61 protein-coding genes and 1 tRNA gene (1 of these 62 cut by a window edge) are annotated in these 55,249 nt (G+C 67.3%); 38 read left to right on the forward strand and 24 right to left on the reverse strand.

Going from position 1 to position 55,249, the window contains the following annotated elements:
* Positions 1-24: 24 nt before the first annotated feature.
* The 10 genes from obgE (at position 25) to QZX79_RS17740 (ending at position 8,895) form a co-directional block, all read left to right on the forward strand.
* Positions 25-1,605: a GTPase ObgE gene (obgE, locus tag QZX79_RS17695; RefSeq protein WP_294570481.1), complete on the forward strand. Its 1,581-nt coding sequence runs from the start codon at positions 25-27 to the stop codon at positions 1,603-1,605.
* A gap of 7 nt (positions 1,606-1,612) precedes the next feature.
* Positions 1,613-2,743 (forward strand): glutamate 5-kinase, encoded by a 1,131-nt coding sequence (gene proB / locus QZX79_RS17700; protein ID WP_294570484.1) that lies wholly within the window; start codon positions 1,613-1,615, stop codon positions 2,741-2,743.
* Between the two features lie 68 nt (positions 2,744-2,811).
* A complete protein-coding gene (locus QZX79_RS17705) occupies positions 2,812-4,197 on the forward strand; it encodes a glutamate-5-semialdehyde dehydrogenase (protein ID WP_294570487.1) in 1,386 nt (461 codons plus the stop codon).
* Between the two features lie 103 nt (positions 4,198-4,300).
* Complete coding sequence (locus QZX79_RS17710) at positions 4,301-4,537, forward strand: hypothetical protein (protein ID WP_294570490.1); 237 nt, start codon at positions 4,301-4,303, stop codon at positions 4,535-4,537.
* A gap of 95 nt (positions 4,538-4,632) precedes the next feature.
* Positions 4,633-5,283 (forward strand): nicotinate-nucleotide adenylyltransferase, encoded by a 651-nt coding sequence (gene nadD / locus QZX79_RS17715; RefSeq protein ID WP_294570651.1) that lies wholly within the window; start codon positions 4,633-4,635, stop codon positions 5,281-5,283.
* A gap of 7 nt (positions 5,284-5,290) precedes the next feature.
* Positions 5,291-6,634 carry a hypothetical protein gene (locus QZX79_RS17720; RefSeq protein ID WP_294570493.1) on the forward strand — a complete coding sequence of 448 codons (1,344 nt, stop codon included), beginning with the start codon at positions 5,291-5,293 and terminating at the stop codon, positions 6,632-6,634.
* Positions 6,635-6,652: 18 nt separating this feature from the next.
* A complete protein-coding gene (gene rsfS, locus QZX79_RS17725) occupies positions 6,653-7,075 on the forward strand; it encodes a ribosome silencing factor (RefSeq protein WP_120168924.1) in 423 nt (140 codons plus the stop codon).
* A gap of 35 nt (positions 7,076-7,110) precedes the next feature.
* A complete protein-coding gene (locus QZX79_RS17730) occupies positions 7,111-7,752 on the forward strand; it encodes a histidine phosphatase family protein (RefSeq protein ID WP_294570654.1) in 642 nt (213 codons plus the stop codon).
* Between the two features lie 94 nt (positions 7,753-7,846).
* Positions 7,847-7,922, forward strand: a tRNA-Ala gene (locus tag QZX79_RS17735).
* Positions 7,923-8,130: 208 nt separating this feature from the next.
* Complete coding sequence (locus QZX79_RS17740) at positions 8,131-8,895, forward strand: hypothetical protein (protein ID WP_294570497.1); 765 nt, start codon at positions 8,131-8,133, stop codon at positions 8,893-8,895.
* Positions 8,896-8,945: 50 nt separating this feature from the next.
* Here the strand turns inward: QZX79_RS17740 and QZX79_RS17745 are convergent, their stop codons facing one another.
* On the reverse strand, positions 8,946-9,206 hold the full coding sequence (locus QZX79_RS17745) for a hypothetical protein (RefSeq protein WP_294570500.1): 261 nt from the start codon (positions 9,204-9,206) through the stop codon (positions 8,946-8,948).
* A gap of 130 nt (positions 9,207-9,336) precedes the next feature.
* On the opposite strand from QZX79_RS17745, the gene QZX79_RS17750 reads away from it, so the two are divergent.
* Positions 9,337-9,519, forward strand: coding sequence for a PspC domain-containing protein (locus QZX79_RS17750; protein WP_120168933.1), 183 nt, complete (start codon positions 9,337-9,339; stop codon positions 9,517-9,519).
* Positions 9,520-9,656: 137 nt separating this feature from the next.
* Here QZX79_RS17750 and QZX79_RS17755 read toward each other — a convergent pair whose 3' ends face one another.
* Both QZX79_RS17755 and QZX79_RS17760 read right to left on the reverse strand, forming a co-directional pair.
* Complete coding sequence (locus tag QZX79_RS17755; protein ID WP_294570502.1) at positions 9,657-10,106, reverse strand: GNAT family N-acetyltransferase; 450 nt, start codon at positions 10,104-10,106, stop codon at positions 9,657-9,659.
* Between the two features lie 89 nt (positions 10,107-10,195).
* Complete coding sequence (locus QZX79_RS17760) at positions 10,196-11,080, reverse strand: YsnF/AvaK domain-containing protein (RefSeq protein ID WP_294570504.1); 885 nt, start codon at positions 11,078-11,080, stop codon at positions 10,196-10,198.
* Positions 11,081-11,259: 179 nt separating this feature from the next.
* Here QZX79_RS17760 and QZX79_RS17765 point away from each other — a divergent pair, with 179 nt between their 5' ends.
* Positions 11,260-12,030 carry a TM2 domain-containing protein gene (locus tag QZX79_RS17765; protein WP_294570507.1) on the forward strand — a complete coding sequence of 257 codons (771 nt, stop codon included), beginning with the start codon at positions 11,260-11,262 and terminating at the stop codon, positions 12,028-12,030.
* An 8-nt stretch (positions 12,031-12,038) separates the two neighbouring features.
* On the opposite strand, the gene QZX79_RS17770 is transcribed toward QZX79_RS17765, so the two are convergent.
* A complete protein-coding gene (locus tag QZX79_RS17770) occupies positions 12,039-13,577 on the reverse strand; it encodes a CHAD domain-containing protein (protein WP_294570510.1) in 1,539 nt (512 codons plus the stop codon).
* 260 nt (positions 13,578-13,837) lie between these two features.
* Between QZX79_RS17770 and QZX79_RS17775 the strand changes: the two genes are divergently transcribed.
* Positions 13,838-14,902: an App1 family protein gene (locus QZX79_RS17775; RefSeq protein ID WP_294570657.1), complete on the forward strand. Its 1,065-nt coding sequence runs from the start codon at positions 13,838-13,840 to the stop codon at positions 14,900-14,902.
* Here the strand turns inward: QZX79_RS17775 and QZX79_RS17780 are convergent.
* The 4 genes from QZX79_RS17780 to QZX79_RS17795 form a co-directional block, all read right to left on the reverse strand.
* Complete coding sequence (locus QZX79_RS17780) at positions 14,899-15,981, reverse strand: aromatic acid exporter family protein (RefSeq protein WP_294570512.1); 1,083 nt, start codon at positions 15,979-15,981, stop codon at positions 14,899-14,901. The genes QZX79_RS17775 and QZX79_RS17780 overlap by 4 nt on opposite strands.
* Positions 15,982-16,053: 72 nt before the next feature.
* A complete protein-coding gene (locus tag QZX79_RS17785; protein ID WP_294570515.1) occupies positions 16,054-16,788 on the reverse strand; it encodes a GAF and ANTAR domain-containing protein in 735 nt (244 codons plus the stop codon).
* Positions 16,789-16,976: 188 nt separating this feature from the next.
* Complete coding sequence (locus QZX79_RS17790) at positions 16,977-17,954, reverse strand: SDR family oxidoreductase (protein WP_294570518.1); 978 nt, start codon at positions 17,952-17,954, stop codon at positions 16,977-16,979.
* Between the two features lie 170 nt (positions 17,955-18,124).
* Positions 18,125-19,051, reverse strand: coding sequence for a LysR family transcriptional regulator (locus tag QZX79_RS17795; protein ID WP_294570520.1), 927 nt, complete (start codon positions 19,049-19,051; stop codon positions 18,125-18,127).
* 238 nt (positions 19,052-19,289) lie between these two features.
* Between QZX79_RS17795 and QZX79_RS17800 the strand changes: the two genes are divergently transcribed.
* The 11 genes from QZX79_RS17800 (at position 19,290) to QZX79_RS17850 (ending at position 30,702) form a co-directional block, all read left to right on the forward strand.
* Positions 19,290-20,573 carry a class I SAM-dependent methyltransferase gene (locus QZX79_RS17800; RefSeq protein WP_294570523.1) on the forward strand — a complete coding sequence of 428 codons (1,284 nt, stop codon included), beginning with the start codon at positions 19,290-19,292 and terminating at the stop codon, positions 20,571-20,573.
* 482 nt (positions 20,574-21,055) lie between these two features.
* Positions 21,056-21,301 (forward strand): glutaredoxin-like protein NrdH, encoded by a 246-nt coding sequence (nrdH, locus tag QZX79_RS17805; RefSeq protein ID WP_120168950.1) that lies wholly within the window; start codon positions 21,056-21,058, stop codon positions 21,299-21,301.
* Between the two features lie 55 nt (positions 21,302-21,356).
* Positions 21,357-21,803 carry a class Ib ribonucleoside-diphosphate reductase assembly flavoprotein NrdI gene (nrdI, locus tag QZX79_RS17810; RefSeq protein ID WP_294570528.1) on the forward strand — a complete coding sequence of 149 codons (447 nt, stop codon included), beginning with the start codon at positions 21,357-21,359 and terminating at the stop codon, positions 21,801-21,803.
* Positions 21,800-23,965, forward strand: coding sequence for a class 1b ribonucleoside-diphosphate reductase subunit alpha (gene nrdE, locus QZX79_RS17815; RefSeq protein WP_294570531.1), 2,166 nt, complete (start codon positions 21,800-21,802; stop codon positions 23,963-23,965). Before nrdI ends, nrdE begins: the two co-directional genes overlap by 4 nt.
* Positions 23,966-24,108: 143 nt before the next feature.
* Complete coding sequence (gene nrdF, locus QZX79_RS17820; protein ID WP_294570535.1) at positions 24,109-25,083, forward strand: class 1b ribonucleoside-diphosphate reductase subunit beta; 975 nt, start codon at positions 24,109-24,111, stop codon at positions 25,081-25,083.
* A 260-nt stretch (positions 25,084-25,343) separates the two neighbouring features.
* Entirely contained in the window at positions 25,344-26,216 is an 873-nt protein-coding gene (ppk2, locus tag QZX79_RS17825) for a polyphosphate kinase 2 (RefSeq protein WP_294570537.1), read from the forward strand.
* A gap of 8 nt (positions 26,217-26,224) precedes the next feature.
* Entirely contained in the window at positions 26,225-26,860 is a 636-nt protein-coding gene (locus QZX79_RS17830) for a hypothetical protein (protein ID WP_294570540.1), read from the forward strand.
* Positions 26,861-26,965: 105 nt separating this feature from the next.
* Positions 26,966-27,592 (forward strand): helix-turn-helix domain-containing protein, encoded by a 627-nt coding sequence (locus QZX79_RS17835; protein WP_294570541.1) that lies wholly within the window; start codon positions 26,966-26,968, stop codon positions 27,590-27,592.
* A complete protein-coding gene (locus QZX79_RS17840) occupies positions 27,589-28,479 on the forward strand; it encodes a DMT family transporter (protein ID WP_294570544.1) in 891 nt (296 codons plus the stop codon). Before QZX79_RS17835 ends, QZX79_RS17840 begins: the two co-directional genes overlap by 4 nt.
* Positions 28,480-28,562: 83 nt before the next feature.
* Positions 28,563-29,459, forward strand: coding sequence for a dihydrodipicolinate synthase family protein (locus tag QZX79_RS17845; protein ID WP_294570547.1), 897 nt, complete (start codon positions 28,563-28,565; stop codon positions 29,457-29,459).
* Positions 29,437-30,702, forward strand: a complete 1,266-nt coding sequence (locus tag QZX79_RS17850) for an MFS transporter (protein WP_294570550.1) — start codon at positions 29,437-29,439, stop codon at positions 30,700-30,702. Before QZX79_RS17845 ends, QZX79_RS17850 begins: the two co-directional genes overlap by 23 nt.
* 14 nt (positions 30,703-30,716) lie before the next feature.
* On the opposite strand, the gene QZX79_RS17855 is transcribed toward QZX79_RS17850, so the two are convergent.
* Entirely contained in the window at positions 30,717-31,760 is a 1,044-nt protein-coding gene (locus QZX79_RS17855) for an NAD(P)-dependent alcohol dehydrogenase (protein WP_294570551.1), read from the reverse strand.
* 173 nt (positions 31,761-31,933) lie between these two features.
* On the opposite strand from QZX79_RS17855, the gene QZX79_RS17860 reads away from it, so the two are divergent.
* Positions 31,934-32,827, forward strand: a complete 894-nt coding sequence (locus QZX79_RS17860; protein ID WP_294570555.1) for a helix-turn-helix domain-containing protein — start codon at positions 31,934-31,936, stop codon at positions 32,825-32,827.
* Positions 32,828-32,863: 36 nt separating this feature from the next.
* Here QZX79_RS17860 and QZX79_RS17865 read toward each other — a convergent pair whose 3' ends face one another.
* The 3 genes from QZX79_RS17865 to QZX79_RS17875 are packed head-to-tail and all read right to left on the reverse strand — an operon-like array spanning position 32,864 to position 34,926.
* On the reverse strand, positions 32,864-33,631 hold the full coding sequence (locus QZX79_RS17865) for an SCO1664 family protein (protein WP_294570560.1): 768 nt from the start codon (positions 33,629-33,631) through the stop codon (positions 32,864-32,866).
* Positions 33,631-34,197, reverse strand: coding sequence for a DUF3090 domain-containing protein (locus tag QZX79_RS17870; RefSeq protein WP_294570563.1), 567 nt, complete (start codon positions 34,195-34,197; stop codon positions 33,631-33,633). The genes QZX79_RS17865 and QZX79_RS17870 overlap by 1 nt, the downstream gene beginning before the upstream one ends.
* A gap of 9 nt (positions 34,198-34,206) precedes the next feature.
* A complete protein-coding gene (locus tag QZX79_RS17875) occupies positions 34,207-34,926 on the reverse strand; it encodes an MSMEG_4193 family putative phosphomutase (RefSeq protein WP_294570568.1) in 720 nt (239 codons plus the stop codon).
* Positions 34,927-35,113: 187 nt separating this feature from the next.
* Between QZX79_RS17875 and QZX79_RS17880 the strand changes: the two genes are divergently transcribed.
* On the forward strand, positions 35,114-35,575 hold the full coding sequence (locus QZX79_RS17880) for a hypothetical protein (protein WP_294570570.1): 462 nt from the start codon (positions 35,114-35,116) through the stop codon (positions 35,573-35,575).
* 61 nt (positions 35,576-35,636) lie between these two features.
* Here QZX79_RS17880 and QZX79_RS17885 read toward each other — a convergent pair whose 3' ends face one another.
* Positions 35,637-36,131 (reverse strand): FBP domain-containing protein, encoded by a 495-nt coding sequence (locus QZX79_RS17885; protein WP_294570573.1) that lies wholly within the window; start codon positions 36,129-36,131, stop codon positions 35,637-35,639.
* A 239-nt stretch (positions 36,132-36,370) separates the two neighbouring features.
* Here QZX79_RS17885 and QZX79_RS17890 point away from each other — a divergent pair, with 239 nt between their 5' ends.
* Positions 36,371-36,784: a GNAT family N-acetyltransferase gene (locus tag QZX79_RS17890; RefSeq protein WP_294570576.1), complete on the forward strand. Its 414-nt coding sequence runs from the start codon at positions 36,371-36,373 to the stop codon at positions 36,782-36,784.
* 206 nt (positions 36,785-36,990) lie between these two features.
* Here the strand turns inward: QZX79_RS17890 and QZX79_RS17895 are convergent, their stop codons facing one another.
* Positions 36,991-37,260 carry a hypothetical protein gene (locus tag QZX79_RS17895; protein ID WP_294570579.1) on the reverse strand — a complete coding sequence of 90 codons (270 nt, stop codon included), beginning with the start codon at positions 37,258-37,260 and terminating at the stop codon, positions 36,991-36,993.
* Between the two features lie 125 nt (positions 37,261-37,385).
* Complete coding sequence (locus QZX79_RS17900; protein WP_294570582.1) at positions 37,386-38,159, reverse strand: isocitrate lyase/phosphoenolpyruvate mutase family protein; 774 nt, start codon at positions 38,157-38,159, stop codon at positions 37,386-37,388.
* A gap of 364 nt (positions 38,160-38,523) precedes the next feature.
* Between QZX79_RS17900 and QZX79_RS17905 the strand changes: the two genes are divergently transcribed.
* Positions 38,524-40,065 (forward strand): LTA synthase family protein, encoded by a 1,542-nt coding sequence (locus QZX79_RS17905; protein ID WP_294570585.1) that lies wholly within the window; start codon positions 38,524-38,526, stop codon positions 40,063-40,065.
* 86 nt (positions 40,066-40,151) lie between these two features.
* Here the strand turns inward: QZX79_RS17905 and QZX79_RS17910 are convergent, their stop codons facing one another.
* Positions 40,152-40,751, reverse strand: a complete 600-nt coding sequence (locus tag QZX79_RS17910; RefSeq protein WP_294570587.1) for a hypothetical protein — start codon at positions 40,749-40,751, stop codon at positions 40,152-40,154.
* Between the two features lie 147 nt (positions 40,752-40,898).
* Between QZX79_RS17910 and QZX79_RS17915 the strand changes: the two genes are divergently transcribed.
* Positions 40,899-41,294, forward strand: coding sequence for an MmcQ/YjbR family DNA-binding protein (locus QZX79_RS17915; RefSeq protein ID WP_294570589.1), 396 nt, complete (start codon positions 40,899-40,901; stop codon positions 41,292-41,294).
* 116 nt (positions 41,295-41,410) lie between these two features.
* Entirely contained in the window at positions 41,411-42,079 is a 669-nt protein-coding gene (locus QZX79_RS18650; protein WP_366485160.1) for a VOC family protein, read from the forward strand.
* 24 nt (positions 42,080-42,103) lie between these two features.
* Here the strand turns inward: QZX79_RS18650 and QZX79_RS17925 are convergent, their stop codons facing one another.
* From QZX79_RS17925 to QZX79_RS17940, 4 genes are all read right to left on the reverse strand, one after another.
* Positions 42,104-42,292: a hypothetical protein gene (locus tag QZX79_RS17925; protein WP_294570593.1), complete on the reverse strand. Its 189-nt coding sequence runs from the start codon at positions 42,290-42,292 to the stop codon at positions 42,104-42,106.
* 120 nt (positions 42,293-42,412) lie between these two features.
* Positions 42,413-43,105, reverse strand: a complete 693-nt coding sequence (locus QZX79_RS17930; RefSeq protein WP_294570596.1) for a DUF2993 domain-containing protein — start codon at positions 43,103-43,105, stop codon at positions 42,413-42,415.
* A gap of 103 nt (positions 43,106-43,208) precedes the next feature.
* The gene (locus tag QZX79_RS17935) at positions 43,209-43,949 is read right to left on the reverse strand and encodes an alpha/beta hydrolase (RefSeq protein WP_294570599.1); all 741 of its coding nucleotides are present in this window, start codon (positions 43,947-43,949) and stop codon (positions 43,209-43,211) included.
* Positions 43,950-44,160: 211 nt separating this feature from the next.
* Positions 44,161-45,444: a cyclopropane-fatty-acyl-phospholipid synthase family protein gene (locus QZX79_RS17940; RefSeq protein ID WP_294570602.1), complete on the reverse strand. Its 1,284-nt coding sequence runs from the start codon at positions 45,442-45,444 to the stop codon at positions 44,161-44,163.
* A gap of 195 nt (positions 45,445-45,639) precedes the next feature.
* On the opposite strand from QZX79_RS17940, the gene QZX79_RS17945 reads away from it, so the two are divergent.
* Positions 45,640-46,110 (forward strand): hypothetical protein, encoded by a 471-nt coding sequence (locus tag QZX79_RS17945; protein WP_294570604.1) that lies wholly within the window; start codon positions 45,640-45,642, stop codon positions 46,108-46,110.
* A 231-nt stretch (positions 46,111-46,341) separates the two neighbouring features.
* Here the strand turns inward: QZX79_RS17945 and QZX79_RS17950 are convergent, their stop codons facing one another.
* The 4 genes from QZX79_RS17950 to QZX79_RS17965 all read right to left on the reverse strand — a co-directional run bounded on the left by QZX79_RS17950 (position 46,342) and on the right by QZX79_RS17965 (position 49,829).
* Positions 46,342-46,815 carry a cupin domain-containing protein gene (locus QZX79_RS17950; RefSeq protein ID WP_294570607.1) on the reverse strand — a complete coding sequence of 158 codons (474 nt, stop codon included), beginning with the start codon at positions 46,813-46,815 and terminating at the stop codon, positions 46,342-46,344.
* 245 nt (positions 46,816-47,060) lie between these two features.
* Positions 47,061-48,089, reverse strand: coding sequence for an ion channel (locus QZX79_RS17955; RefSeq protein WP_294570611.1), 1,029 nt, complete (start codon positions 48,087-48,089; stop codon positions 47,061-47,063).
* Positions 48,090-48,216: 127 nt separating this feature from the next.
* The gene (locus QZX79_RS17960) at positions 48,217-48,975 is read right to left on the reverse strand and encodes a hypothetical protein (protein ID WP_294570612.1); all 759 of its coding nucleotides are present in this window, start codon (positions 48,973-48,975) and stop codon (positions 48,217-48,219) included.
* Positions 48,972-49,829 (reverse strand): helix-turn-helix transcriptional regulator, encoded by an 858-nt coding sequence (locus QZX79_RS17965; RefSeq protein ID WP_294570615.1) that lies wholly within the window; start codon positions 49,827-49,829, stop codon positions 48,972-48,974. Before QZX79_RS17965 ends, QZX79_RS17960 begins: the two co-directional genes overlap by 4 nt.
* A 101-nt stretch (positions 49,830-49,930) precedes the next feature.
* On the opposite strand from QZX79_RS17965, the gene QZX79_RS17970 reads away from it, so the two are divergent.
* The 7 genes from QZX79_RS17970 to QZX79_RS18000 form a co-directional block, all read left to right on the forward strand.
* The gene (locus QZX79_RS17970; RefSeq protein ID WP_294570617.1) at positions 49,931-50,698 is read left to right on the forward strand and encodes an SDR family oxidoreductase; all 768 of its coding nucleotides are present in this window, start codon (positions 49,931-49,933) and stop codon (positions 50,696-50,698) included.
* 109 nt (positions 50,699-50,807) lie between these two features.
* Positions 50,808-52,154, forward strand: a complete 1,347-nt coding sequence (locus tag QZX79_RS17975; protein WP_294570620.1) for a nitrate/nitrite transporter — start codon at positions 50,808-50,810, stop codon at positions 52,152-52,154.
* 69 nt (positions 52,155-52,223) lie between these two features.
* Positions 52,224-52,841 carry a hypothetical protein gene (locus tag QZX79_RS17980; RefSeq protein ID WP_294570622.1) on the forward strand — a complete coding sequence of 206 codons (618 nt, stop codon included), beginning with the start codon at positions 52,224-52,226 and terminating at the stop codon, positions 52,839-52,841.
* Between the two features lie 9 nt (positions 52,842-52,850).
* Positions 52,851-53,696, forward strand: a complete 846-nt coding sequence (locus tag QZX79_RS17985; protein ID WP_294570625.1) for an aldo/keto reductase — start codon at positions 52,851-52,853, stop codon at positions 53,694-53,696.
* 94 nt (positions 53,697-53,790) lie between these two features.
* On the forward strand, positions 53,791-54,081 hold the full coding sequence (locus tag QZX79_RS17990; protein WP_120169018.1) for a DUF4287 domain-containing protein: 291 nt from the start codon (positions 53,791-53,793) through the stop codon (positions 54,079-54,081).
* The gene (locus QZX79_RS17995) at positions 54,078-54,434 is read left to right on the forward strand and encodes a cupin domain-containing protein (RefSeq protein ID WP_294570632.1); all 357 of its coding nucleotides are present in this window, start codon (positions 54,078-54,080) and stop codon (positions 54,432-54,434) included. Before QZX79_RS17990 ends, QZX79_RS17995 begins: the two co-directional genes overlap by 4 nt.
* Before the next feature lie 267 nt (positions 54,435-54,701).
* Positions 54,702-55,249: the 5' portion of a glycosyltransferase family 2 protein gene (locus QZX79_RS18000; protein ID WP_294570634.1), read on the forward strand. It continues 439 nt past the right edge of the window; 548 of the gene's 987 nt are visible here — the first part of the coding sequence; its start codon is at positions 54,702-54,704; its stop codon lies beyond the right edge, outside the window.

The raw sequence follows: 55,249 nt of genomic DNA on the forward strand, positions 1-55,249 counted from the left end.
GAAGCATTTTAGAAGGAGATCAACGTGGCCAGCTTCGTTGACCGAGTAGTCCTGCACGTTTCCGGCGGCACAGGCGGCCATGGCTGTGTGTCCGTCAAGCGCGAGAAGTTCAAGCCCCTGGGCGGGCCCGACGGCGGCAACGGCGGCGACGGCGGCGACGTGATCCTGCGTGTCGACCCGCAGACCACCACCCTGCTCGACTACCACCACGCCCCGCACCGGCACGCCACCAACGGCGGCAACGGCATGGGCGACTGGCGCGGCGGCAAGAACGGCGAGACGCTCATCCTTCCAGTGCCCGACGGCACCGTCGTCAAGGCCAAGGACGGCACAGTGCTGGCCGACCTCGTCGGCGAGGGCGCCGAGTTCGTCGCCGCGGCCGGCGGCCAGGGCGGGCTGGGCAACTCCTCGCTGTCCTCCCAGAAGCGCAAGGCCCCCGGCTTCGCCCTGCTGGGCATCCCCGGCGACGAGCGCGACGTCGTCCTGGAGCTGAAGTCCATCGCCGACATCGCCCTGGTCGGCTTCCCCTCGGCCGGCAAGTCCAGCCTGATCGCCGCGATGTCAGCCGCCCGGCCCAAGATCGCCGACTACCCGTTCACCACGCTGGTGCCCAACCTCGGCGTCGTCGAGGCCGGCAACACCCGCTTCACCATCGCCGACGTCCCCGGCCTGATCGAGGGTGCCAGCGAAGGCAAGGGCCTGGGCCACCACTTCCTGCGCCACGTCGAACGCTGCGCCGCCCTGGTGCACGTGCTCGACACCGCGGCCCTCGAGACCGACCGCGACCCGCTGGGCGACCTGGCCGTGATCGAACGCGAACTCGATAAGTACGCCGTCGACATGAGCTTCGCCGGCTCCGACGGGGAGGTCGTTCCCCTCAACGAGCGCCCGCGCCTCGTGGTGCTGAACAAGGTGGACGTGCCCGACGGCCGCGACATGGCCGCCATGGTGCGCCCCGAGCTCGAGGCACGCGGCTACCGCGTGTTCGAGGTCTCCGCCTCAAGCCACGAGGGCCTGCGCCAGCTCGGCTTCGCCATGGCCGAGATCGTCCAGGGCGCCCGCGACGCCGTGAAGGCCGCCCCGCCGAAGGTCGCGCCGCCAGTGCTGCGCCCCCGCGCCGTCAACTCCGCCGGGTTCCGCATCCGCAACGAGGAAAAGGACGCCCTGCCCCTGTTCCGCGTGCTGGGTGAGAAGCCCGAGCGCTGGGTCAAGCAGACCGACTTCACCAACGACGAGGCCGTCGGCTACCTCGCCGACCGCCTGGCGAAGCTCGGCGTCGAAGAGCAGCTGTTCAAGGCCGGCGCCAAACCGGGCGACACCGTCGTCATCGGCGAGGGCGACGGCGTCGTGTTCGACTGGGAGCCCACCATGATGGGCGGTGCGGAGCTGCTGGCCGGACCGCGCGGCACCGACCTGCGCCTGGCCGAATACGTCCGCCCCACCCGCGAGCAGAAGCGCGAGGAGTACCAGGAGCGCAAGGACGCCAAGGCCGCCGCGCGCGCCGAGCTCGAGGCCGACCGCAAGGCAGGCATCTGGACCGAGTCCGTGAACAACAAGGCCAAGCGCACCCCCGCCCCCGCAGACAACGCGGGCGACCAGGCGTAGGGACGCGATGGCAGCACACTCACCCCTGACGGACCGCTCCGGGCTGCCCGGCGCCCGGAGGGTCGTCGTCAAGGTGGGGTCGTCCTCGCTGACGTCCGTCTCGGGCGGGATCTCCACCGAGGCCCTCGTGGGCCTCGTCGACATCCTCGCCGCGCGGCGCCTGGCCGGCACCGAACTGATCCTGGTGTCCTCCGGGGCGATCGCGGCGGGCCTGGCCCCGCTGGGGCTCGCGCGCCGTCCGGCGCAGCTGTCCTCCCAGCAGGCCGCGGCGAGCGTGGGGCAGGGACTGTTGATGGCCCGCTACACACAGGCCTTCGGCGCCCACGGCGTGACGGTGAGCCAGGTGCTGCTCACGGCCGATGACCTGATCCGGCGCTCCCACTACGCCAATGCGCACCGGGCGATGGAGCGGCTGCTGAACTTCGGCGTCGTGCCGATCGTCAATGAGAACGACACCGTGGCGAGCCATGAGATCCGCTTCGGCGACAATGACCGCCTCGCGGCGCTGGTGGCCCACCTGGTGAAGGCCGACGCCCTCGTGCTGCTCTCCGACGTCGACGCGCTGTACGACGGCCCGCCGAAGGACGGCGCGCAGCGCATCCCGGACGTGCACTCGGCGGCCGACCTCGAAGGCGTCACCATCGGGCGCGCCGGCGCAGCCGGCGTCGGCACCGGCGGCATGGCCACCAAGGTGGAGGCCGCCGGGATCGCGGCAGCCTCGGGCATCCCCGCGCTCGTGACCTCGACGGCGAACGCCGCAGCGGCCCTGAACGGGGCCGACGTCGGCACCTGGTTCTCCGCCGGAGGCCGCCGCCAGCCCATCCGGCTGCTGTGGCTCGCCCACCTGGCACGCATCCAGGGCACGCTGATCCTCGACGACGGCGCCGTGAAGGCCGTGGGGGAGCGGCGGCGCTCACTGCTGCCGGCGGGCATCCTCGCCGTGAAGGGGGACTTCGAGCCCGGCGATCCGGTGGAGATGGTCGACACCACCGGCCGCGCCGTCGCCCGCGGGCTCGTCAACTACAGCTCGGCCGAACTGCCGCCCATGCTGGGGCGCTCCACCCGGGACCTCGCCGAGGAACTCGGGCACGAGTATGAACGCTCGGTGGTCCACGTCAACGACCTCGTGGTGCTCTGAGCCGGACCGCTCCACTGCGGACGCACGGGCGGATCCCGGCACCGGGCGCCTCTCGGTAGACTGTGCTCATGACCAATCCCCAGACGCTGCAGGGCGGGCACACCCCCGCCGAGCCCGAGGACGCCGCCGTCCAGGCCGCGTCCGGTGAACCGACCACCGTGGAACCGGACGTCAGGGAACCGGCCACCGCGGAACCGGACGTTCCACAGGCCGTATACGCCCTGACCGACCGTTCCCGCGCCGCCTCGCGCCTTCTCGCCTCGGCCACCCGCGCCACCAAGGATCAGGCCCTGCGCGCCGTGGCCGCTGCGCTCACCGAACGCCAGGACGCCGTCCTCGCCGCCAACGTGCTCGACGTCGAGGCGGGCCGCGCCAACGGCACGTCGGCCTACCTCCTTGACCGGCTCAGCCTCGACCCGCACCGCGTGGCCGGGCTGGCCCGGGCCCTCGAAGAACTCGCGGCCCTTCCCGATCCGGTGGGGTCGGCGGTGCGCGGGCAGACCCTGCCCAACGGGATCCGGCTGCGGCAGGTGCGGGTGCCCCTCGGTGTGGTCGCCGCCATCTACGAGGCCCGGCCCAATGTCACGATCGACATCGCCGGCCTGGCCCTGAAGAGCGGCAACGCCGTGATCCTGCGGGGCGGATCCGCCGCGGCGCACACAAATGCGGCGCTCGTGGAGATCATCGGCGCGGTGCTCGAGGAGAGCGGACTGCCGGCCGACGCGGTGCTGAGCGTCGACCAGTACGGCCGGGCCGGGGCGGCCGCCCTGATGGGCGCACGCGGCCGGGTCGACGTCCTGATTCCGCGCGGCGGACGGGACCTGATCCAGACGGTCGTCCGTGAATCCTCGGTGCCGGTGATCGAGACCGGCGAGGGCAACGTGCACATCTTCCTCGACGAGAGCGCCGACGCCGGGATGGCCACCGACATCCTGCTCAACGCCAAGACCCAGCGGCCCAGTGTCTGCAACACCGTCGAGACCCTCCTGATCCACAGCGGTGCCGCCGCCGCCCCGGCGGTGCTCGGCCGGCTCGCCGAGGCCGGCGTGCGCCTCCACGTCGACGGGCGGGCCCAGGCCCTGCTGCCCGAGGGGACGGCGTCCGAGCCGGCCACCGACGACGACTGGGGCCGGGAGTACATGGCCCTCGACCTCGCCGTCGGCGTCGTCGATTCGGTGGACGAGGCGCTGGCCCACATCCGCCGCTGGAGCACCGGGCACAGCGAGGCCATCATCACGAACAACCTGGCCAGCTCTGAGCAGTTCATCGCCGGCGTCGACTCGGCGGCGGTGCTGGTGAACGCCTCGACCCGGTTCGTCGACGGCGGGGAGCTGGGCCTGGGCGCGGAGGTCGGAATCTCCACCCAGAAGATGCACGCCCGCGGGCCCATGGGCCTTGCCGAACTGACGACCACGAAGTGGATCATCCAGGGCGAAGGGCAGGTGCGGCAGTGACGCGCGTGTACGGCTCCGATCGAGCAGCGCGTAATATGGTACAGAACCTGCTCGCCGGCCCGGGCGCTCCGGCGGTCCGCCAATACATTTCAAGGGGAACTACATGCTGAATTTGTACACCGACGCAGCGGTGCTTGCAGGCGAGGTGGCGGTGCACCACGAGCTGCCGCTTCCGGCCCTGGCGTACCCGCTGATCGTCGGGGGCTTCCTGCTCCTGCTCATGATCGTCACCGTGTCGTTCTCCAACCTCGGCCACCGGCACCAGGCCACGCGGGAGCACCTCGACCCGCACAAGCAGCACCCCAACAAGCACGACCACGGCGAAGCCACCCGGCGCTAGTTCCCTTGGGCGATTCGACGAACGCCGGCGGGCCGGGCACCGGGGACACCGCACCGCACCGGCGGCGTGACGGCGGGCCATGGCGGCTCGGTGTCATGGGCGGCACCTTCGACCCGATCCACCACGGGCACCTCGTGGCGGCGAGCGAAGTCGCCGCCGTGTTCGGCCTGGACGAGGTGGTCTTTGTTCCCACCGGACAGCCGTGGCAGAAGGCCGACACCCGCGTGACGTCGGCGGAGCACCGGTACCTGATGACCGTGATCGCCACGGCCTCGAACCCGGACTTCACCGTCAGCAGGGTGGACATCGACCGGCCGGGTCCGACCTTCACCATCGACACGCTGCGGGACCTCAAGGCCGCCCGGCCCGAGGCCGAGCTGTTCTTCATCACCGGGGCGGATGCGATGGCGCAGATCCTCTCCTGGAAGAATGTCGACGAACTGTGGACCCTCGCCCACTTCATCGGAGTGACGCGCCCCGGGCACGAGCTCGACGGCGGCGGGCACGATGTGAGCCTGCTTGAGGTCCCGGCCATGGCAATCTCCTCGACCGACTGCCGCCGCCGGGTCGAATCGGGCAACCCCGTGTGGTACCTGGTGCCGGACGGGGTCGTGCAGTACATCGCCAAGTACGGGCTCTATGCAAGGACCGACGCTCCCGCCGCGCAGGGGGCCGACGACGGCTCCAAGCCCGGGACGCCGCCCCACGGAGTCAATCCCACAGCGCTTCCGCAGACGACCGGATGAGAAAGCAATGAGCAAGGCTAACGACGAGAAGGACCCACGACCCGCCGCTTCCGGCCGCGGGTCTTCCGCTGTATCGGGAACCGGAACCGGGACCACAAGCGGGGGACAGCGGCGGAGCCGGCGTGCCGCCGACGCGCCGGTCGACGCGGAGGTCCACACCTCCGAGCGGGTGTCCCTGGTGCGGGCGAGGGACCGTGAGGCCCTGCGCACCTACCGTGCCCTGGCCGAACACTCGGTGCCCGCGGTCACCAGCTCATACGACGCGATGCCCACCCGGCGCCAGCTGCGGCTGCAGCAGCAGGAAGCGCAGGCGGCCCGGGCGGAGGTTCCCGCCACCGCTCCCGGCGGCACGGTTCCAGGTGACTCCACCCCTGCTGCTTCAACCCCTGCTGCTTCGACCGCCCCCGAGTCGGCCTCCGCTGCTTCGACTCGCGCCGGCGCCGGCAGCGCCGCGCAGGGATCCGCCGGAGCGGCCCCCTCGGGTGCGCAGACGGCACCGGAGACGGCCGCGCCCCAGGCAAAAGGCCGCCCCCTGCACCCCGATGGAACCCCCATCGAACGGCGCGTCGCGCAGGTGCCGCTCGAAGGCAGGCGCGACCGCCGCCGCCGCGTGAGCACCGAAGCAGACGGCGCGGCCGGGCCGCAGGCAACCGCTGATGACCCCGTCGGTGAGGGAGCCGTTGGAGAGGACCTCAGTGTCGAGCAGGCCCTCGCGGCCCGCGAGGCCATCGCCGCGCAGGCACGGGACCAGGTCGCCATGATCGAGGCGGCGCAGGGCACCGACCCGTTCGCCGTCGACCCCGCCATCCTGGCGAAGCAGAAGGCGCTGGCCGAACGCGCCGCCGTCCTCAACAGCCGGGCGCAGAAGATCCAGCAGCTCTCCGAGGAGAACTCCCAGCGGCGTCCGCAGTCGAGCGATCCGACCACGGCGCACAACCTCTCAATCGTCGCGCCCCCCGAATACGTCAAGGTTCCAGGGGTAGGCGGCCCGGTCCTGAAGGCCCCGACCACCTCCCACGTTCCGGTCGTCCGCCGCCCCCTTCCGTCGAAGCCTTCCGCCCAGCCTGCGGCTCCCGCCCCGGCTCCGGCCTCCGCCGGCAAGGGCCCCGAACGGCGGTCGCAGGTGCTGGCGCAGGCCGAAACCCTCGCCCGCAACCATGGCCGAACCACCGACGACGGCGCTACCCCCGTGCGTGCCCAGAGCGCCCACGGGCTCGACCCCCTCGACGCCATGACCGCGGGCCTGGCCCGGGTCCGGCGGATGAGGTACCTGCAGTTTTCAATACTCGGGTTGGGCGTGCTTGCACTCCTGGCCGGAATTCTAATGATTGTCAGCGGCTTCGGCGGCTGACCACACACAAGGAGATCAGTGAGCGCTACCGAATCGTCCATCGGGATTGCCCGCACCGCGGCACACGCCGCAGTGGACAAGATTGCCCAGGACATTGTTGCCATCGATGTAAGCGAGCGCCTCGCGATCACCGATGTTTTCCTCATCGCCTCGGCGCCGAGCGAACGACAGGTCAATGCCATCGTCGACGGCATCGAGGAGGAACTGTCAAAGCAGGGCCTGAAGCCCGTCCGGCGTGAAGGCCGCAGCGAGGGCCGCTGGGTGCTGCTCGACTACGCCGAGGTGGTCATCCACGTCCAGCACGAGGAAGACCGCGTCTTCTACGCCCTGGAGCGGCTGTGGAACGACTGCCCATCCGTCGACCTGCAGCTTGAGGGCTCCCTGCAGAGCTCACCGCAGAACCCCGATGCGCCCAGCGCCGTCAGCACCGAAGCGGAGTGACGGGACACCGGCACAATGACCCTGCCGCCCGCAGGGTGATCTTCTGGCGGCATGGGAGAACGGCCTGGAACCACGGCGGAATGTTTCAGGGCCAGGAAGATATTCCGCTCGATGCGACCGGCCGGCGCCAGGCCTCCCGGGCCGCCGGGCTGCTCGCCCAGCGCCACCCGGCGCGCATCGTGTCCTCCGACCTCAGCCGGGCCGCCGACACCGCCCACGCCCTGGCCGCCATCACCGGGCTTAAGGTGCGGCTGGACAAGCGCTTCCGGGAGACGGCCGCCGGTGCGTGGCAGGGGCTCACCTTCGCCGAAATCGATGAGCGGTTCCCCGAGGACAACGCCGCCTGGCGCGGGGGAGACCCCTTGGTCCGCGCCGGCGGTGCGGAGAACCGCGAGGAGGTCGGCCGCCGGATGAGCGAGGCCACCCTCGAAGCGGTGGAGGACCTCACCGCCGGACAGACCCTCGTGGTGGTCAGTCACGGAGGCGCGATCCGCGCCGGACTGGCCGCCCTGATGGGGCTGCCCTCAACCACCTGGGGTGCGCTGGCCGGAGTATCCAACTGCCACTGGTCGCTTCTGGACGAGCAGGTCCGCACCCCGGAGGCGCTCTTTTCGTGGCAGCTGCGGGAGCACAATGTGGGTCTCGGGTCCTTCCCGGCGGAGCCGATCGAGGGCTAGCGGGGGCAAGTTCCGGCCGATTTTGCAGGAGCGGAAAACTTTACTAAACTAAACGAGTTGCTTCAGCCGGTTAGCCGGAGGGAAACAACGGATTGGGGCTGTGGCGCAGCTGGTAGCGCACCTGCATGGCATGCAGGGGGTCAGGGGTTCGAGTCCCCTCAGCTCCACCAATCCGCCGCCAGGTTTTGGGAAATACTCCCGGAACCTGGCGGCTTTTTTGTGCCGTGTTTTCTGCTCCCGGGCGGCGCCCGCCGCGGACCGGAATCTGCAACAGTTCAGGAACGATTCCGGAGGCCCCACGCACGGATGCGCCGCCGGGCCTCACAATGGACCGATCGACGCACAATGGATCGATCAGCGGCCGTCCGGGAGGTCCGAATGAACAAGAGGCGCACATCCGTCCTGTCCCTCGGCGGGGTCCTCGGCGTCGCCGTCCTGCTCGGCGCCTGCGCTCCGGCCGCGTCGGAGCCGGTCTCCGGACCTGCGCCGTCGGCTGCAAGCAGCGCCCCGGCGTCCTCTACGCCAGGCTCCACACCACCAAGTTCCACGGCACCCACCAGCACCGCCCCCGCCGAGACCGCTCCGCCGACCGACCCGCCCACGGCGCCGGGCTGGAACACCTACACGACCCTCGACGGCGCACTCGCCTTCGACTATCCCGAAAACTGGACGGTCCGCCCCTCGGAGGGGGCCCCGCCCGGCGGGGTCGCCATCGAGGTGGTCAGCGACACCGGAAAGCCGATCGCGAACCTCCGCACCAATCTCGTCACCGGCGCCGAGTGCGCCCAGAAGAGCCGCTACGGGGTGATCGAGTCGCGGCCGCTGCCCGCCCTGGCCCAAGCCGGCAGCACCCCCCGCTTCGTCTTCGAAATCCGCAGCGACCCAATGCAGCCCGACCCGCAGAAGGGATTCAGCGGAGCCTATGGCATCACCTCGGCACCGGAGCCGGAGGGTCCGACGGCGTGCCCCATCGCGCACTTCTTCACCTGGCCTCCCAGCGGCGCGGCCTTTGGGGGCATCTACGACCCCTTCGACACCACGCACGGCAACCCGCCGCACGCCGATACGCCGCAGGTGTACGCCGAGACGGAGGAGTTCGGGAAGATCCGCACCATGATCACTTCGCTGCGGCCCGCGGGGTAGGCCGCCACCAGGCACCGCGTCCCGCCGTGGGCTACCGGCGGGGGCTGCGGCTACCGGGCGGGTCCCGGCTGCCCCGGGCCGTCCCGGTTTTCGGACAGCCAGCGCCGCGACCAGATCACCACCACGTACACCACGAGGCAATTGGTGATGACCCGCATCAGGGTCAGCTCGGTGCTGTAGGCGCCGAAGATCAACACCGTGACGAGGACGACGAAGGCGCTCCTCCTCAGGAGGGAAAAATGCCGGGACGTCAGGCCGCTGGGCCAGGGGTGGAAGTCGACCTGCGGCGGCTTGTCCGCGTTTGAGAACACATCAGCTCCTCGGGTGGTTTCAGCTGATGCAGCAATGGTGCGCGCTCGGTCCACCGGGCACAAGGCCTTTCCCGGACCCCGCGGTTTTTGGTCCTGTCCACCCGCGCGGCCGCGTTGGTAGGGTACGGGCATGGCTTCTCAACTCGTACGTCCGCGCAACGGCAAGGTGATCGCGGGGGTCTGCGCGGCCCTTGCCGCCCGCTTCGGCATTTCCAAGACCCTGGTAAGGCTGCTCTTCGTGATTTTCGGCCTGGTCGGGGCCGGGGAGATTGCCTACATCATCCTGTGGATCATGATCCCCAAGGCCTATTGACACCACGGCCTCGTTGGACGCGGCGGGCCCGGCCGGCATTCCCGGGCGGGCCCGCCGGGTCGGGGGCCGCCCGGCCAGGAGCCCAGCCGGTCGGGCTGTTGCCCAGCCGGTCGGCCTGTTTGATTAATCCTGCCCGGTCAGGAGCCCGACCAGGCATACCGGATGTCCGGTGCCCGCTCCTCATTCTCCGCGCCGTCCGTGCGTTCGACGGCCACGAACCCGTGCCTCTCGTAGAACCGCCGGGCGCCGAGGTTTGACTCGAAGGTCCACAGCTGGAGTCCGGAGGGCTGCAGCGCCTTGGCATGGCCAAGGAGAAGCGTGCCGACCCCGTGCCCCCAGTATTCGGGGGCGACGTAAAGCTGGTCGATCCACCCGGGGCTCAGGCTGAGCAGGCCGGCGGCCTGCCCGTCGCCGTCCACCGCAAGCCAGGTCTGCCGATCGGCGATCAGTACCCCGCGGACGAACCCCTCGTCCTCGGCCGCGGTGTGGGCGGCCGAGGGCAGGTAGGCGGCGGCGGCCGTGCGGGAGTCCCGAAAAACGCGGATCGCCTCGGGAGCGTCCGCCGGTTCGGCGCGGCGTATCAACATCGCACTGTCCTGTCCTGTCTTATCCTGTCCTGTCCTGTCCTCCCGCACCGCGGAGGCGGTGCCGCGGCGGTCAACCGGTGGGCAAGGGGTCAGCCGCCGGTCCTGCGCGGTGCCGCTGCGGCCCGGCCGGGAGCATCGAAGGATTCGGCCTCGATGACCTCCTTGCGGACCTCGCCGCTGAGGGTTTCCTCGTGCGTGATGATTTCCTTGAGCACGTGGATCCGCTCGACGGCGACGATCTCGGTCTGCACCACGGGCCGCTCCTCGTAGAGCACAATGGTGACCTCGTCCCCGCTGAAGGCGGACCCCACGGCGGCATACAGGTCGTTCCGGTCCACGGCGGTATCCTCGTCGCGTTCCATGTAGGTGTACGACCCGCCGCCGGAGGCCGCCCCGTTGGTGTTCCCGTTGCCGTTGCCGTTGCGGTGGCCGGGCACGTCGTCGAGGGGAACGCGTTCGATGGAAAGCTCTTCGCGCCGGACCGGCACCGTGATGGTGACCTCCTCGGTGACGATCCTCTTCACCAGGCGCACCCGTTCGGTCTCCCGGATCTCCGTGCCCGCGCGGAGCTGTTCCTCGGAGCGGATCATCACGTGGTCGCTCTCAAGCCGGGACGTGGCGTGCTCGTCGGACCGCCCACCGGAGGCCTCGTCGACGCCGGGGAGGAGTCCGTAGTGGCGCAGCAGGTGCTTCTCCTCCGCCTGGCTCAGGTGTCCGTCCTGCGACATGCCCGGGGACGCCAGCACCGATTCACGGGGGTAGGCGACCTGCACGTCGCCGCCCGAGGTGGTGGCACCGTCAAGCGGCACGAACGACTCGGCTGCGGAGGCCCCCGTGTCCACGGTGACCCAGGTGGGCCGGCCCGTCGCGTCGTCGACATACAGGCGCCCCAGCGGGCCGAGGACCTGCCCGTCCGTGCTGAGGACGTTGCCGCCGGCGCTGATGAGCTCCTTCATCTGTTCCTGGGTGATCATGGGGTCTCTTTTCCGCAGTGGAGATGGTCGGGGATGCCTGATGCATTTCTGTTCTGAGGCTCCCCACCATATACCAAGCATGCTTAGTACACGGTGGGCCGCGCCGCGCCGATGTCGGCAGATTAAGCAAGGCGGCGTCCGCCCTACCCGGGCCGCCGCCGGGGGCATAGTGTTCAGCCATGGACGCGGAGGCCGGTCCTGCAGCGAAGCGGTGGTCCAACCGTTCGACCGCCGCAGCCCGGGCGCGCTCCGCCGGAAGGGCCCGGACCGACCCGGTTCCCGAGGTGCACCTGATCGACTTCCGCAGACCCTGGGTGCTGTCCCTGCTGGGAGGGTTTCTGGGCCTCGACCGGTTCTACCTTCGGCGCCCGGTGTCGGGGCTGATCAAACTGCTCACTTTGGGCGGCGCTGGCTTCTGGTGGGCCGCCGACGTCCTGGCGCTCGCCCTGGGATCGGCGGTCGACGGCGGCGGCCACCCCCTGGCGGGGCGCCGCGGCCACCGTGCCGCGGCGCTTGGTGTTTCGCTGGTGGTGATCCTTACCGTCTTCACCCTCGCCTCGGGTCCGGTGCTGACCCTGTTGCGGGCCGGTGCCGGGTCGGCCATGACAGCCCTCAGCTCCGTCCTCCCGACCGAGGATCCCCCACCCCGGTGGACCGAGGTGGCAGTGCTGGCCGGCGGGCCCGGACGGCCGGCGCCCGAACCGTTCACCCTCACCGGAGGCGCGGCGCGGATCAAATACACCCTCGACGGGCCGGGCTTCATCTACCTGCTGGAGGAAGGAACCGACGGAGTACCCGAGGGCGAGGAACCGCTGATCTCGAGGCTCGAAGCAGGCGCGGGCACCCACACCCAACGGGTGGACCCGGGGGAGTGGACGCTGGTGGTCCTTCCGGCCGAGACCCGCTGGTCTGCCACCATCGACAAATTCACCGGAGGCAGCATCGAATAGTCCCCGCCTCAGCCCCGCCGCAGGCGCTCCGCCGCCTCCCGGTACGCCGCGGCCGCCGCATCCTGGCGCGGAGCCTCGGCCTGGTGGAGCACGCCGTAGGAGAAGGTGTTTGCGCCGGAACGATGGGCCCCGCGCGCGGTGGTGGCCACAAACTCCTGGAACATGATGCTGTCGCGGTGGACGCCGAGGGCGTCCTGGATGTCCTCGGCGGTCGTCAGGACGGCCTCGAGTTTGCGGCCGAAGTCGAACCCGGTGGCGGCGGAAACCGACCGAATGGCGTACCGAAGCCGCTTGGACCGTTTTCGCACGTCGTGGAGGAGATGGATCCGCGCCGCGGCGTCCTCCTCCCCGGCGGCCGCGTCAACGAGTTTCAGCACCTTGCGCTGCTGGCGTTTGACGGCCCGCCGGATGGCTTTCCGTGCGCTGCGACCCTCCGGACCGACCGCCAGCGGCAGCCGGACGGCAAATCCGTCGAGCACGGTAAGGAGCCGGAAATAGTCGGGGGAGTTCAGTTCCTCAAGCAATTCCCCGTAGGCCTGCCGGTACTGGGCCGCGGCCGTTCTCTGAAGCCGGCGGGCAACGTGGGCGGGAACCGATCCGTCCGGAAGGGCCTTCACGCTTTCAGTCACCCATCCGCGGATCACGTCGGCATCACGGGCGGCGGCAAGGGCGTGTCCGAGCCGCTGCAGCCGGTCCTCTACATCCCGGGCGGCGGCTTCATCGAGCAGCTTCCCGTAGGTCTTGAGCACGCTCCGCAGGGTGCGGGAGCGCACCCGCAGCTGGTGGACGGCGTCCTCCTCGTCCACCCGCACGCGGAGGTCCCAGGCCTTGAGTTCGGCCGTGAGCGTCGAAAACACCGGGGCGAGGACCGCGCCGATCGGGGTGTCGGTGTCGCTCGGAGTCTCCGGGACGGCGGTACCGCCCTCCGCCTGCCTGACGAGCCGCTCCGCCGGACCGCCGGGGGAGGCGCCCGCCGCGACCAGCAGGCCCTCGATGGTGTTCAGCAGTTCCCCGGCCGCACGTCCGTCGCTGTCGCTGTCGCCGTCGCCGTCGCCGGGTCCGCCGTCCGCGGCCGGGTCGGGGTGTGCCTCCACCGTCCACTCGCGCCAGCCACCGCCGTCGGTGTCGACGGGCTCGACGGCGTCATCCCGCACCCGCAACACGCCGTCGGGTCCCGGGAGCGTTACCTCCCGACGCCGGAGGACCAGGTCGGCCACCCGCCCCAGGTCCCGGTCGCGGACATGGACCCGGACCCGGTCGAGAACCTTCGACGGGACGCCGGTCTCCGGGGACGCAACCGAGAAATCCAGCTGACTCAGCGCCGCCGGAAAGGTGACGTCCCAGCGGGCCGCCTTCCCCTCACCGGTGACAGCCACGGTGATCCCCGCGCGCGCCAGTTCAGAGTCGTCGAGATCCCAGTGGACGCGCCGAAGAACTGCGGTTCCGCCCGGGGGTGGTGCCCCGGCGCGTCCCGGCAGTTCAGGCAGGACGGCGTCGGCGTCGGCGACATACCGGCGGACTGCGGGTGCTTCTATCCTCTGGGTCATGAGCCATTATGGTGCTGCCCGGCGTCGGAGGACCAAGGGCTTCCCGCCCTGCGCTGGCCCTTGCACCGAGATGCGCAGGAGGGCAGGAAGGGAGGGTTTCCGGAGCGTACTCGTGGCACACTGAACCCATGACGACTCCTGCTGAACAGCCAACAGACCGTCCGGCCGAATCGGCCGAAATCATTGAGACCACGCCGGCGACGGAGGTGCCGGCGGCGAAGGTAGCGGGTGCGGAGATGAAGGAACGCACCCACCTGGGCATGAAGATCGACGACGCCTGGCTGGGGTTCCAGCGCCGGCTCGCCATCCGCCGCGGGCACGTGCAGACTGTCATCCCCTACACGGGTTACGGGACGACCAAGTGGGTTCGGGTGCTGGCCCGGGTGGTACTGACCGATCCCCGCGACAGCGGCCCGGTGGAGGACAGCGGCCCGCTCAAGCCCCTCAAGGAGGGCATCCGCGGATGGCGGAATTTCACCAGCGCTCCCGTGCGCGACGCCGTCGTCCAGGTCCAGGTCAATGGAAGCACGCACACCGTCAAGGCCGACCACGGCGGAGTGATCGATGCCCGCATCGACGTGGAACTGACGCCCGGCTGGCACACGGTCCGGCTGAAGTCGGGCGATTCGCGGCTCGCCGACGCGCCCATGAAGGTGGTCGACGATTCGGTGGACTTCGGGGTGGTCTCCGACATCGACGACACGGTCATGGTGACCGCCCTCCCGCGGCCCTTCCTGGCCGCCTGGAACACGTTCGTGGTGGACGAACACGCCCGGACGCCGACCCCCGGCATGGCCGTGCTGTACGAGCGGATCACCCGGAACATGCCGTCGGCGCCGGTGCTTTACCTCTCGACGGGGGCTTGGAACGTGGCGCCTGCCCTGACCCGGTTCCTCTCGCGCAACCTCTACCCGGCGGGCCCGAAACTGCTCACGGACTGGGGCCCGACCCGCGATCGTTGGTTCCGCAGCGGCCAGGACCACAAGCGCACCTCCCTTGAGCGCCTGGCCGATGAGTTCCCCTCGGTGAAGTGGCTTCTGGTGGGCGACGACGGGCAGCACGACGAAGCCATCTACGCCGAGTTCGCGCAGCGGCATCCCGACCGGGTGCGTGCCATCGCCATCCGGCAGCTCTCGGTCAGCGAGGCGGTGCTCGCCGGCGGGCGGTCGAAGACGAATGCCGCCGCGCGGACGCCGGGCATCGACTGGGTGTATGCCCCGGATGGGGCGGGAATGTCCAAGCAGCTGGAGAAGCTTGGAATCATCGCTCCGGATCCCGATCCGGACCCGGTACCCGAGCCCTACCCGCACCGCGAGGACAGCTAGCGGGCCGGGACCGAGTCGAGGCGGATCGTCAGCAGGATCCGCCGGAGCCCCATGCCGAAGGTCGCGGCGGCGTCGATCCGTTCGGTGACGGCGCTGGTGTGCACCTCGCGCATGAGGGCCTCCACAGCCTCCTCCGCCGCAGCTTGGGTTGAGGCTTCGGGATCCCAGGCGCCAATGGCCTCCGAGGTCAGCCGGCTGGCCTCGGCCAGGGGGACGCCCAGGCCTGCGGGCAGCGGCGCGGCGGTTTCCGAGCGCCAGATGGCCCCGGAGAGCACCTCGGTGATGTCCTCGACGTAGAAGGTGATCCGTTCGAGGGACCGCAGGGCGTGGTAGTCGGCCTCAAGGTCCCGGCCGTTGCGGTAGCGGCGGAGATTTCCCCGGCGGCTCGTGTCGGCCAGCTGCACCGCGCCGCGTGCATCCCGGCCCAGGCGGTCGAGCGCATCCTGCCGGGAAGCCCACTCCTCATGCTCGGGCGGCCAGCGTTCCTCGAGGGCCGCCCCCATATCGCTGAGCTGGAGCGCCAGGGCGGAGCGCAGTTCCTCAAGGCTCTGGATGACGCCGTTGAGGTGCAGCGGCGGGAAGACCAGGGCGTTGACCGCAAGCCCGACGGCGATCCCGACGAGCATCTGGATCGAGTACCCCAGTGAGTAGGTGTCGGCGTGGTCGCCGCCGAGCAGCAGCACGAAGAGCGCCGCCATCGGAATCCAGTCCCGTCCGGCGCCCAGGCGCGGCAGCCCGGCCAGCAGGACACCGAGCCCGACGACCAGTCCGACCGTCAGGCTGGTGGGATTGCCCAGCAGGATCACGGGGAAGGCCAGCAGAATCCCGGCCCCAAGCCCGATGAGGGTCTGGAGGCCCGTCCGCGCCGAGCCGGCCACCGTGGGGTACATGCACACGAGGGCTCCGAGCGGTGCGTAGTACGGGTAGTCGGAGGCCACTCCGGGAACCAGCAGGGCCACCCACCAGGCGATGCCGGCGGCGATGGCTCCCTTCAGGGCGAGCAGGACACGTCCGTGACGCAGGTAGGCACCGAGGCGTTTTGGCAGGGGCCGGGGGACAGGGGGAATTGGTGAAGCCATCCCTCCAGTATTGCAATGCGGGGCAGGCCGGGGTCGACGGGCGGCCTGTTCGGGGAGCGGTGGAGGTGCCCTTCAGGCCCCTCGGGTGCCTTGTCCGGTCGAGGCGACCACGCTCGCCGCGATGTCGCGCAGCTTGGTGTTCCGGGCGCTCGAGGCCGCCTTCAGGATGGTCATGGCGGCCTCCTGGCCGCACCCGTTCTGGGCCATGATGATCCCTACCGCGAGGTCGATGGTGGTGCGCGATTCCATGGCGGCGCGCAGGTTCTCGCCGGCGTCGGTCAGGCGCGCAATCCGGACGGCGAGGCGGAGCGACCGGGAGGCTTCCCTGGCGAAAACCTCCGCGGTGCGAACGGCGTCCGGATCAAAGGCCGACGGCCCCACCGAGTACAGGTTCAGTCCGCACTGGGCCTCCCCGTCAATGGGGATGGGCACGGCGAGGATGGAGCGGACCTTCTGGGCCCGGGCGGCCTCCTGGTATTCCGGCCAGCGGGTGTCGTACTGGGTGTCCTCCACCCGGACCGTGGTGGAGGTGCGTGCGGCGGTCAGGCAAGGGCCGTCACTGAAGGCGTACTGGATCTCGTCGAGATTCCGCGCATGCCTGCTGCTGCTGGCCACCGTCGCGGCGGTCCGTGGCCGCAGCAGGGTGATCCCGCAGAACACCTCGCGGCCGGGGGTGGAGAGCCGGTGGACAGCAAGGTTGGCGAGGTCGTAGAGGAAGTCCTTCACATCGGTGCTGTTCAGGACCAGATCCCTCAGTGCCGGGGGTGGTCCCGTCGGGTCGATGTTCACTGCCCGCTCGGCGTTCATGCGGTGCCCCTGTTCTGAATCCACTGCCTGCACCGCCGGAACCGGGCCGGGCCTCGGCCGCGGCGGCGCACCTGCGGGCCAAACGATTTCTCTTCAGCGTACTCCCGGCGTGCGGGACTGCCTACGGGGTTGGACCACGGGCACGTGCGCAGCGGCGATCGCAGGGCGTAGAGCCCAAGCTTCGGCGGTCAGCCGCGCAGGCGGCGGACGAGGACTCCGCCTGCCGTTGCGAGCGCGGCGGTGCCGAGCACCGAACGCTGCACGGACCGGCGCCTGCCGCTCCACCCGCCGGTCACCGCGGTGTCGCGCCGGTCCTGTGAGGGTTCGTACAGGTTGCCGCTGGTGGCCTCGGCAGACTGCTTCTTCGACAGGTGGGTCTTGTCCACCTGGTGGGCCATTGCGGCCTCCACCTTGGCGGGGGCGAACCGGTGCTGGCGCACCATCGAGCGGCCGATCCTGCCAACGACCACTTCGCCGCGCGGCGAGTCCACGAGCTTGTAGATGGTGGCGGCCACCTTCTGCGGGCTGTAAACCGGCGGCATCGCCTGAGCCCGGCGGCCGGTGTAGTTTGCGGCCTGGTTGAAGAAGGGGGTGTCGATGGTGGCCGGCAGCACCGTACAGACATGGATCTTGCGGGCCTTGGCGAGCAGCAGTTCCGAGCGCAGGCTCACCCCGAGGGCGCGGACCGCGGCCTTGGACATCGAATAGGCGGAGGTGTACGGCTGGGGGACGACGCCGACGATCGAGGCCACATTGATGAGCACTCCCGAGCCCTGGCTCCGCATGTGCTGCAGCGCCACCCGGGCACCGTACACGTAGCCCATGATATTGACGTCGATCACCCGGTTGAAGTCCTTCAGCGGGACTTCGAGGAAGGGCGCGAAGAAGGAGACAGCGGCGTTGTTGACCCACACGTCGATGCGCTCGTACGCCTCCACGGCCCGCGCCGCCAGTTCCTGGACGGCCTCAGGGTCGCTGGTGTCGGTGGGAACGTAGAAAGCCCGGGACCCATAGGCCTCGCACTCCTCGATCAGCCCTTCGAGGGCTTCCTCCCGGCGGGCGGCCAGAACGAGGTCGGCGCCCCTGCGGGCGAAGTGGAGGGCCGTCGCGCGGCCGATGCCGCTCGATGCGCCGGTGATCACGACGACTGGCTGTTTCTTGCTCACTGGGTTCTCCCTACCTTCGGCATGAATTGCGGCATGAATAGCGGTATGGACCCCGGCACGGCCGGTGGAGCGGGTGGACGGCTGGGGGCCGCCCACCCGTTCCCGAGGCTACCGAGGCGGGGAGGGGCCGACAACGCTTTTCGGAGGTGCGCAGGAGGGAGTGCGGATCGTCAGGAAATGTGTTTCGGTTCGATGCTCCGCTGCCGGAGGATGTCGGCCAGTTGGTCCATGAACAGCCGCACCCGTACGTTCTGGCGGTCCCCGATCTGCAGGGCGAAGATGCTCCGGGCGAGCCGGATCTCCGGGACGTCCAGGGCAACGATGCCCGGGGGGCGGTTCAGCATCGCCAGATCCGGAACCAGTGCGGCGCCGAGCCCCGCGGCGGCCATCTCGAGGCTGGCGTTGAAGTCGTCGCAGTACGCGACCACCCGCGGATGGAGGTTGCAGCCGGCGAACAGGCGCTCGATCACCGTTGCGTCGGCGGTGCCGGGATGGTGGAGGATCCAGGGCATGTCGGCCAGTTGGTCGGCGCTCACTGTGGAGCCGGCCCGGATGCCCCAGGCCTCGGGCAGGACCACCCGGAAGTCGTCGTCGCCGATCCACTGGCGGCTGACGCTTGAGGGCCAGGCCAGGCCGGCCTGGCCCACCTGGTACACGAGGGCAAGGTCGAGTTCCCCGCCGGTGCGCAGGCCCTGGATGGTCTGTGCGGGTTCGGCGACGTACACCTTCAGGTGGATCCCGAGGGACTTCCACTGCTGGGTGCTGAGCAGGCGGGGCAGCGCGTAGGTCGCCAGGGAGGGGAACAGGCCCAGCCGGAGCTCCTGGGACGTCTCGGCCGAGGCACGGGCAGTGGAGGCGAGCAGCGCGTCGATGTCGGTGAGCACCTTCGCCGCGTGCCGGGACATGACGACGGCGGCCTCCGTGGGAACGGCGCTGCGGGCGCTTCGTTCGAAGAGGGTGGCCCCGGTGTCCTTCTCCAGCGCCGACATCTGCTGGGACACCGCGGAGGCGGTGTAGCCGAGGGTGGTGGCGGCTCCGGCGAAGGACCCGTGGCGGATCACCTCGAGCAGCGTCCTCAGGTGGACGGGATTGACCATGGGCGGTCCTTTCCGGCGAACGATGGCGCGATGCTCCGGTCCGCGGGGCGGCGGAGCGATCCACAGGTGGGGGGACTCCGAACTTTAGCCGAGCCGGTGCCCGCTAAGTCGAGCCCGCGGTGCTCCTCACGGAATGTGTCGTGGCCCGCGCGGCCGGGCCGGCGGCCACGGGAACCGGGTGCGGGTTGCCGGTTCGCGCGCGAGACTGGGACTAGGATCCTGCACAGGAGGAGGCACAATGAGCACACCGGCTGTTCCCTCGGAGGCCCGCGTCGACGCGGCCGCGTGGCCCGACGTCGCCGTCGTTCCGGCGGGCATCCGCACCCGCGCCGCCGGTGCGGTGGCCGAGCGGATCTTCACCTCGACGGTGAGGGGGCTGCCGCTGCGGGTGGTGTACGACGACGGCACCGTCCTTGGTGGCGCCCCGGAGTCCGACGGCGCACCCGAGATGCGCATCCACCGCCCCGCCGACTTCTACGCCCGGCTCGGCCGCGGGTGGCTGATCGGGTTCGGCGAGTCCTATCTGGCCGAGGACTGGACGGCGGAGGACCTCACCGCCGTGCTGCAGGTCTTCGCCGAACACGCCGTCCACCTCGGCTCCGGCCCGCTGGGACAGCTCAGCAGGCTCCACCTGCCACGGCGGCCGGGCCGCGAACGCAACAGCCAAACCAATGCCCGCGCCAACGTCTCCCACCACTACGACCTTTCCAACGACCTGTTCGCCCTGTTCCTCGACGAGACGATGTCCTACTCCAGCGCGCTCTTCGACGCCCCGGTGGCCGGGCTTCCGCCAGCGGGCCCGGACGACCTCGCGGCCGCGCAGCGGCGCAAGATCGACCGGCTGCTGGACCGGGCCCGGGTGGGGGAGGGAACCCGGCTGCTGGAGATCGGCACCGGCTGGGGCGAGCTGGCCCTGCGGGCGGCCGCCCGGGGCGCGGACGTGGTGTCGGTGACGCTCTCGACCGAGCAGAAGCGGCTCGCCGAGGAGCGGGTGGCCGCGGCCGGATTCGCCGACCGGGTGCGGGTGGAGCTGAAGGACTACCGTGCGGTGGAGGGGGAGTACGACGCCGTCGTTTCGGTGGAGATGATCGAGGCCGTCGGCTACGAATACTGGCCGGTGTACTTCCAGACTCTCGATCGGCTGCTCGCCCCCGGCGGCCGGGCCGCCATCCAGGCCATCACCCTTCCGCACGAGCGCATGCTGGCCTCCCGGCGCTCCTACACCTGGATCCACAAGTACATCTTTCCGGGCGGCTTCATCCCCTCGGTCCGGGCGATCGAGGAAATCACCGCGCGGGAGACCGGACTGCGGGTCCGGGAACGGTTCGCGATGGGCGACAGCTACGCCTCGACGCTGCGGCTGTGGGAGGAGCGGTTCACCTCCCGGCACGATGAGGTCACCGCCCTCGGCTTCGATGAGACCTTCGAGCGCATGTGGCGCTTCTACCTCTGCTACTCAAGGGCCGGCTTCCAGGCCGGCTACCTCGACGTGCAGCAGTTCCTCTTCGACCGCCGGCCGTAATCGATCGGGCTTTGCCGGGCGTTTTTCCCGCCTTCCTCGGTCGATTTTTCCCCTCTGGCGCTCGGCCGGGCCGGCACGCCCGCCGGCGGGTCAGTGCGGCGGCCCGGTGTGCCTTCGGATAGTCAAGAACGTCCACCGCGACACGCCGAGAAAATAACGACACAGGCAATTTTTCGCTGTGTGCAAGTACTCCACAGGGTGTGCACGCAGGGGTGCAAATCGGCGCGAATCCGCGGGTCCTGGAGGGCCCCGCCTGTGGATTTCATGTGGACTCAGGAGCGGGTGAATGACATACTTGTAATACATCATGTTGGGGTCTGTATCGGCAGCCCGCACTAGATGTAGTATCTAGATATCGAATCAACCGCTGGCCGGGCAGAGACCGCAGGACCGGAAATTCCCCGGAATTTCCCCCTTCTCGGGACGCTCCACCACCACCCACGGACACGGCAATACAGCAGCATCAAGAAGGGGACAGGGACATGACCGTAACGGTTTACACCAAGCCAGCATGCGTACAGTGCAACGCCACCTACCGGGCTCTGGACAAGAAGGGAATCACCTACCAGAGCGTCGATATTTCACAGGATCCGGCCGCACTGGAGCGCCTCCGTTCGATGGGCTACATGCAGGCCCCGGTCGTCATCACGGACAAGGATCACTGGTCCGGTTTCCGCCCCGACAAGATCAACGAGCTGGCCGAGCTGTCCGTCACCTCCGTCGCCTGATTTTCCTGCCTTCGCAGGACCAGGCCGGCTGTCACCGCCGATCATGACAACCACCGTGGATACCGAGACACCCCGCCTGGAGCAGACCGCTCCTGGCGGGGTTACCGATGCGCCGCTGATCTACTTCTCGTCGGTCTCGGACAACACGCACCGGTTCGTCACCAAGCTGGGCATGCACTCGGCCCGGCTTCCACTGCTCACGAAGGATCCCACCCTCAAGGCGCTCCAGCCCTACGTGCTGGTCCTGCCCACCTATGGGGGAGAGTCCGGCAGGGGAGCGGTGCCGCGGCAGGTCATCAAGTTTTTGAACAATGAAGGAAACCGCTCGCTCCTCCGGGGAGTCATTGGAGCGGGTAATACGAATTTCGGGGAAACCTACTGCCTGGCGGCGGACATCGTCGCCGCCAAGTGCGGAGTCCCCGTCCTATATCGGTTTGAACTTATGGGGACGTCCGAGGACGTAGACCGGGTACATCAAGGATTGGAAGAGTTTTGGACATGAGTGTTGCTGAGACGGACACGGCTGGGGCGACAAAGCCCAGCATTCCCGCACGGTACAAGGATCTGGGCTACCACGAGCTCAACGCGATGCTTAACCTCTACGGGCCGGACGGAGAGATCCAGTTCGAAGCCGACAAGGAAGCCGCGCACCAGTACTTCCTGCAGCACGTCAACAACAACACCGTCTTCTTCCACGACCTCGAGGAGAAGCTCGACTACCTGGTGAAGAACGAGTACTACGAGCGGGAGACCCTCGACCAGTACACGATGAACTTCATCCGGGACCTCTACAAGCGCGCCTACAGCAAGAAGTTCCGCTTCGAGACCTTCCTGGGCGCCTTCAAGTTCTACACCTCATACACGCTCAAGACGTTCGACGGCAAGCGCTTCCTGGAGCGCTACGAGGACCGCGTCTGCATGGTGGCCCTGCACCTGGCTGCCGGTGACGAGACCCTCGCGACCCAGCTCGTCGACGAGATCATCGAGGGCCGCTTCCAGCCGGCCACCCCCACCTTCCTCAACGCCGGCAAGGCCCAGCGCGGCGAGCTCGTCTCCTGCTTCCTGCTGCGCATCGAGGACAACATGGAGTCCATCGGGCGCTCCATCAACTCCGCCCTGCAGCTGTCCAAGCGCGGCGGCGGCGTCGCCTTCGCCCTGACGAACATCCGCGAGGTCGGCGCGCCGATCAAGCAGATCGAGAACCAGTCCTCCGGCGTCATCCCCGTGATGAAGCTCCTCGAGGACAGCTTCTCCTACGCCAACCAGCTCGGAGCCCGCCAGGGTGCCGGAGCCGTGTACCTCCACGCGCACCACCCTGACATCAACCGGTTCCTCGACACCAAGCGTGAGAACGCCGACGAGAAGATCCGCATCAAGACCCTGTCCCTCGGCGTCGTCGTTCCCGACATCACGTTCGAGCTGGCCAAGCGCGACGAGGACATGTACCTCTTCTCCCCGTACGACGTCGAGAAGGTCTACGGCATGCCGTTCTCCGACGTGAACGTCACCGAGAAGTACTACGAAATGGTTGACGACGCCCGGATCAAGAAGACCAAGATCAAGGCGCGCGAGTTCTTCCAGACCCTCGCCGAGATCCAGTTCGAGTCCGGCTACCCCTACATCATGTTCGAGGACACGGTGAACCGGGAGAACCCGATCGAAGGCAAGATCATCATGAGCAACCTGTGCTCCGAGATCCTGCAGGTGTCCCAGCCCACCACGTACAACGACGACCTGTCCTACGCCGAGACCGGCAAGGACATCTCGTGCAACCTGGGCTCGCTGAACATCGCCAAGACCATGGACTCCCCGAACTTCGGGCAGACCATCGAGACCGCGATCCGCGCCCTCTCGGCCGTCTCGGTGATGTCCAACATCACCTCGGTTCCCTCGATCGCCAAGGGCAACGAGCAGTCGCACGCCATCGGCCTGGGCCAGATGAACCTTCACGGCTACCTGGCCCGCGAGCGGGTCCACTACGGCTCCGAAGAGGGCCTGGACTTCACGAACATCTACTTCTACACGGTGGTCTACCACGCCATCCGGGCTTCGAACCTGCTGGCGATCGAGACCGGCCGGACCTTCGGCGGGTTCGAGAAGTCCAAGTACGCCTCGGGCGAATTCTTCGACAAGTACACCGACCAGATGTGGGTTCCGCAGACCCCTCGCGTGGCGGAGCTGTTCAAGGACGTGCACATCCCCACGCAGGAGGACTGGCGTGCGCTGAAGGCCTCGGTCATGGAGCACGGCATCTTCAACCAGAACCTGCAGGCCGTGCCGCCGACCGGTTCGATCAGCTACATCAACAACTCGACCTCCTCGATCCACCCGGTGGCCTCGAAGATCGAGATCCGCAAGGAAGGCAAGCTGGGCCGCGTGTACTACCCGGCTCCGTACCTGACCAACGACAATCTCGAGTACTACGAGGATGCGTACGAGATCGGCTACGAGAAGATCATCGACACGTACGCCGCGGCGACGCAGCACGTGGACCAGGGCCTGTCCCTGACGCTGTTCTTCAAGGACACCGCCACCACCCGCGACATCAACAAGGCGCAGATCTATGCGTGGCGCAAGGGCATCAAGACCATCTACTACATCCGTCTCCGCCAGCTCGCGCTGGAAGGGACAGAGGTGGACGGCTGCGTCAGCTGCATGCTCTAGTCAACTAGATTGGGTGGGTCGTTCCTGGAGGAATGACCCACCCACCAGACCTCCCACAACGAAGGCATTGAGAAAGCCGACTGCAGGTATTGCATCGAAGACTCAGCCGAACCAAGTTTTACCTCAGAAAGCGAGTCGGAGTCATGACCGAAAAACTGAAGCTTCTCAGCCATGTTGAGGCGATCAACTGGAACCGCATCCGGGACGAAAAGGATGTCGAGGTCTGGAACCGCCTCGTCAACAACTTCTGGCTGCCGGAGAAGGTGCCGCTGTCCAACGACGTCCAGTCCTGGGCCACGCTGACCCCGGACGAGCAGCAGCTCACCATGCGCGTGTTCACCGGCCTCACCCTGCTCGACACGGTGCAGGCCACCGTCGGTGCCGTCAGCCTGATCCCCGACGCGATCACGCAGCAGGAAGAGGCGGTGTACACCAACATCGCGTTCATGGAGTCGGTGCACGCCAAGAGCTACTCCTCCATCTTCTCCACGCTGGCCTCCACCAAGGAGATTGACGAGGCCTTCCGCTGGTCCACCGAGAATGTGAACCTTCAGAAGAAGGCGCAGATCGTCATGGACTACTACCAGGGCGATGATCCGCTGAAGCGCAAGGTCGCTTCCACGCTGCTTGAGAGCTTCCTGTTCTACTCCGGGTTCTACCTGCCGATGTACTGGTCCTCACGGGCGAAGCTGACGAACACGGCCGACCTGATCCGCCTGATCATCCGCGACGAGGCCGTGCACGGCTACTACATCGGTTACAAGTTCCAGAAGGGCCTCGAGGGCCAGTCGGAGGAGCGCAAGCAGGAGATCAAGGACTACACCTACGAGCTGCTGTTCGAGCTGTACGAGAACGAGGTTCAGTACACGCACGACCTGTACGACTCCGTCGGTCTGGCCGAGGACGTCAAGAAGTTCCTTCACTACAACGCCAACAAGGCGCTGATGAACCTGGGCTACGAGGCGATGTTCCCGTCCTCCGTGACCGATGTGAACCCGGCGATCCTGTCGGCGCTCTCACCGAACGCTGACGAGAACCACGACTTCTTCTCGGGCTCGGGCTCGTCGTACGTCATCGGCAAGGCAGTCAACACCGAGGACGACGACTGGGACTTCTAGTCCGATCGGGTCTGCAGGCCCGATCGAAATAATGAGGATTTAGTCGAGAGATGCGGCGCACCTGGTTGGACGTCATCCAACCAGGTGCGCTTTTTCGTTCGGCGAGGCGCATCAATTTCGGGCGATCTCCGTAAAATCAGGCAGTCACCTTGCACGCGGTACATGGCTCGATGAGCGCGGAATGTCAATCCTCCTGGTCCTTCGGCCCGAACAGTGGAAGCACCTCCCTGAATGCTCCGGTCCGGGGCAGGATGTGAGGTGTGGTCAAGAAATCGCCCGATGAGGCAAGCTCCCAGGTCCTGTCCAAGAAGGACTACGAGAAGGAATTGCTGCGATTGCAGGAAGAACTGGTCGCCTTTCAGGAGTGGGTGCGCAAAACCGGGACGCGGCTGGTCGTTATCTTTGAAGGACGCGACACCGCCGGCAAGGGCGGAACGATCCAACGCATCAGCGGCGCGCTCAACCCGCGCTCCTGCCGGGTCGTCGCACTCCCGGCGCCGACCGAGCGCGAGCGATCGCAGTGGTACTTTCAGCGCTACATCGCCCATCTGCCGGCGGCCGGGGAGATGGTGCTGTTCGACCGGTCCTGGTACAACCGGGCCGGGGTGGAGCGGGTCATGGGCTTTTGCACTGACGAAGAGTATGCCCACTTCGTCGACACTGTGCCTCTGCTCGAGGATGCCCTGATCTCCGATGGGATCGTCCTGGTGAAGTACTGGTTGAGCCTTTCCGACTCCGAGCAGCGCCGTCGATTCCAGAGCCGCATCGACAACCCGGCCAAGCGTTGGAAGCTGAGCCCCATGGACCTTGAGGCGCAGGCCCGCTGGGTCGATTACGCCGAGGCCAAGGACAAGATGTTTGAGTTCAGTGACACCGAGCGCAGCCCGTGGTGGGTGGTGGACGCCGACAACAAGAAGGAGGCCCGGCTCAACCTGATGGCCCATCTGCTGTCACTGTTGCCTTACGAGCAGCCGGAGTTGCCGGACGTCGAGTTGCCCGAGCGCCAGAAGCGGAGCTACGAGCGACCGCCGTTCGACCGCCAGCGGTTTGTGCCCCAGCGCTACGAGATCGAAGAATCGGAGAAAGCGCCGAAGGCCAAAAAGAAGGATTCCGTTCGGCATAAGTCCCGCTGAGTGCATCAATGGTCGAGGAAAAAGCAGAATCCTTGCTAATGGCGTTGCTGCAAGAAGCAACCGGATCGCGGGTCATTTGGGACTTCGACGGCGTGGTCGGTCACACTGAGCCCCTGCATGAAGCCAGCTACCGCGAGCTGGCGGAGCGCCGAAGCTACGGGTTTGCCCCGGACTTCTTCGCCGAACTTGTGGGGCACACCGAGCAGTGGATCTGGGAGCGTCTTATCTCGCAGGGTTTTCCAGCCGCGGTAACCGAAGTCCCGAACCTACACCGCGAGCGGGGAGAAGTTGTCGCTGCCGTCGCCCTACGCAGCTTGAAACCCTCGTGGCTGGCTTCGCGGTTGATGCCCGAGCTCGATGGAGTCGCCGACGAGCAGGTCGTCGTTTCCAATGGTGACCCGGACCTGATCGCAGCCCTGCTTGCCGGCTGGAAGCTTCAGCCTTTCGTCACGGTAGCCCGCCGGGCTCCGGGACGGGACAAGGAAGCGATCTTCCGTGATCTTTGCGTTCCCCCATGCGTCGTCCTTGAAGACAGCGACGCCTACCTGGCGCTGGGGCGGAAGCTTGGCGCCTTCACGGTCGGCGTCCGGCACTCTCACAATCCGCGGGCAACACTCGACGCAGATCTGACGACCCACTTGTGAACCTCTCAATCCGTATCTGACTGCCCGTATCGCGGCGCTCAGTGCGGCACGCCCTCCATCACATCAGGCTATGCTAATGCACTTGAAGTGCACTATGATGCACTGATGGATGAAGAGACAACGTCGCTGGCCACGGCGATCGGTGAGCGCGTTCGAACCGAGCGGCAGACGCGCCGGTTGACGCTCGACCAACTCGCGGAGGCAGCCGGAGTGAGCCGCCGGATGGTCGTCAACGTGGAGCAGGGGCTTGCCAACCCCAGTGTCGGAACCCTGCTGCGGATCAGCGATGCGCTCGGCCTCGGGCTGCCGGCACTGGTGGAGCCGCCCCGGCCGAAGCCGGTGAAGATCACGCGGCACGGCGACGGCGCCACCCTCTGGACCGGCAGCTCAGGCGGCCGCGGGGTGCTTGTTGCGGGGACTGAAAAGCCCGATGTGGTCGAGCTCTGGGATTGGACGCTGGAGCCGGGGGAGTCCCACGTGAGCGAGGCGCACTCGGCCGGCACGAAGGAACTCCTGCAGGTCCGGCAGGGGGCGATCACTATTCGAGTCGCCGAGCAGACAGTCGTCCTCGCCGACGGTGACGCCATGACCTTCCCCGGCGACGTCGACCATTCCTACACGAACCCGGGAAGTCAGGCGGCCCGATTCACCCTGGCGGTTTTCGAGCCCGGCGTAGGGTCGGGACACAAGCCGGACGCCTCCGGGCTGCCCACCAACGGGGCCCGCCCATGAACTCCCGCGTGCGGGGTCCCGTTCCACCGTGGGGGCTCGCCGTGGCGGCGATGCTGTCGGTCCAGCTCGGGTCGGCGCTGTCGGTGGGCTTGATCGCCTCCATCGGGCCAGCGGGCACCGCGTGGCTCAGGCTCAGCATGGGAGCCGTGATCTTTATGATCCTTGCCCGTCCACCCCTGCGCCGGGTGCGCCGCCAAGATGTTCCGGTGCTGCTCGGGCTGGGCATCATGACGGGGCTGATGACGGTTGGGTTCCTCGCCGCGCTCGAATACATTCCCCTGGGCACCGCGGTTGCGATCGAATTCCTCGGCCCGTTGACCGTCGCCGCCGTGCGCGCCCGTTCCTCCCGGGCCCTGGTCTGGCCGATCCTCGCCCTGGGCGGCGTCGTGCTGCTGACCGAACCCTGGCACGGTGAAGTGAATCCCGTCGGCATCCTCTTCGCAGGACTCGCCGCCGTCGGCTGGGCGCTCTACATCGTGCTCAGCCAGCGCGTCGGAGACCGTTTCAGCGGCATCTCATCCCTCTCACTCACCATCCCTGTCGCCGCAGTAACCGCTGCCGTCGTCGGGATTCCGCAGGCGGCGGGGCACCTGAGCCTCGAGGTCATCGCCGCGGCCGCGGGTTTGGCCCTCCTGCTGCCCGTGCTGCCGTTCGCCCTCGAAATGCTCGCCCTTCGACGCATGACGGCGACAGCCTTCGGTACCCTGATGGCGCTCGAGCCGGCGATCGGGTTGCTCCTGGGGTTGATCGTCCTCCACCAGCAGCCCTCGCCTGTGCAACTGCTCGGCATCCTCCTCGTCGTCTTCGCCGGTGCCGCGGCGCAGCGGGGAGGCCGCCGTTCCACCCAGCACCCGTCAACCGCGCGCCCCGCCGACCTCCCCGGCTGACCGGGCGCCCGGCGCACTCCAGACGGCCGCCCCGATACCGGCGGGCGCAGGCCCCCAGTCCTCCCAGAAAAGGAGCACCGAAAATGTTCACAGGCCTCAGCGCCTTCCCGCTCACCCCGCTCGCCCATGACGCCGTGGACGAAGCCGCCTTTGTCCGCCTCATGACACGGCTTCGGGAAGCACGGGTCGACTCCATCACTGCACTCGGCTCCACCGGGTCCTATGCCTACCTCAGCACCGACGAGCGCGCCCGCGTCGCCCGCCTGGCGGTGGAGCATGCCGGGCCGGTCCCGGTGTTTGTCGGGATCGGGGCGCTGCGGACCTCGCAGGTGCTTCGCAACGCCGACCTGGCCATACAGGCCGGAGCGTCCGCCCTCCTGCTGGCGCCGATGACCTACCAGCCCCTCACCGAGGACGAGGTGTTCGGCCTGTACCGGGCGGTGACCGGGCACTCGCCGCTGCCCGTCATCGTCTACGACAACCCCGGCACCACCCACTTCACCTTTTCAACCGGACTCTACGGACGCATCGCCCAGCTGCCGGGGATCGCCTCGATCAAGATCCCGGCCGTACCCTCGGACCCGCAGTCGGCCCGGTCGCGCGTTCGGGAGATCCGGTCGGCCATCCCGGACCACGTGACGATCGGGGTGTCAGGGGACGCCGCAGCGGCCGCGGGACTGGCCGCCGGTTGTGATGCCTGGTACTCGGTCATCGGCGGCACGCTGCCCGCCCCGGCCCTGCGTCTGACCCGGGCCGCCCAGCAGGGACGGGCCGACGACGCCGCCGCCGAGTCCCAGCGCCTGGCCCCGCTGTGGCAGCTCTTCAGCGAGTACGGCGGCAGCATCCGCGTCGTGGCCGCCATCGCGGGAGAGCTGGGGCTGGCGTCGGACAACTGCCTTCCGCTGCCCATTCAGGGGCTGAACGACCAGCAGCGGGCACGCGTGGCCGGAGTGATCCGTGACCTCCGACTCGACGGCTGAACCCGGAACCGCCACCGGCCCCGGCGGTCACCACGGAGGACGTACCGGCACCGGAACCCGGCACCTCAGGGACCGCCGGGCCGCGGGGTTGGCCCGCTACGTCGTCGCCGCCACCCTCGTGCGGAGCGCCGACGGCGGTGCCGTCGTCGCCATCGTGCTCCTCGCCCTGGACAGCGGGCTTCCGGGCTGGCTGGCCGGCGTCCTCGGCGCCTCGATCACCGCACCGCACCTGCTCGGCCCGTTCATCGCCCGGCGCCTCGACACCGCAGACGACGGCAGGAAGCTCATCGCGCTGTCCGCGGTCCTTCACGGGGTGCTGCTCGGCGCCGCGGCCCTGCTCCTTCCGGTGACCTGGCCGCTCTGGCCTGCCCTGCTGCTCGTCGCCTCGGGCCTCTTCGGACCAATGCTCACCGGCGGAATCAGCAGCCGCCTGCCCGCCATCGCCGGTCCGGCCCTGAGGAGCCAGCGCAGGGTGCAGAGTTGGGACGTGGCAAGTTATGGGCTGGCCGGAACCCTCGGCCCCGCCGCCGTCGCCTGGATCGCTGCGGCGGCCGACCCGCTTACCGCCACCCTCCTCCTCGCCTCGGCCGCAGTCCTTGGAGCAGGAGGCATCCTCGCCCTGCCAAGGCAGGAGCCACCCGTTAAGGGCGCCGAGGTGCCGGGGCCGGTACGGACCCTCCGACTGATGGTGCGTTCCGGCCCGCTGCGCCGCACCCTCCTGCTCACCGTCACTGTCGCCTTCGCGGTGGCGGCTCTGCCCATCAGCGCGGCCGCTGCCACACTCGACACGCCCCCGGCCGCCGGCACCCTGGTCGCGGCATACGGAATCGGAAACCTCCTCGGCTCTGCAGCCCTCATGATCCGTCCGCTTCGCAGGGATGCCGACCGCCTGATGAGTTCCCTGGCCTTCGTCGTGGCAGCGATGCTCACCCTCACCCTGCTCACCCCCACCTTCGAGGCCTCCCTCGCGGCGTTCTGCCTCACCGGAACCGCGAATGCGCTGTTCTTCGCCGCAACACTCGCCGGCCGCAGCGAATACGCCCCGCGGGCCGCCCGCGGCCTGGTCTTCATCTGGGTCGGCGCACTCAAGATCGCTGCGGGCTCGGCTGGGACAGCGGCCGCAGGCGCCGCCATTCCGTTCGGTTCCTGGGTCCCGCTCGGCCTTGCCTCGGCGGCGACCGTCGGGGCCGCAGCCATCAGCATGCTCGATCGGTCCCGGTCGGGGGACCAGCGAGCCAGTTAGCGGCGGAGAGCCTGTTAGCCGAGGGTCGAGGTGTCGATGACGAACCGGTACCGCACGTCGGAGGCCAGGACGCGTTCGTAGGCCTCATTGATCCTGTCCGCCGAAATAACCTCGATCTCCGCACTGAGTCCGTGCTCGGCGCAGAAGTCGAGCATTTCCTGGGTCTCACGGATGCCACCGATCATCGAGCCGGCGAAGGAACGGCGGCCCATGATGAGGGAGAACGCGTTGACGGGGAGCGGTTCGGGCGGGGCTCCGACGTTCACCAGGGCGCCGTCGAGGGCCAGCAACTCGAGGTAGGCGCTGATATCGAGTGGGGCGCTGACCGTATTGATGATCAGGTCGAAGGACCCGGCCAGGTCCGTGAAGGTGTTCTCATCGCTGGTGGCGTAGTAGTGGTCGGCACCCAGTTTCAGGCCGTCCTCCTGTTTCTTCAGCGACTGGGAAAGCACGGTGACCTCCGCCCCCATGGCGTGCGCGAGCTTCACCGCCATGTGACCGAGGCCGCCGAGCCCGACGACGGCGACCTTCCGGCCGGGGCCGGCGCCCCAGTGGCGCAGCGGCGAGTAGGTGGTGATTCCCGCGCACAGCAGCGGGGCGGCAGCGTCGAGGCCGATCCCTTCGGGGATGCTGACGACGAAGTCTTCGGTCACCACGACGTGCGTGGAGTAGCCGCCCTGGGTGATCGTCCCATCGCGGTCCACCACGCCGTAGGTGCCGACGGACCCGGCGAGGCAGTACTGTTCCTCGCCCTTCCGGCAGTTCACGCATTCCCCGCACGAGTTCACCATGCAGCCGACACCCACCCGGTCGCCGACGGCGTGTTTGGTGACCTCCGCGCCCACCTCGGTGACGATTCCGGCAATCTCGTGGCCGGGGACCAGCGGGTACTGCTGCGGTCCCCACTCGCCGCGGACGGTGTGGATGTCGGAGTGGCAGATGCCGGCGAACTTGATCTGGATGAGCACATCGTGCGGGCCAACGTCGCGGCGCTCGATGGTGGTGGGGATCAGGCCCTCGGTCGCTGAAGGCGCTGCATAAGCAGTAACGGAAAGCATGGTTTCTCCTAACAAAGCTGGGCTTGAACGGCGCCGTCCCGGGGGCGCATCGGCATTCCCTCGGTGCCGTTCCCATCAATTCGACCCTGTTTCGCGCGCTTGAAGAAGGCTGCCTTTATCGGGGGGACAGGTTCTACCCCTCACGCCGCAGAACGCAGGGTTATCGTGGATTCATGGACAACCAGCCCGACAATCGCGCCGACATCCGGGACTTTTTGGCCAGCCGCCGTGCGAAACTCCGCCCCGAGCAGGTCGGCCTGCCGGCCGGCAGCCGGCGGCGCGTTCCTGGACTGCGCCGCGAGGAGGTTGCGGTTCTCGCCGGTGTGAGCACCGAGTGGTATGCACGGTTGGAGAAGGGCAACATCAGCGGTGTGTCCGACGACGTCCTCAAGGCCGTCTCCCGTGCGCTGCAGTTGGGCGAAGAGGAGTGCCTGTACCTCTTCGAGCTGGCGCGGGCCGCCCGGCCCGCACGCCGGGCACCCCGCCGGACGGAAGCCGGGGTGGCGCCCTCGGTGCAGTGGCTGCTGGACTCGATGACGCTCTCGGCCGCGTTCGTGTGTAACGGCCGGCTCGACGTCGCCGCCAGCAACCCTCTCGGCCGGGCGCTTCACGCCCCGATGTTCACCAACGCATCCACCACGGCCAACGGGCAGGCGAACTTCGCGCGCTTCCACTTCCTGGAGCCGGCGGCCCGGGAGTTCGTCGTCGACTGGGAGGCCGGGGCCGCGGCGACCGCAGCACTGCTTCGCGCCGAAGCCGGCCGGGACCCCAACAACAGGTCCCTGCGCGAACTGGTGGGCGAACTGTCCACCCTGAGCCCCGAGTTCCGCACCCTGTGGGCCTCGCATGACATCCGCTTCCGCCACGAGGGGATCAAGCGGCTGCGGCACCCCGTGGCGGGGGAGCTGAAACTGACCTATCAGTCCCTGACCCTGCCCACCTTTCCGCGGGCGGTCCACCGCCTCAGCGTCTACACCGCTGAACCGGGCACAGCCCACGAAGAGCGGTTGCGGCTCCTCGCAAGCTGGGCGGCCCCGGTCCAGCAGACAGCGGAAACGAACAACTAGCCGCGGCAGCCGGCCGACCGGCCCGCAGCGATCCCGTTAGAACAGCGGCCAGGGAACCGCGGGCATCCCGCCGCTCGGAGCCGGAAACCGCCCTGCCCGGCGCATCCGGGCACAGCGCGCGGCGAGGGAAGCGATTTCTTCGGCGGTGAGCAGGTCCGCCAGGCCGCGGCCCAGCTCTCCGTGCAGTCCTTCGCTGATCCGGTCGATGCCGTCCCGTTCCTCGGCGGTCAGCGCGTCCCCCAGCCATCCCCAGAGCACCGTGCGCAGCTTGTGGTCGCTGTGGAAGGTAAGCCCATGGTCCACGCCGTGCCGGTGCCCGTCCGTCATGGGAAGAATGTGGGCGCCCTTGCGGTCGGCGTTGTTGACGACGACGTCGAACACCGCCATGCGCCTCAGCGCCGGCGAGTCTTCGTGAACGAGGGTAACCATCCGTCCGTCCTCGTCCTGGCCCTCAAGGACGGGTTTCCAGCCGGTCTCGGGCACCTTGGCCGTCGCAACCAGGTCCACGGCGTTTTGGGCCGGGTCCTGTTCCTGCCAAAGCTGCACCATTCCCTCGCCCAGCGGACCATCGCGCAGCCAGGTCTTCGGCACGACGTTCCAGCCCAGCACCTGCGAGACGAGGTAGGCGGCCACCTCCCGCTGAGCCAGGGTGCCGTCGGGAAAATCCCACAACGGGCTCTCGCCTGCGATCGGCTTATAGACCACCGTGGTGCCGCCGACGCTGCCCAGGAAGGTGGCGTTCGACGCCGTCGTGATGCGCCCGGTGAGCGTCAGCTCGGCGGTCACCAGGTCGGGTGCCGGCATCAGTCCTCGGGAAGGGTGCAGGTATGGCCGTCGGCGTCCACTGGGTAACCGCAGATCGGGCAGATCGGACGCCCGGCGCCAACGATCTCGCGGGTGCGCTTGGCGAAGGCACGGGCGGTGCCGACCGGCATCCGCACCCGGAGCACTTCGGATCCGTCAGCGTCGTTGTCATCGAGCGATTCGGCCTCGTCGTCGGCCTCGTCGTCGGCCTCGAGATCGGCGAGAGGGTAGGCCTCGACGACGATCTGCGCCGTCGTCGGGTCCCAGCCCAGGCTCATGGCGCCGGTTCGAAACTGCTCCTCAACGGCGTCGAGCTGGTCATTGTCGACGAGTTCGATGGGAGTACTTGTGGGAACGCTGAAGGGGTTGCCGTCGAGGGTGCCGAGCTGATCGAGGATTTCGTCGATCTTCTCCGCAAGCTGCGCGGACTGCTGCTTCTCCAGGGCGATACTGACGATCTGCTTCCCGGTGCGCGCCTGCAGGTAGAACGTTCGTTCCCCCGGAGCGCCGATGGTGCCGATGACGACCCGGTCAGGCCAGGGGAACTCGTGAACGATTGTAGGCATAGACCTATTTTAGGCTGAGGAAGCCGGCGGCGCCGTGTGCCCTGCGCCACCGCCCACCGGTGCATCGCCGGAGGGAACGCTGTTCGCCAGCCAGGACAGATCTCCGGCGTCGGTGTTGGTGGCATAAACGTTCGGCCGGCTCGTGCCGTAGCGCACTATCGACACCGAGGCCGGACCGACCGTGATTCGCTGGAACAGGTCGAGGTGCATGCCGAGCGCGTCAGCGAGGATCGACTTAATGATGTCGCCGTGACTCACCGCCACCCACACCGCCCCTGGCCCGTGCTCGGCTTCGAAGGCTGCATCGTGGCGTCGAACCGCCGCAACTGACCGGGCCTGCATCGCGGCCATGGATTCGCCGCCGGGAAAGGTGACGGCGGACGGTTGCGACTGCACCACCGACCACAGATCCTCGGTCGCGAGATCGCTGAGCATGCGTCCCTGCCACTGGCCGTAATCGCACTCAGTCAGACTCGAATCGACATTCATATCGACCGGTGCGTGCGGGGTGCCGGCCTGGCGATCCAGGATGAACCGGGCGGTCTGCTGACAACGCTCGAGGGGGCTCGACACCACACCGACGACCGGAACGGACGCGAGCCGCTCTCCGGTCAGGGCCGCCTGGTCGCGCCCGATCTGATCCAGTTCGACGCCGGCAGCCCGGCCGGCCAGCAGGCCCGTGGCATTGGCTGTGGTGCGGCCGTGCCGCACGAGAATAACTGTGGCCATCCCCCCAGCCTAGCCATCCGCCCGCCGGCCAGACTCCCAACGCGGGGGAGCGCTTCCATAATTCTCCTGACGCTGACCCCGAATCGCATGCTAGTTTGCTCGCATGAAGACCATGGGGGGTTTCGGACGTACGCATACATCGGGGCCGCGCCGCCCGCCAACCTTGGTGCTTCGGGCGGGGCTGCTCATGGCGGTGGCCACGCCGGCTCTCCTGACCGGTTGCGCCGGGGAAGAACCGCGCGAACCCACCTCCCATGCAACCTCGGCGGAGGACGCAACCAACCGCCAGAGTGCCTGTCTGCGCGACCGCGGGTGGGAGGTCTCCATCACCGACGACGGCGCGATCTCGATTTCCTCCTCGTCAGTGTCCGAAGAGCAGCTGGACCTGTACCGGAAGGACGCCGAGGAATGCGGGGAGGGCCTGCTCCCGGACCCAGCGACATTCACCGGTGAGCAGTGGTCGGAAATGTACACAGCCGTCACGAATTCGGCGGACTGCCTGGCCAAGCAAGGATACGAAGCCCCCGACAGGCCCACACTTCAGGCCTTCATCGACATGGACGGCGGCTGGAGCCCGTACTCGGAGATCGATACCTACGACTTTGAGAGACTCGAAGACCTCTGCCCGCAGGCCGAATACTGGGGTTAGGACCGTCCCGGATCATGCCGACCGGGACGCGTCCTGATACGTAGCACCCTGTCGTCCTTGGCTACTGCTGCCGCACGCGGCCTACGAACTTCTCGGCGCGCTCCCGGAACTCCTCCACCTGCCGCTTGACCACGAGCGCCGGGTCGGGGTGGATCTCGTTCGCCGGCGGTTCCTTGCGCACGTTGGACGAGCAGAGGAAATCGGCGCAGATGAGGGTGCCGACGGTGTTGCCGTTGCGGCCGGACTGACCGGCCCGGCGCGCCACCCAGAGCAGAACGTCCTCCTTGGAGAAGACGTCGCGGCACAGCTCGCACAGAACCGACCGGTTCCTGCGGGGACCCCCTTCCGGCGCCCTGAGCATGACGCCTGTGAGCCCCTGATCGGTCGGCAGGACGAGGTAGCCGCGCAGCGGCATCTTCTCATCACGCCAGCCGAGGAGGTCGAGGTTCGCCCAGTCGAGTGTCTCGAGAACCTTGGGCGGAGTCAGCTTTACGGTCTCGGACCGGGTGGCGTTGATGAAGGAGGAACGGATGTCCTTGATGGAGAGGGGGTGCATGAAAAATCGCCTTTGCGGTGCAGGAGGATCGCCACGACGCGGATCCAGGAACGACGGGGAGGAACAGCCGTGGTCTTCACCCGAAGGGGGATTGTGCCCGAATTTCACCCGTTGGTACAGTCCGTCGTGAGCGCAGACGATCACGCATCTGCGGTCTTCCGGCTACCCAAGGTGCTCCCATGCGTCCTGCTGCTCCGTCTGACTCCGCCCCTATTGCTCAGCTCGTGATTGAGGCGGACATGTTTCCTCAAGAGGCACGCGGCTTCATCGAGGAGATGATGGCTTCCTACTTCGCCACGGGGCAGGCGAGCGGGCACGCCTGCATTGTCGATGAACGCGACGGCCGGGTCGTAGGAGTGGCCTACTATCAGCCCAAGACGGCTACCGACCGGGTGTGGGACCTGACGATGATCGCCGTGCACCCTGCCTTGCAGGGCCAGGGACGCGGAGCTACGCTCCTCGCGCAGGTCGAGCAGGATCTGCGCGATCAGGACCAGCGGCTCCTGCTGATTGAAACCTCGGCGTCAGCACAGTACGACCTGACGCGCAGGTTCTACGGAAAGAACGGATACGACGAGGAGGCGAGGATCAGAGACTACTGGGAGGACGGGGATGACCTTGTCCTGTTCCGCAAGGCACTGAAGACACAATGAGCGCTACAGCGACCACCAGGCGCTGAGGCGAATGCTTCGATCATGCAAGTGGAGCACGCCTTTGAGCAGCGGTTGCTCAATGAAATGGGATCTCATCATTCTTTACCGATGGATTGACGGCACCGCACTCATAAGAGAATCCTCCAATGGGTGCTTTCTCGGGCAAGTTCGACGCGGTGCCGCTGTGGCGACCTCTAACGCGCCGGCTACAACGGCGAGTCTTTCCCACCCTCAGGGTTCGAGGGCGGCTCTTCGTCGTCGTCGTCGTAATAGTAGGTGGTTTGAATTGTGCTCTTGCCGATCAATTTTTCACGATGCTTCTCGGTCTCCTCGGAGTACCTGTAGCTCCACTCGGAGGCACATTCACCGGCGGCGATCATGGCTAGAGCGAGTGTCATGCCAATCAGCACGTCCCAGTTGCCGAGGATGAGACTTAGGATTGCAGCGGCGATCAGTAGACCACCGGAAATGGCCAAAAGAATTCTGATCGGAGTCTCCTTACAAGGTCAGCTGCCTTGACCGCCGAGCCTAATGAGCCCCCGGAGGCGTCTGCAATCAGCTAACGACTGGAAGGGGGCCGGAGAACTGCGGCTCCTCAGCTTCAGTGACGGGTCGTCCGCTCAAATTCCCCGAGCATTCTCTGGACGGCGTCATAGGGTGTCGCTCGTGTTGCCGGTCTTCCGTCCCGCACGTCCGTGGCAACGCGCAGGGCCGCATCCAGGGCTGCCCGGTACGGCAGGGAGCCCGTACTGATCCGCCGCACCCCCATCTCGCCGAGCCAAGTTGAGGTGTGGGCGGTACTGGCCAGCACGTTCAATGGGGCAGGGATCGCCGTGGTGAATGCCGTGATCTCGGCGGGCTTCAGAACGCCCGGCACGAAGATGCCATCCGCGCCTGCCTCAACGTACCGGTGGGCCCGCTCCAGAGTGGACTCAACCGTTGCCTGCTCACCGAGCCAGTAGGTGTCTATCCGGGCATTGACGAAAACGCCCGGGTTTCGGTCCTTGATCGACGAGATTTTCGCCGCATGCAGGTCGGGAGCGACAAGGCTTCCCCCGGTGCTGTCCTCAATATTGATCCCATGCGCCGCCAGCCGGTCGACGTAATCGGCGACGGCGGCTGGTGAATCGGAGAAGCCATCCTCAATATCCGCCGAGACGTAGCAGTCGAGGTTCAGGAGCTGATGAACCAGCCGTGCAGTGCTGTCCTGGACGGAACGCCGCGCATCGGCGTGCCCGTCGCGAGCGGCGAGGCCGAAGCTTGTGGTGCCGATCGCGGGGAAACCCTCCTGCCGGAACATCAGGGCAGAGCCGACGTCCCAGGCGTTGGGAAGAATGAGCGGCGAGGCGCCGTGGTGGAGATCGAAGAAGCTCAACAGACCGCCCCCACTGCTCCGGCACACCCGAAATGTGCTGGAGGACAAGCGAAGTGTTCCCGCCCACAATTCAAATCAGAAAAATCCATCTCAACCCCACGCCCTTCCGGATCTATCCGAATCGTGACAGGTAGCACAATTCCGCTCGACCCATTATGCAACGCGGCAATTCCACCGCTGTCCCGCACCGCCGCCGAACGATTCCCGGCAACCGGGCGTTGAACCAGCACATGCTGAGGGGTACGCCCCATTACCAACGGGTGAACGACCGTTGAACGGGTAGGGTAGCGGCACTAGGCTTCGATCGGCCCGAGAACGGGTTGGTTTGGCGAACGCCCGGGCAACTGGAATGCGAGGTGTAGCGATGTCTGACCGGATTCTTCACGTGACCCGACGGGTCGGCGTCGTCGTCGGCCGCATCGTTGTCTACGTCCTGATCTGGGCCGGACTCGCGCTGCTCATCGCCTCCTTGGGCATCCGTATGTACTGGGGCGAGATTTCCGTGGGTCAGATGCTCCTGAACCTCGTCTCCGTGGAAACCGACGGTGGGGGCGGACCCATCGTATGGACTGGAATCCTGGGCATCGGAGTCGTACCCCTCCTCATTACCGTCGGAGTCGCGATATGGCAGTCCCTCCGCCGCCGCAGGCGCCGCCGCAACGGCGACGGCGACCGTCCTCGTCGCCGTCAGTGGATCATGCACACCGTCTCCACCGCCCTGGTGGCCGCGGTCGTCGTCGGCGGCACCACCGCCTTCGCCACCACGGTGGGCCTGGGGGACTACATCCGGGCGGCGAACTCGAAATACGACATCGGCGATTACTACGTGAAGCCGGTTATCACCAACGACGACGACAAGCGCAACCTGGTGGTGATCTACCTCGAGTCAGGGGAGGCCACCCTCGCCAATGACCGGCTCTTTGAGAAAGACGCGTTCGCTCCTCTAAAGGAGGTGTCCGAGGCCTCGGACGGCTGGCAGAGCGTCGATGACTTCCAGCAGTACAAGGGTGGAGGCTGGACCATGTCGGGGCTCGTCGCGACGCAGTGCGGCGTTCCGCTGAAGGGCGTGGGCTCCGCTGCGGGCAATGATCTCGGCGGCGGTCTCGACACTTACCTGGGAGGGCTCACCTGCATGGGCGATGTCCTGGATGAGCACGGCTACACCAACGTCTTCCTGGGCGGTGCCAACGCCGCCTTCGCCGCGAAGGGCACCTTCCTCAGCAGTCACGGCTACTCCGGGCAGAAGGACCTCTCCGACTGGCGCGCCGCCGGCGAACCGGAGAAGAACTTCCGCAGCGACTGGGGCCTGAGCGATGAACGCCTGATGGCCTACGCCAAGGACGAGATCGACGGGCTGCACGCCGAAGCGGAGAGGACCGGTGAACCGTTCAACCTCACTGTGCTGACGCTTGACACCCACGAGCCGGCGTACATCTTCGACTACTGCGACGTGGATACCCAGGAGGAGGTCACCTCGGTGTTCTCCTGCTCCATGACCCAGGTGGCTGGATTCGTTGAGCACATGAAGGAGAAGGGCTACCTCGACGACACCGCCGTGGTGATCATGGGCGACCACCTCAAGCACATGGGCGCGAATGACGCCTTTCACGAGCAGCTGGACAACCACCCCAACCGCACCATCTTCAACCGGATCTGGATTCCGGGTGGAGACACGGACGGCGCGCTGCGCCCCCGCATCGATCAGCTGAACCTTTACCCCACCCTGCTTGAAGCCGCCGGGTTGACCCTGAAGGATCAGGAGGCCGGGCTGGGCGTGTCCGCCTTCGCCGCGGAGGTCCCCAAGGGTTCGGGCCAGGCGATGAAGCCGGACGCCTACGGTGAACTGCTGGAGTCGCGTTCCCCGCTGTTCTACACAGAAGCCTGGGCCGGTCGAAACGCCCGGTAGGGCTTTCCCCGCCCGACGGCGAAGCGCAGCCCCTCCGGCCGGAAAAGTCCCGGTCAAGCGCCGACGTCAGCAGCCCACCTGGATGTCTAGCTCCGCGTGCGTCTGGGCAGTACCTCGCTGTCCGCGTGCCCTGAAGGCAGTGCGGTGGAGCCGGAATGACCCGACGAGATCTGCCGTTTGAGCTGCTCAAGCTCTTCCTTGAGCAGGTCGACGTCGGCGCGGTATCGATCGAAGGCCGCCGTCCGGCGCCGGGCCATCGTAAAGCCGATGCCGGCGGCGAGAATGGCGAGCGGGAACGACGCGAGGAGGGCCCAGCCGGACGCGGCAAGGAAGTCCAGCGCGACGGGAAGTGCCTGCTTGAACGCGAGGAACTCGTTCACCCCACCGACCACGTCCTCCAGAGCGGAATCCAGGTCGCCCAGATACTCACCAACGATGGGCGTGTCGGACAACGATGGGGTGCTCAGCGACGGATCTTTCCCTGAAGACCAGCGCGGATCGTTGAAAGAATTCAGTACGTAAATCGCGGCACCCGCATTGAGCGCCGCGAAAAGGAGGACTGAAGAAAGCGCAGTCCAATGAAGCTTGCGCGGACGCCAGAAGCCGGCCGCGAGCGCGAAGACGATGGCCGCGATCCACGGAAGAATGCGGAGTACGTCGAGGCTGATGCCGCCCAAAAGATCCAAAATGTTCCCCGCCCCGGACAGTCGAATGTCATTGATGATTCGTTCCCAGTGAGCCTATCCCAGTCACCTCGGCCCATGCGGCAGCGGTTCCCGCCCGTGGGTGGCCGATGCTGGTTGCGCGCGAATACGGGCGGCTAGGGTGGTCGTATGGACTTCGAGTGGCTCCGGATCTCGTGTCTGTCCTTCCCGGGTGCCTACGAGGACTACCCCTTCGGCCCCGAGACAGCGGTATTCCGCGTCCGGGTCCGCCAGCAGGGCGGGACGCCGGCGGGCAAGATCTTCGCGTTCGTCGGGCGCCGGGCCGGGCCGGTGTCCATCTCCTTGAAGTGCGATCCGGCGCTGGCTGTCCAGCTTCGGGCTGCGCACCCCGAAATCACAGGCGCCTGGCACCTCAACAAGAAGCACTGGAACGGTGTGCGGCTCGATGGAACCCTGTCTGCCGCAACCGTGCGGGACATGATCGAGGATTCCTATGACCTGATCGTCGCCTCCCTTCCTGCCGCGGACAGGGACGCACTCGGCTGGTCGCCGGGGCTGCTGTAAAAGGCGACCGCAGTTGGCTGTATCCCGGCACGTAATACCAACCGGGCACCCTTGCGCCGGGTGCTCCACGGTGCCACCCTGAGGCTCACCTGAGAGGTACGACAAGGGAGGCCAACGTGAACCCGACAGAACCCGATACCAGCACCGAGGCCACGGCTCGGAGCGCCGCGGTGGACATGAAGCTGGAGGTGATCGTTATACCGGTTGCCGACGTCGACCGCGCGAAACAGTTCTACGACAGCCTGGGGTGGAGGCTCGACGGCGAACGCGTCGACGGGAACTTCCGCAGCCTTCAATACACACCCCCCGGCTCCGGATGCTCGGTTCAGTTCGGCAGGCAGGTCACGCTGGCCGAGCCTGGTTCCGCCCGGGGCACGCACCTGATCGTCACCGACATCGAAGCGGCGCGCCGGGACCTCGTCTCCCGGGGTGTTGATGCGAGTGAGGTCTTCCACTGCGAGTCCGGTTACGCGTGCAGGTTTCCAGGCAACGACGAGCCCGTTCCCGGGCCCCATCCGGAGCGCGGCACCTACGGGTCGTTCGTCTCGTTCAGTGATCCGGACGGCAACAGCTGGATCCTGCAGGAGATCACTCAGCGGTTCCCGGGCCGCGTTCAGGGCGGGACCGCGTTCGGCTCGCCCGCCGACCTCGCCCAGGCACTCGAGCGCGCCGCCGCGGCCTATCAGGACCTGGAGAAGCGCAACACCCAGGAGGACCCTAACTGGGCGCAGTGGTACGCCTCGTACCTCGCACGGGAGCAGAGCGGCGAGGAACAGACGTCATAGCATCTGGGAGGGCACCCGGAGTGGTTACTGCCCACCGCCCTCGAGGTGCTGGACGGCGTCGTCGTACGCCTGTTCCGGGGTGCGGCCCTGCTCGCGCGAGACGATAAACGCTGCATACCAGTCCGGCCACGCATGAGGAGCGGAGTTTGCTTCGTACTTGCCGTGGTGTTCCTCGGCCTCATGGAGAAGTGAGGTCAGTGTCGACACGTCCATTGGTGGTCCTTCCCAAACGTTGGTCGCTGGTGGTTGACGGGAACCGCGGCGCGGGTCGCCGGGGGACCATTGTCCCGAATCGCGCAGGATCTTGGAAGAATATTTCAGGACGAGCACACCTCAGGGGGCGAGTTCGACGTCCTCACCCCGGAGGTTCGCACGGAATCCGTCGTCCCTGACCGCGACGTCCTGGAGCACGAGGCCCTCCGGCAGGCCCTCGATGTCGTGCTCAATAGTCACAAACCTGCGCACGACGGCGGCGGTGGCATCGGAGAGGAAGTCCGGCCCGCCGACATCGATCGACCGCGGTTCGAGAACCAGCCTGCCGTCCTCAACATCGACGGTGCCGGTGGCGGTGACGCGCAGTTCGCGGCCCAGGGCCTCGACCGTGCGGACCACCGTGGCCTGGCCGCCGTCGGCGGCCCGGATCACCGACCCGCCGCCGAGCTCCTCGGCGACGACCTCGTACGGCACCGTCGCGTCCACGGCGAGCCGGCCGGCGACGAGCCCCTCGGGGCCCGAGACCACGTCCTGGCCGACCGCCCGGACGTCGTGGAGCACCGATCCCGCCGTCACCAGCGTCCCGGCGTCGAGGTCAAGGTCTGCGAGCCACACCTCGTCCTCGCGCAGCCCGTCCGGTGGCACGGCGCCCATCGGGCGCCCGGTGCCCTGTGTAGGCGACGGCTCAGGCTCAGCTTCATTCCCGTTCGCCGGGTCGCTTGCCGCCCACCAGAGGACGACGAGCGCAACGCCCAGGGCGAGAACCATCCCTCCAGCACCGATCAGCCAGTCCTTCGCACGCTTCCACTCCATGAGGACAGTCTGATGGTTCACCGCGTGAGGAGCGACACCCCCGCTGGTCGGACACGCCGGAGGTCACACTGCCCGGGGTTCGCGGTGCCCCGCCGGGCCCAAGTTATCGGACACCCTCCAGTGCCTGCAGGATCACGTCGGTGACGATCTGGGGCTGGGACACCATGATGACGTGCGAACCCTCGGTCTCGGTGATCGTCGCCTGGGCCCGTTGTGCCATTGAACGCAGTACGTCGCTGCCTGCGGCCTTGTCTCCGGTCGGCACGACGGCCCAGGACGGCAGGGTCTTCCAGGCGGGCGTTCCCGTCGGCTCGCCGAAGGCGGCGGCGGCGACAGGGCGCTGCGTGGCGGCCATCACCGCGGCCTCCTTGACGGACACATCGGAGGCAAAGGCGTCATGGAACTTTGCAGGGTCAACCGTGAGCTCGACTGCCGTCTCCGAGTCCTGCCCGACGGGATATTGAGTGGGGACCAGCGCCGTGTTCAGCACGCTGTCCGTGGAGCCGTTCTCGATGCCCTCGAGGGTTTCACCCTCGTCGGGAGCGAAGGCCGCGACATAGACCAGCCCAACGACGTTGTCGGCCTGAGGTGACGCATTGGTGATGACCGCTCCGCCATAGGAGTGCCCGACGGCGAGTACAGGTCCGGGGATCTGCCGGATGGCGCTGGCGGCGTACGCCGAATCGTGAGAGATGCCGCGCAGCGGATTGCTGACGGCCTGCACGGGTACTCCGGCGTCCTGGAGCCGTTCGACGACGCCGTTCCAGCTGGAACTGTCGGCGAAGGCGCCGTGGATCAGGACCACTGTGGGGCCGGTGGCCGAATCGGGGGTGGACTGCGTCATGGTGTCTCCTTTGAGTGAGGCCGGGCTGCCCTCGCCTGTGCTCAGGCTGCAACCGGTCCAGGGATTAATGAGCCCCCGTCTTCAATGATGGCGGGGGAAGGTGAAGACCCGCTCAAGCAGGCGTCAAGGTTTGAGGACTGCAGATGAACTTGAGGTGGCACCGGGCGCGCCGGCCTCAACGTGCTCGTGACGGTGGTGTTCTAACTGAGGCCTAGATCCATTTCCGCAGCCGCAGTGGTGGGTTTCCGCCGCCCGGGCGCTGCGCCAGCACCTGGTTGACGCCGTTCAGCCCGCGCTCGAAGCCGAGCGCGCTCGCCGCCATGTACAAACGCCACACCCGGGCACGTCCCTCGCTCGTGAGCCGTACCGCTTCGTCCCAGTTCTCCTCAAGGTTGCGCACCCAGGCGCGCAGTGTCAGCCCGTAGTGCAGCCGCAGCGCTTCGACGTCGAGCACTTCAAGGCCGGCCGATTCCAGCGCCCCGAGCATGACGGTGAGGCTGAGCATTTCGCCGTCGGGAAAGACGTAGCGGGGGATGAAGGAGTCAGGGTCCGGAGGCATGTCGCCGGCGTTCCACGAAATTGCGTGGTTGAGCAGGCGCCCGCCGGGACGCAGCAGGCCGTAGAGGTGGGACGCGTAGTTCCCGATCTGTTCCCGGCCGACATGTTCGGCCATACCGATCGAGCTGATGGCGTCGAATGGACCATCGGCGACGTCGCGGTAATCCTGGACCCGGATCTCGACGCGGTCGGCGAGCCCGGCGTCGGCGGCCCGCTTCCGCCCGAGGGCCGCCTGCTCCTTGGAGAGCGTGACGCCGACGACGTCGACTCCGTAGTTCCGTGCGGCGTGCAGGGCAAAACTGCCCCAGCCGCAGCCTACGTCGAGCACCCGCAGGCCGGGCCCAAGGGAGAGTTTGCGGCAGACCAGGTCGAGCTTCGTCTCCTGTGCCGCATCCAGGTCGGTGTTTTCGTCCTCCCAGACCGCGCAGGAGTAAACCATTGACGGGCCGAGCACCAGCGCATAGAAGTCATTGCCGACGTCGTAGTGGGAGGAGATCGCCGCGGCGTCACGTTTCTTGGAGTGCTTCCTTCCGAACCGGGTGACGTTCATTTCCTCCGGCGGCGGTGCAGGCGGAAGTCCGAGCGCACCCACCCGGACCGCGGTGCGGAGCAGTCTGGAACGCTCGCCCAGGGTAGGAGGGCGGAAGGCCTTCAGTTCGGCGAATTTGCCCACCGAGCTGAGCGCGGAGAAGCTCTCGAAGAGATTGCCGGGTCCGTCGAGGTCGCCGGCCACATATGCCCGGCTCAGTCCGAGCTGGTTCGGCGACCACAGCATCCGGCGCAATCCCCGCGGGGAGCGGAACTCGATCACTGGCGCACCGGAGGGGCCGGCTTCCGAACCGTCCCAGGCCCGGAGCCTCAGCGGGATCTCCTGGGTGCCGAGCACGATCCCCAGGGCTTGGGCCAGGCGGGGTGCCACTCCGGTCCTATTCGTCATGCCCCCTGTCTACTACGACTGGTTCGCGGGAGCCAGAGGAAGCCCCGGAATCAGCCCGGAAGCCGTTCTTCATCCTCGGCGGAGGATGGCTTATACGCCATTCCACACATCATTGACCGGGGAAATTGTCCGCCGTAACCTGAGCGTCACCAATTCCCGCTGAGGGATAACTGAATAAGGAAGGTTGGGTTGGCTATGTCCGGAAATGCTTGGCGCAGGGTGGTTTTGGGATTCGGAGCTTTGGCGCTGCTATCGACGGGCGCCGTCCCGGCAGATGCAGCCAGCAGCCAGGGAATGCAGTCCACCGAGTACTCGATGTGTTTCACCGATGAGATTTCCGGTGACACCTTTTGTCAGGCCGGGACCGAGCGGAACAATGTAGTGCGCACTCCGAGCGGCGTACTGGTTTCCCAGGGAGCGGGTGACGTGAGCGTCATCCAGACCACCAGCGGGGAAACGACCAGCATCGAGAACACCCACCGCTACGTCAGCGTATTCAGGAATTATGTTGACCCGTTCTTCAATGACCCCCAGGTGATCAGGATCGAAGCGTCGGACACCTACACGCTGCCCGACGGATCAACGTGCACCATCACCGCGGATAATCTCAGCGTGAAACGTGAACTCAAGTACCAACGCGATGAGGACACCTGCCACGCTCCCTGACAGCCGGTGGCAATGGCGTGATGAATGACTCCACCCAGCCCCAGAAAAACCGGGCGTGAGGAGGCTCGGGCCTGCCGCTCGTGTGCCCGACAGCTAGTGCGCCGGATCGCTTACCAGTCCTGGCGGGCGGAGGACTCCGGCTGACGGAACCCCGCTGCCGCGGATCGGGGTGCCCATGACACGGGCCGGCCTCCCGGCCGGCCCATGTCGGGTGTCTTCGCTCTAGAGGACTCAGGCGGATTCTTCGCCCTTGTCGTCCACTTCCTCGACCCACGACGGCGGCTCGTCGCGGCCCTGTTCCTCGTCCTTCTCGGCGTCCTCCGGCGTCGCCTGCACGATCCCCTGCGCGTGGTGCGTGGGCGCGTAGATGGTGTAAAGGCGGAGCGGCTCATCCCCGGTGTTCTCGACGTCGTGCCAGGTGCCGGCGGGCACCTGGATGCTCCAGCCGTCTCCGACGTCCTGCTGGAACGACAGGTCGTCCTTCGAGGGCCCCATCTTCACCCGGCCCTTCCCTGCATCGATGCGCAGGAACTGGTCGGTGCCGTGATGCACCTCGAGGCCGATCGCACCCCCGGGCTCGATCGACATGAGGGTCACCTGCAGGTGCTTGCCGGTCCAGGCGACGCGGCGGTAGTCGGAGTTCGCCGTCGTCGCGCTCTCGATGTCGAAGGCGTTGGGCTTTGGTCCGTTGTCAGTGATGTCCATGACCGCATTCTGTCCCATTCGCCCCGGGATCGCCAAGGCGCCCGGGCCGATCACCGCCGGACCAGGAGGGGTGCTAGGGCGTTCATCGGGAGGACCGTGGCGCAAGCGCCGACCTGTTCCGTCCCTGGTAGAGGCGGCGGTAGCTGGAGGGCGTGGTGTTGAGTTCGCGCGTGAACTGGAGGCGGAAGTTGGCTGAGGTTCCCAGGCCCGTCCTGGCGGCAACCGGTGAGGGCGGCGTCCGCGGGCTACGGTGCGAGGGCGCCGAGGATTTCCTCGTCGGAGAGCCTGCGCTCGCCCACGTAGAACAGGACGGCGCTTTCGGGCAGCCGCGTGTCCCAGCCGGGGTTAATGATGGTGCCCTCGTGCTGCACGGCGAGCACCGTGGTGGTGAAGCGGCGTCCCAGGGCTTCCTGGATCTGTCCGAAGTTGACCGGCGGCAGCGCATCGGGGAGCCGTGTGCTGTAGGTGTTTCGGCCGCCATGGCTCATGAGGTCGGCGTAGACGATCGCGATGCCCGGATCTTCGAGCTCTTCGGTGGCGAGGCGGGGCGAATGCCACTGGACGCAGCGGACGTTGGCGTCGACATAGGAGAAGTTGCGGGCGCGGCCCATGTCGCGCAGCGTCACCACCGTGTGCGCGGTGGGGTTCACATGGGTGACGGCGACGGTGACGGCGAGCGCTTCGTTGTCGTCGCGGGCGTCGATGAGCACGCGGGCGGCCCGGTGCACTCCGGCCCGGCGCAGCACGCCTTCCTCGGCGGGATCTCCGCGGACGAAATCCAGGCCGTGCTGCTCGGGCATCGGATTTTCCCGTACGTCCTCCGCAGCGCACAGGACCACCCGACGGGCGTCGTCCGCCGTGATCTCCTGAATCAGGCGTTCGGTCCGTCCAGGGGTGTAGCCCACGATCACGAGGTGATCCGACATCTCCACATTCCGGTGGCCTTTCATGCGCTGTCCCTTCGCATTGTCGATCGCGGTTGCGATTCTGGTGAACAAGGTGGTCAGCGTCACGATGCCGCCGACGATGACATACACCCCGACGAGGCGGCCGCCGACCGTGGTGGGAAAGAAATCGCCGTATCCGACCGTGGCGGCGGTGACTAAAAACCACCACCAGTACGTCTTAACCGACGTGATCGAGTTGCTTGAGGGCTCGGCCCACACCATGAGGGGCCAGCTGGTAACGAACACAGCGGCGATGATGACAGCCGGCAGTACCCAGAAGCGCGAACGTCCAAGCCGCCGGATCAGACGGGATAGTACAAATGGCACCCCTGCGTTCCCTTCGTTCCCTGCCGGCACATACCGATTGACCATACCCCCACGCCCGGGCGGGGACGCCGTCCGGGCGTATCGCGGCGGAATTCGGGCGGGCATTGCCGGGCCCAAGGACCGATCCTTAGCCGGCGCCTCCGCGGAGGACGTCCACGTGGACGTGGTCGAGGTGGCGCAGGATCTCGTTGTTGGGGTCGGGCGCGTCATAGGCGTGCCACCGGGCTTGGGGAAGATGTGCGCTCCAGAACTGGTCGTCGAAGATGACGTACTGGATATCGAGGTCCTCGGCATGGGCGACGAGCCAATGAGCGAGCATCCACCCCTGGCGCCGGTTCTCCTCGCTCACCGGGCGGAAAAAGATGTCGATGGCACGCCCGTCGTAATGTGTCGATTCCGCCCCGTGCCCCGAGTCGACACCGCCCGGAATGAACCCGCCCAGGCTCTGCTCACCGAACACCTCGGTCATCGCCGTCCTCACCTGCTCGGCACGCGGCGTGAGTCCGGCGGCAGTCAGCTGCTGTTCGGGCAGGTCATCGGCGGCGGAGCCCCGGCAGCTCAGGCTCGGGCCGGCAACCCCGGAGGGCCCCTCGGCCAGCCGCTGCAGCACCGCGTCGTCGATCCCCGAGGTGTCGGGGGCCTCAGCCCCGCGCGCCCGCAGCGCCACCGCCGTCGTCGCCAGCTGCGCCTCCTCCCGATCCAGCCCGATCGCTCCGTCGGGGGTTTGTACCCTGCACTCCGAGCCTGCCAGCAGCGGGCCGTCCCCAAAGCGAAGGGCGCTGAGCAGTCCGGGTCCGAAAAGTACCACCACCGCCAGCAGGATCCCGAGCAGGAGCAGGCCCACAACCGGCCGTGGAGGGCGGCTGAGGGGTTTGCTGCGGTTCACAGCTGGGTCAACCCGCGGGCGTTGAACTGCTGGTGCCCCAGTACCGCGAGCAGCTTCAGCTTCTCGAAGGCCTCTGTCTGTGGCGGTGCTGTGAGGACCAGGAGGGCCTGGCCCTGGTCCTCGGTGAACAGTGCCTGGCAGTCAAGTTCGATCTGCCCGAGTTCGGGGTGGAGCAGCGTCTTGTGGTCCTCGAATCGGGACGCCACCTCGTGCAGCTCCCAGAGCTCGGTGAACTCTTCGCTCGTCCGGAGCAGCTCGCGTACCAGCCTGCCTGCCCGGGACTGCTGACCGGTCCCGCCGTACGCCGCCCGGAGCCCAGCCACCTGGGCCTTGCCCTGCCGGGCCCGGTCTTCGACGGGATAGATCGAGCGTTCCGCAGGGTCGGTGAACCACCGGTACACGCCGCTGCGGGCCAGCCCGGTGTGCCGTGAGTGGTCACCGAAAAGCGCCACGGCCAGGCTGTTCTGGACGAGCGTCTCCCCGAGACTGGAAAGGATCACCGCGGGAGTGTCCGACAGCCGGTCGAGGACCCGCATCAGGGCGGGTGCCACGTGGGTGTCCAGCGGGGTGCGCCGAGGTGCGCTGTGACCGGCGAGGCGGTAGAGATAGTCGCGCTCGAAACCGGTCAACCGCAGCGCCCGGGCGAGCGCTGAGAGCATCTGTTCCGAGGGTTGGGGACCCCGGGCCTGTTCCAGGCGGATGTAGTAGTCGGTGGACATCCCGGTCAGCCCGGCGACCTCCTCACGGCGCAGCCCGGAGGTGCGCCGCCGCGGCCCCGTCGGGAGACCCACGTCCTCCGGGCGCAGCCCGTCACGGCGGGAGCGGAGAAAAGCGGCGAGGGCGTGGCGGTCCATGCTTCAATCATCGGCGACGAACGCCCCGGTAAACAGGGACCGGGAATCCTACGATCATCACTCCTCTCCCGCTCCTCCGAAATCCGGCGCAGGATCAGGACATGAACATCACCGGAAACACCATTTTCATCCCCGGCGCGACCTCGGGCATCGGCCTCGAACTCGCGCTTCGCCTTCGAGAAGCCGGCAACGTCGTCGTCATCGGCGGTCGCCGCACTGACCTGCTGGAGCGCCTCACCGCCGAGCACGGCCTCTCCGCCGTCACCATCGACACCACCGATCCCTCCTCCGTGCTGGCCGCCCGCGACCAGGTCCTGGCCCAACACCCGGACCTGAACGTGCTGGTTGCCATGGCCGGAGTGATGGAGGCCGAGGACGTCCGCAGCGCCGGTTTCCTTGAAAGTGCCGAGCGTATCGTCGAGACGAACGTGCTCGGTCCGCTGCGCCTGATCGCGGCCTTCAGCGAGCACCTGCAGACCCGGCCCGAAGCCACCCTGATCACCGTATCGTCGGGCCTGGCACACACTCCGCTGGCCATCACCCCGACGTACAACGGCTCCAAGGCATTCATCCACCGGTTCACCGAAACCATCCGGCTCCAGTTCGCCGACACCCCGGTCCAGGTCATCGAGCTTGTCCCGCCGGCCGTGCGCACCGAACTTATGAGCGGTGGGTCGCAGAACGAGCACTACCTCCCGCTCGACGCGTACGTCAACGAGGTCATGGCCCTCCTCGAGACTCAGCCCGGGGCAACGGAGATCCTCGTCGAGGCGGTCAAGTTCCTCCGCTTCTCCGAAAGAGAGAACCGCTACGACGACGCAGTTGCTGCGCTCAATCCCTCGGTGAATTTCGAGGTCGCCGACAGGTGAGCCGGCAGGTCCCACTGCCGGCCGTCCCAGGGACCGCACCGCGCGGGTGAGCATGATCACCTGATGGACGGGGTGCCCGGCTGCCGGCCCCAGCACCAATAATGGAGGGGTGGGCGAACGCCGGGCGTTGTTGGTGTGGGGGACCGGTGTGGTCGCCTACCTCATCGCCGTGACCCAGCGGACGAGCTTCGGCGTCGCTGGGCTTGAAGCGACCGAACGCTACTCGGCCAGCGCCTCCGCACTTTCCATCTTCACCGTCGTGCAGCTGCTCGTGTACGCGGCGCTGCAGATTCCCGTCGGGGTCCTGGTCGACCGGGTCGGCCCGCGGCTGCTTATCCTCGCCGGGGCCGTGCTGATGGCCTTGGGCCAGGTGCAGCTCGCTCTCTCGGAGACCGTCACCGGAGGGATTGCGGGAAGACTGCTCGTCGGCGCCGGCGACGCACTGACCTTCATCTCGGTGCTGCGGCTGCTTCCGGCCTGGTTTGAGTCCCGCAGGATCCCCGTGCTGACCCAGTTCACCGGCATCATCGGACAGCTGGGCCAGGTGGTGTCGGTGGTGCCGTTCGCCGCGCTGCTCGGCGCGGCCGGGTGGAGTACAGCGTTTCTGTCGGCCGCCGGTCTCTCGGCGCTCGCCGTCGTCCTCGCGGTGACCGTCATCCGGGATGCCCCGCAGCGTCAGCCGCGGGCAAAGACCGGGCTGCGCCAGACCGGGATCTCCCTCGCGCAGGCCTGGCGCCAGCCCGGAACCCGCCTCGGGCTGTGGTCCCACTTCACCGTTCAGTTTCCCGGCACCGTGTTCGTGCTGATCTGGGGTTACCCGTATCTGGTGCGGGCCGAAGGGATGGACCCGGTGGCGGCATCGGCGCTCATGACGCTGTTCGTCGCCGTGGGCATTGTGTCGGGGCCGATGCTCGGACTCTACGTGTCCCGGCACCCCCTGCGCCGCTCGACAATGGTCCTGGCCATCGCGTCCGGGATAGCCGGCTGCTGGCTCGCCGTCCTGCTTTCGTCCGGGCCGGCACCCCTGTGGCTGCTCACACTGCTCATCGTGGCGCTGGCCCTCGGAGGTCCCGGTTCGATGATCGCCTTTGACTTCGCTCGCACCTTCAACCCGTCGTCGCGGATGGGAACGGCCACGGGCATTGTGAACATCGGCGGATTCGTCGCTTCCCTGGTCGCGATGTACGGAATCGGGGTGATTCTCGATGTCCTGTACGCGCGGGGCGTGTCCGGGGGCGACCTGTATGCCCTTGGCTCGTTCCGGATCGCGATGGCTTTCCAGCTCGTGATCCTTGTGGCAGGAGCTGCGGCGATCCTGATCGTCAGGCGCACTGTGCGGCGGCGGATGGCGGAGCAGGGCGTGGTCGTGCCGCCGCTCCGTGAGGCGCTTGCCAGGGAACGTGCACGACGGCGTGCCGCCCGGTCCGAGCGAACCGATGAGGGCAATTCCGCCTAGATCGGCAGTACCGGGTCCACTTCGCTTGTGCCAGACTGGGCCCCAGCGATAGCCGAACCAGGGGGAGACGTGGCGGGTACCGTCGGCAAGGGGGCAGAGCGGCCAAGCTCCTGGGTGGCGGCCGAGCGGCGGTCCGTTCCGGTGAGGGACAACGGCATCGGGGAGGCCCTCCGGATCTACTACACCCGGTACCTGTTGATCGGCATCCCGTTCCTCCTGGCCGTCGGGGCCGCCGGCTCGTACCTGCTGTTCGATGACGGGCGAAGCCGGTGGGACCTGCACTTGTTTGTCGCCGTGACCCTGATGATTGCTGGCTGTTGGATCGGAGGGTGGATATACAAAGCCAAGCGCCTGAAGCCAAGGGCGGAACTGGGCTGGGGTGAGGTTCTGATCGCGCTGAACAAGTCGGATCGGAAATCGATGCTGCGCCAGATCGCAGGCAAGGACCCGGTCGACCCAAGACGCCTGAACGTGGCCCGGGCAGTTGCCGTGCAACTACGGGAGAGCAACGCAACCATGCTCCTGTACCTCCCGGTTGCTGTGGCCTTTCTTAGTCCCGCTCGCCGGGTGTGGTGGTATGCCATTCCGATGGGTACCCTCCTTAGCGTATTCATCTATACCTTGATTCGGGATTTCCGGCGGCAGGGCCGCTTCCTCGAGAAAACCTCTCATTCGGACTCCCGTTAGGAGAACCAGGTGCAGACCGTTTCCCTCAATACCGGCGCCGAAATGCCGATCCTCGGCTTCGGCGTGTACCAAATCCCGCCGGACCAGACCGAGGCGGCGGTCGCGGATGCGCTGTCGACCGGCTACCGCCTGATCGACACCGCCGCTGCTTACGGGAACGAGGAGGCCGTCGGGCGCGCCCTCGCGGCGAGGGGGATCCCCCGGGAGGAGCTGTTCGTCACCACCAAGCTGTGGGTGCAGGATGCCGGAGAGCAGCACACCGTTGATGCTTTCGCCAGATCCCTCGAGCGCCTCGGGCTCGACTACGTCGATCTTTACCTGATCCACCAGCCCTACGGCGACTACTACAGCGAATGGCGGGCCATGCAGGGCCTCTACAAGGAGGGCCGTGCACGGGCGATCGGCGTCTCCAACTTCCACTCGGACCGCCTTATCGACCTCATCATCAACAACGAGGTGACCCCTGCCGTCAACCAGATCGAGACCCACCCCTTCTACCAGCGCACCGAGGACCAGCGCCTCATGACGCAACACGGCGTCCGGCTCATGTCCTGGGGCCCCTTCGCCGAGGGCCGGAACGGGTTGTTCACCCACCCCGCCCTCACCCCGGTCGCAGAAGCGCACGGCGTCTCCGTGGCCCAGGTCGTCCTCCGGTGGCTGATCCAGCGCGACGTCGTCGTCATTCCCAAGTCGGTCAACCCGGACCGGATCGCCCAGAACTTCGACGTCTTCGGCTTCACCCTCACCGCGGAGGAAATGGCCACCATCGCGGCCCTCGACACCGGGGCGTCGCTATTCTTCGACCACCGCGATCCCGGTATGACCGTGCGGTTGGGGTCGGTCCGCGTTTCCTGATCGCGGTGACCATGGCGCCCGGTTTACCCTCCCGGCGCTCGTTCAGGGGTCACAGCGGTCCCATCAGCCAACAGAAAGTAGGAGGAACCACGGCATGTCATTCCAGGCGTATCTCGACACCATCGAAGACAAGACGGGGCTTACACCCCGCCAGCTGCTGGACATCGCGAACAGCAAGGGGTTCGACGAGCAGAACGGGAAGGCCGGCGAGATCCTCGAATGGCTGAAGGCCGACTACGGGCTCGGGCGGGGCCACGGCATGGCGCTCGTCCACGTCATCAAGAAGGGTCCCGGGATCGACAAAAAGCACGTGGGAACGACCGGGACGCACAGGGACGAGTCCGAAACCCTGTGGCTCGATGGAAAGGAGAACAAACCCTCATGACCACAGTTACCGACCGCGAGCAGCTGCGCCAGAACGCGAAGGGGACGGCGTTGTTCGTCGGTGCCGACCACGGCGCCGGCGTTTCGTTCTTCTGGGTGGACACTCCGCCCGGCGGAGGGCCGGAAACCCACTGGCACCCCTACACCGAGACCTGGGTCGTGCTTCAGGGTGAGGCAGTCATCGAGTCCGACGGCGAAGAGCTCCGCGCGGGCGCCGGCGCCATTGTGACGGTGCACCCGGGCGCACACCACCGCTTTCGAAGCAGCGGTACAGCGAACCTCGAAATGATCTGCATCCACGCCTCTCCCAGGATCATCCAGGAGTTCGTGACCACCGCGCCCGGTACGACCTAGGCTGTCCACCCGCCGTCGTGCGGCAACAGGTTCTCCTAGACCGCCATGGCTCGTGGGCTTTAACCTTCAAACGTACGGCTTCGCCGTGGCTCCTGAGTTGCTGGGCCGGGGACCCGACGACTGTATGAACGCCCTAAGGGTGTTCCTGGCGGGTGGTGTCTCATTCGCCGGATTTGCATACAGCAATAAGGCAAGTGGTGAGGCATGTGCCTGTTTCAGTCCAGCTCCCGTTTTCAATCCGTGAACGCCACCTGAGGGTGGGCTGAGATGCCCGACGTCCCTCTCCCCACCGTGACGGTGGTGATCTGCGCCTACACAACCGAGCGTTGGGACTGGCTGCTGAAACTTCTCGAGTCGATCCGTGTCCAAACGCACCCCCCGAAAAAAGTCATCGTGGTCATCGACCACAACGAGGCACTCTACGGGCGGCTCGCCGGAATCGTCGACGACGTCACCGTCCTGAGGAACACCCACCCACGCGGACTCTCCGGGGCGCGCAACACCGCGCTGGAAGCGGTCGACTCCGACATCGTCGCTTTCATTGATGACGATGCTGAAGCCGCGCCGGATTGGCTCGAACGCCTCACCGCCCTCTATGACGACCCTGACGTGCTGGCGGTCGGCGGAAGAGTGGATCCGATCTGGGAGGTGGGACGTCCTGGTTTTTTCGGTCAGGAGCTCGACTGGATTGTGGGATGCAGCCATCGCGGTATGCCACGGGTTGCCTGCGAGGTCCGTAATGTCATCGGTGCCAACATGTCCTTCCGCCTCGGCGTCATTCGCCAAATGGGCGGGTTCAATCTTTCCCTGGGCCG

It is taken from the genome of uncultured Arthrobacter sp. (assembly GCF_902805515.1).
Lineage (GTDB): Bacteria > Actinomycetota > Actinomycetes > Actinomycetales > Micrococcaceae > Arthrobacter_D.

Excerpts from the sequence above, each read along its gene's own strand:
- nadD (WP_294570651.1), top strand. The coding sequence starts at position 4,633 with ATGGGCGGCACCTTCGACCCGATCCACCACGGGCACCTCGTGGCGGCG.
- nrdH (WP_120168950.1), top strand. The coding sequence starts at position 21,056 with ATGACCGTAACGGTTTACACCAAGCCAGCATGCGTACAGTGCAACGCC.
- QZX79_RS17840 (WP_294570544.1), top strand. The coding sequence starts at position 27,589 with ATGAACTCCCGCGTGCGGGGTCCCGTTCCACCGTGGGGGCTCGCCGTG.
- QZX79_RS17860 (WP_294570555.1), top strand. The coding sequence starts at position 31,934 with ATGGACAACCAGCCCGACAATCGCGCCGACATCCGGGACTTTTTGGCC.
- QZX79_RS17925 (WP_294570593.1), bottom strand. The coding sequence starts at position 42,292 with ATGGACGTGTCGACACTGACCTCACTTCTCCATGAGGCCGAGGAACAC.
- QZX79_RS17760 (WP_294570504.1), bottom strand. The coding sequence starts at position 11,080 with ATGATCACCCAGGAACAGATGAAGGAGCTCATCAGCGCCGGCGGCAAC.
- QZX79_RS17950 (WP_294570607.1), bottom strand. The coding sequence starts at position 46,815 with ATGGACATCACTGACAACGGACCAAAGCCCAACGCCTTCGACATCGAG.
- QZX79_RS17720 (WP_294570493.1), top strand. The coding sequence starts at position 5,291 with ATGAGCAAGGCTAACGACGAGAAGGACCCACGACCCGCCGCTTCCGGC.
- QZX79_RS17995 (WP_294570632.1), top strand. The coding sequence starts at position 54,078 with ATGACCACAGTTACCGACCGCGAGCAGCTGCGCCAGAACGCGAAGGGG.
- QZX79_RS17845 (WP_294570547.1), top strand. The coding sequence starts at position 28,563 with ATGTTCACAGGCCTCAGCGCCTTCCCGCTCACCCCGCTCGCCCATGAC.
- QZX79_RS17780 (WP_294570512.1), bottom strand. The coding sequence starts at position 15,981 with ATGGCTTCACCAATTCCCCCTGTCCCCCGGCCCCTGCCAAAACGCCTC.
- QZX79_RS17750 (WP_120168933.1), top strand. The coding sequence starts at position 9,337 with ATGGCTTCTCAACTCGTACGTCCGCGCAACGGCAAGGTGATCGCGGGG.
- QZX79_RS17930 (WP_294570596.1), bottom strand. The coding sequence starts at position 43,105 with ATGGAGTGGAAGCGTGCGAAGGACTGGCTGATCGGTGCTGGAGGGATG.
- QZX79_RS17835 (WP_294570541.1), top strand. The coding sequence starts at position 26,966 with ATGGATGAAGAGACAACGTCGCTGGCCACGGCGATCGGTGAGCGCGTT.
- QZX79_RS17795 (WP_294570520.1), bottom strand. The coding sequence starts at position 19,051 with ATGGTCAATCCCGTCCACCTGAGGACGCTGCTCGAGGTGATCCGCCAC.
- QZX79_RS17945 (WP_294570604.1), top strand. The coding sequence starts at position 45,640 with ATGTCCGGAAATGCTTGGCGCAGGGTGGTTTTGGGATTCGGAGCTTTG.
- QZX79_RS17940 (WP_294570602.1), bottom strand. The coding sequence starts at position 45,444 with ATGACGAATAGGACCGGAGTGGCACCCCGCCTGGCCCAAGCCCTGGGG.
- QZX79_RS17935 (WP_294570599.1), bottom strand. The coding sequence starts at position 43,949 with ATGACGCAGTCCACCCCCGATTCGGCCACCGGCCCCACAGTGGTCCTG.
- QZX79_RS17990 (WP_120169018.1), top strand. The coding sequence starts at position 53,791 with ATGTCATTCCAGGCGTATCTCGACACCATCGAAGACAAGACGGGGCTT.
- QZX79_RS17970 (WP_294570617.1), top strand. The coding sequence starts at position 49,931 with ATGAACATCACCGGAAACACCATTTTCATCCCCGGCGCGACCTCGGGC.
- QZX79_RS17830 (WP_294570540.1), top strand. The coding sequence starts at position 26,225 with ATGGTCGAGGAAAAAGCAGAATCCTTGCTAATGGCGTTGCTGCAAGAA.
- QZX79_RS17875 (WP_294570568.1), bottom strand. The coding sequence starts at position 34,926 with ATGGCCACAGTTATTCTCGTGCGGCACGGCCGCACCACAGCCAATGCC.
- QZX79_RS17710 (WP_294570490.1), top strand. The coding sequence starts at position 4,301 with ATGCTGAATTTGTACACCGACGCAGCGGTGCTTGCAGGCGAGGTGGCG.
- QZX79_RS17885 (WP_294570573.1), bottom strand. The coding sequence starts at position 36,131 with ATGCACCCCCTCTCCATCAAGGACATCCGTTCCTCCTTCATCAACGCC.
- QZX79_RS17800 (WP_294570523.1), top strand. The coding sequence starts at position 19,290 with ATGAGCACACCGGCTGTTCCCTCGGAGGCCCGCGTCGACGCGGCCGCG.
- QZX79_RS17870 (WP_294570563.1), bottom strand. The coding sequence starts at position 34,197 with ATGCCTACAATCGTTCACGAGTTCCCCTGGCCTGACCGGGTCGTCATC.
- QZX79_RS17785 (WP_294570515.1), bottom strand. The coding sequence starts at position 16,788 with ATGAACGCCGAGCGGGCAGTGAACATCGACCCGACGGGACCACCCCCG.
- QZX79_RS17865 (WP_294570560.1), bottom strand. The coding sequence starts at position 33,631 with ATGCCGGCACCCGACCTGGTGACCGCCGAGCTGACGCTCACCGGGCGC.
- QZX79_RS17705 (WP_294570487.1), top strand. The coding sequence starts at position 2,812 with ATGACCAATCCCCAGACGCTGCAGGGCGGGCACACCCCCGCCGAGCCC.
- QZX79_RS17765 (WP_294570507.1), top strand. The coding sequence starts at position 11,260 with ATGGACGCGGAGGCCGGTCCTGCAGCGAAGCGGTGGTCCAACCGTTCG.
- nrdE (WP_294570531.1), top strand. The coding sequence starts at position 21,800 with ATGAGTGTTGCTGAGACGGACACGGCTGGGGCGACAAAGCCCAGCATT.
- QZX79_RS17965 (WP_294570615.1), bottom strand. The coding sequence starts at position 49,829 with ATGGACCGCCACGCCCTCGCCGCTTTTCTCCGCTCCCGCCGTGACGGG.
- QZX79_RS17890 (WP_294570576.1), top strand. The coding sequence starts at position 36,371 with ATGTTTCCTCAAGAGGCACGCGGCTTCATCGAGGAGATGATGGCTTCC.
- nrdF (WP_294570535.1), top strand. The coding sequence starts at position 24,109 with ATGACCGAAAAACTGAAGCTTCTCAGCCATGTTGAGGCGATCAACTGG.
- QZX79_RS17755 (WP_294570502.1), bottom strand. The coding sequence starts at position 10,106 with ATGTTGATACGCCGCGCCGAACCGGCGGACGCTCCCGAGGCGATCCGC.
- QZX79_RS17740 (WP_294570497.1), top strand. The coding sequence starts at position 8,131 with ATGAACAAGAGGCGCACATCCGTCCTGTCCCTCGGCGGGGTCCTCGGC.
- QZX79_RS17775 (WP_294570657.1), top strand. The coding sequence starts at position 13,838 with ATGAAGATCGACGACGCCTGGCTGGGGTTCCAGCGCCGGCTCGCCATC.
- QZX79_RS17880 (WP_294570570.1), top strand. The coding sequence starts at position 35,114 with ATGGCGGTGGCCACGCCGGCTCTCCTGACCGGTTGCGCCGGGGAAGAA.
- QZX79_RS17915 (WP_294570589.1), top strand. The coding sequence starts at position 40,899 with ATGGACTTCGAGTGGCTCCGGATCTCGTGTCTGTCCTTCCCGGGTGCC.
- QZX79_RS17905 (WP_294570585.1), top strand. The coding sequence starts at position 38,524 with ATGTCTGACCGGATTCTTCACGTGACCCGACGGGTCGGCGTCGTCGTC.
- QZX79_RS17855 (WP_294570551.1), bottom strand. The coding sequence starts at position 31,760 with ATGCTTTCCGTTACTGCTTATGCAGCGCCTTCAGCGACCGAGGGCCTG.
- QZX79_RS17770 (WP_294570510.1), bottom strand. The coding sequence starts at position 13,577 with ATGACCCAGAGGATAGAAGCACCCGCAGTCCGCCGGTATGTCGCCGAC.
- proB (WP_294570484.1), top strand. The coding sequence starts at position 1,613 with ATGGCAGCACACTCACCCCTGACGGACCGCTCCGGGCTGCCCGGCGCC.